Source organism: Streptococcus sanguinis (genome assembly GCF_050222175.1).
GTDB classification, from domain to species: Bacteria; Bacillota; Bacilli; order Lactobacillales; family Streptococcaceae; genus Streptococcus; species Streptococcus sanguinis_M.
This window is the reverse complement of the sequence record NZ_CP071420.1, coordinates 2,220,001-2,277,541: the sequence shown is the minus strand read 5'-3', so window position 1 is coordinate 2,277,541 and position 57,541 is coordinate 2,220,001. Positions and strand designations below refer to the sequence as shown.

Sequence of the window (57,541 nt, the reverse complement as noted above, 5' to 3'; positions counted from 1 at the left end):
AATTCAATAAGGAATTGGAAGATAATGGCAACTTTGTGGAGTCCTTTGTCAAGGTTCTTAATAATGCCTATGAGAACGGGGTTCCTAATGAAGTGTTACTGGACTTCCTGTCTAATCCAGTTGCTCAGTCTTCTTCATCTGTCAAAGCGACTGTCAATGTTTACCGTCCATTTACTTGGATTCTCTTGTTGGAGGTTGTTAGTCTCTTTACGGCCTATATCTTTGCAACGCAAAATATTGTGCGCAAGGTTAAAGATCGCTTTAAGCTTAATAAACTACAAGATACAGATATTATGACTGTGGGCATTCTAGGCTTCCTGTCTCTGACGATTGGTCTGGTCATTGGGATTGTCTCCAGCATGCAGCTTCATATCGGCAAGGAATATGTTCCATCTTGGGTCTTGTTGATTGTGGTTGCTAGCTTTGTCTTGATTCAGGGGCAGTATTTATTCCTCAAGCATCTGCGCGTGATGGGCATGGGCTTAGCTTTCTTCATGATTATCAGCTTTGTCTACCTATCTAATGCTATTGGTACGACAGCTAGTCTGACTGGCTTCCCAGCCTTTATCAAGAGTTTGAATGCCTTGTCTGTGCTAGAAGGCATGCTGTCAGGTTACTTTGACGGCAAGACCGCTGGTTTCTTTGCCATCTTTGGTCTCATTGTCTTGCTGGCTCTGCTGGTTGCAGCTAATATTTTTATCAAGACTAGAACATTAAAAACTGAGGAAGTTTAAAAGAGTATGAAAAGAATTCTGTTTTTATTCCTACTCCTAAGTTCGTTAGCGGTGACAGCTGTCGCCGCAGATGAGCTGAAGGATAATCGTCTGCAGATAGATAATTCGCGGATTGAAAAAGAGCAAGAACTGAACTTTGGTGCACAATCGGAAGGCACCAAGTCTCTTTTCGTTGCTGAAAATCAGGAAAAAATTCAGGAAATGAAGCAGTATCAAAACAAACAGTTGGCCACAGAAGCGGGACAACTGTTTTCTGCTATACAGGGGCCGACGGATATTTACCATTCCAAGGAGCTTTTTCAGCCGGGAACGGAAAAATTGTCCAAGCTGCAGACGAGTTTGAAAAGTGATGATGAAAGCAGCTGGGATGATTTTCTGCCAGGAGTAGTCTACTTTGTAGCAGCCATACTCTTGGTCAGTATGACTGTCTTTGTCAGCTATCGTATCAGTAAGGGAGAAGTATAAAATGGAAGGACATATCAATATCACCCTCCGTTTGCGGGATAAGGATGTGGATATTCGCATTCCTAAGCGGATTGAGGTCCGTCGTTTCATTCGGGAGATTGATCAGATTTTCAATATCGAAGGAAAGCGCCATAAGTATCAGCTGCGGATTATTAACAAGGGGCTGATACTGGATGAGGGCAAGGTTTTGGCTGATTATCCAGTCACAACAGGAGATTTAGTACAGATTGAGGAGATTTAAGGTGACTGAGGAAAAATTTGTATTTGCTGAACAAGAGTTTATCTATGAAAAAAATGACAAGAATTGGAGCCTAACACTGAAGCGTTCGGATGTGGCAACACAGGATTTGCGGGAGCTCTTGCTTTTGGACCTGCACCATCCGCTTTTCTTGGAGCAAGAGACTAAGGCCGACCATGATAGTGTCTATTTCACCTATCAGATTGAGCCTTTAGGGCTTTCTAAAGAAGAGATTGAAAAGCGAACGATTTCTGAGCGGATTCGTCTGGCTCTCAATGTGTTTGCTTTGGAAGCGGCACTGGAATTGCCGGTTACTTTTTTGCTGCATCCTAGCAATCTATTTATTACCAAGGATGCGCAGGCGAAGATTGCTTACCGTGGTGTTCCAGGTATCATGACACCTCAGTCTATTTCTCGGGAGGACTTTTTGCGTCAGGCTAAGTGCTTTGCGGTGACGCTCTTTGCAGATCTGGACTTTATGGAGCTTTACAAGGGCTCGTTAGAACTGGAAACTCTGCCAGATTTCCTAGTGGAGCTGCGTGAGGCTGACAGCCTGGAAGATGCGGTTGCAGTTTTGGAGAAATCCTATCAGGAAAAGGCTGCAGAAGAAGCAGAGAAGCAGACATTGGTCTCCAAGCGGCAGCATAAGATTTTCAAACTGGCGACCATCTGGCTGACAGCAGCTGTTGTGATTTTGACCATTCCTTTGATTTATCTGATTTTCATACAGAATCCTTTCAAGGAAAAGCTGTTACAGGCGGATACTGCCTTTATCAAAGTGGACTATAGCAAGGTCATCGATGAACTGGAGGGAATTTCTCCTAAGAGCCTGCCGAATACACAGAAATATGAACTGGCCTACTCTTATATCCAGGGGCTGGAATTTTCCGATGATCAGCGTAAGGTCATCCTGAACAATGTCACACTAAAATCAGATGATTTGTATCTCAATTACTGGATTCAAGTTGGACGTAATGATTTTGAAGATGCTTTGGACACAGCCAAACGGATTAATGACTCAGATCTGATTATCTATGCCTTGACGCAGGAGATGAAAAAGGTGCGTGAGGACGATAGTTTGTCTGGTAAGGATCGGGAGACTAAGCTTGAGTCCTTGGAAGGCGAGTATAAGAAATACTGGGATAGCCGTAAGGAGCTTTTGACTGGTGATTCTAGCTCAAGCGCTTCTAGCGAGGAAGGTTCTTCAGGAGCAAGCTCTTCCTCCAGCAGTGAAGCGTCATCTAGCAGTAGCGCGAAGGAGTAAGTATGGGAAAGACAATCATCATCTATACAGACCATCTGCGCTATGAGCTGCAGCTGACGGAGGACAAGAAAGTTCTCTTGGCAGCGAGCGAGAAGGCTCAGCTTTATCTGCCCCATCAGGAGACTCCTATCCAGCTTCAGCTAGCTAAAGGGCAAGTCTTTTATCAGATGGGGGAAGAAACGGGTGTCGTAACTGACGGTCTGACCTTGGGTAATCTGACCTTGTATCAATCTGATTCAGAACCGGCTGTTTATGACCTGCTGGACAGAAAAGAGTTACTCATCAGCGACCAGAAGGGAGCAGCTATCAGTCTGGAAGCGCCGTTGGAGTTGCTCTTGAAGCGAACGAATGATTCTTGGCTTTTGACCAAGATGCGAGGTCAAGTCTACCTCAATCACGTTGAGTGGGCAGGAGACCAAATCCAGCTGGAAGCCGGCGACGAGCTAAGCTTGGAAGGTATTTGTCTCAAGGTCTATCCAGAAGAAATCTGGGTGACGGGTCCAGCTACGGTCAGTTCTAACCTGACCTTACGGGGCGCTTCTCGCCATGGTTTTTACCCAGACTATCCAGACTATCACCGTTCACCGCGGATTATCTATCGGAGTTCAGAGGACAAGATTCAGATTGCTCCGCCAAGCAAGGAGCCTCAAAAGCCCAATGATGAGCTCTTGAGACTGATTGTGCCGCCGCTCCTTATGGTTGGGGTGACGGTACTGATTACACTGGTTCAGCCGCGGGGGATTTATATCCTCGTTACAGTTACTATGTCAATCGCCAGTGCTATCTTCTCGGTTCGTGGTTTCTTCAAAAATCGCAAGAAGTTCAAGGAAGACAAGAAAGAGCGCATCGATCTTTATCACCTCTATCTAAAAGACAAGGCTATTGAGCTGAACAAGCTGGAACGTGAGCAGCGTGATGGCATGCTCTATCATTTCCCAAACATTAACGAATTGACGGGTCTGGTGACAGACTACAGCCACCGCATCTACGAGAAGACACCGCTGCACTTTGACTTTCTTTACTATCGCTTGGGGCTTGGACAGGTGCCAACCTCTTATAAGCTGACCTATGGTCAAGAAGAGCGAAGCGGAAAGAAAGATGCGCTGGAAGAGGAGGGCTATGCTCTCTACACTCGGCATAAAAAGATTCCCGATCTTCCTATCGTGGCTAATCTCAGCCATGGGCCGGTCGGTTATATCGGTCCGCGCAATTTGGTCTTGGAACAGCTCCAGCTCTTGGTCATGCAGCTGGCGGTCTTTCACTCCTACCACGATGTGCAGGTAATTACTATCATGCCAGAGGAGGAGCGCGACCAGTGGGATTGGCTGCGCTGGCTGCCGCATGCGACTCTACAAGAGCTGAATGTCCGTGGATTTGTATATAATCAACGGACGCACGATCAGGTCCTAAACAGCCTCAACCAAATCCTTAAACTGCGCAAGGCGCAAAAGGAAGAAGCGACCCGGCAGGAGACGACACTCTACAGTCCTCACTATGTGGTATTGGTCACAGATGAAAAGCTGATTCTCGACCATATCATCATGGAGTTCTTCACAGAGGATCCGACTGACCTGGGCTGCTCACTGATCTTCGTACAGGATGTGATGAGCTCGCTGTCTGAGAATATCAAGACGGTTGTCAATATCAAGGACCGTAACACTGGTCAGTTAGTCATGGAAGAGGGAATCCTCAGAGAAATTGACTTCCGCTTGGATCATTTCCCAGAAGGCTATGACAAGGAGCGAATCGCTCGGACCTTGGCGCCGCTCAATCACTTACAGAATCTCAAGAGCTCGATCCCTGATACCGTGACCTTTATGGAGATGTATGGGGCAGAGACCTTCTCGGACCTGCAAGTTTTGCAAAAGTGGCAACAGAATGCGCCTTATAAGAGCTTGGCAGTGCCTATCGGCCTGCGGGGCAAGGAAGACCTGGTCTACCTCAACCTGCATGAAAAGGCTCATGGACCGCACGGGCTGATTGCCGGGACAACGGGATCAGGTAAGTCGGAGACCATCCAGTCCTATATACTGAGTCTGGCCGTCAACTTCCATCCACACGATGTAGCTTTTCTCCTCATCGACTACAAGGGTGGGGGAATGGCCAACCTCTTCAAGAACCTGCCTCATCTCTTGGGAACCATTACCAACTTGGACGGAGCCCAATCCATGCGGGCACTGGCTTCCATCAATGCGGAGATTCACCGTCGGGAGCGGCTCTTCAGAGAGTTTGAAGTCAATCATATCAACCAATATCAAAAGAAATTTAAAAACGGGGAAGCAACTGAACCCCTGCCCCATCTCTTCCTCATCTCGGATGAGTTCGCAGAGCTCAAGGTCAACCAGCCTGACTTTATCAAGGAGTTGGTATCCATCGCTCGGGTCGGGCGTTCCCTCGGGGTCCACTTGATCCTAGCTACTCAGAAGCCCTCTGGGGTGGTGGATGACCAGATCTGGTCCAACTCCCGCTTTAAGCTGGCGCTCAAGGTGGCAGACCGGACGGACTCGATGGAAATGCTTAAGACACCAGATGCTGCGGAGATTACCCAGACTGGTCGGGCCTATCTGCAGGTCGGCAATAATGAAGTCTATGAACTCTTCCAGTCAGCCTGGTCAGGGGCAGACTACCAGCCGGATAAAGACGAGCTGGGAATCGAAGACCATACCATCTACCTGATCAATGACCTAGGCCAATACGAAGTGCTCAATCAAGACCTGTCAGGTCTTGACTTAGCCGAGGATATCAAGGAAGTACCGACAGAGCTGGAGGCTATTGTCAGCCAGATCCAACTACTGACAGAGAGCCAGCAGATTCCACCGGTACCACAGCCATGGCTGCCACCGCTTAAAGAGCGGATGACCCTGCAAGAGTTGGAACCTATCCAGCCGAAGGAAGCCTGGGAGCAGAAGAAGCCTGTCTCTGTCCTTCTGGGAATGGCGGATATCCCACAGGCACAGAAGCAAGAGCCTGTCTCTGTCAATCTGTCTAAGGATGGACATATCCTGCTCTACGGAAGTCCTGGTACGGGGAAGACAACCTTCCTGCAAAGTGCGGCCATGGACTTGGCTCGCAAGTTCAGTCCCAAAGATGTCACGCTCTACCTAATGGACTTCGGGACCAATGGTCTGGCACCGCTGGGGCAATTACCGCAGGTAGCCGATACCTTGCTTTTGGATCAGACGGAGAAGATTGCCAAGTTTGTACGCATCATGGAGCGGGAGCTCAACCGGCGTAAGAAGCTCTTGTCGGACTACGGTGTTGGTACCTTGGAGCTCTACCGTCAGGCTAGCGGTCAGGAAGAACCGGCTATCGCCATCCTACTGGACAGCTATGAGTCCATGAAGGAAGAAGCCTATGAAGCGGAGCTCTTCAAACTTTTGGTGCGAATCTCTCGTGAAGGTCTCAGCATCGGTGTTCACCTCCTGGTGACAGCGGGCCGTCAGTCCAACCTTCGGGCGCAGTTCTACGCCAACTTCAAGCACCAGCTGAGTCTGCCACAGAATGATGTAGGAGAAGTACGCTCTATCGTGGGCTCTACCCCGCTTGCGAAAATCATGGAAGACATCAAGGGTCGGGCACTCATGAAGCGTGACGAAGTCGATGTTATCCAACTGGCTTTGCCAGTAGAGGGTGCTAATGATGCGCAAGTCCTCAACAACCTGCGTCAAGAAGTCGCTTCTCTCCAAGAAGCTTGGACCGGACAGCGACCAAGTGCCATTCCGATGGTGCCAGAGGAGTTGACGGAGGCGGACTTCTATAGCCGGGCTAGTGTCCAAGCAGCTTATAAGCAGGGCTTGGTACCACTAGGATTGGACATGGAGACGGTTGAACCAATTACTTGGAACCTATCTAAGGGCAATCTTCTCTATTTAACAGATAAAGAAGAGCAGATGAGTGCTTTGACTCGACATATTGCACGAGGCAAGCAGAAGGTAATTGTGCTAGCGCCGAAGTATCATAATTTGCCTGAGATGGAAGGTGTGACGATTCTTGCTAGTCCAGAGGAATATCAGACTGGAATTGTCGCGATGGAAGAAAATGTCAAGGCGCGCTTGGAAAAGCGCAACAATCAGCATGAAGCGACAGTGATAATCTATCAAATGACAGAATTGATGACAGAACTTGATACTGTGGATCAAGGACGATTAGCTTTTGTCTTAGAGAAAGGATTAAGAGCTGGCTATGCTTCTGTTTCGATGAGTGGCAGCCAGCTGTATAAGCAAATAGATGTTGTTTCTAAGACAATTAGAAACTATAAACAAGCTATTGTCTCAATGAGATTGACGGATCAGAATATTCTAACTGTCACAAACAAACCTATCCGCGAACCACAGTTAGAAGAGCAAGAGCACTACTATGTAGCAGACGGATTAGCAAGTAAAATGAAAGCATTGATGATTTAGAGAGGAAATAAAGATAATGGTAGCAGTTACAACAGATACAGAAGGAAGAGCTAATCAGTTAGCATTGATTAGAGGGAAAATGAGGCAAATTGAAAAAGTAATTGCAGCATTAAATGGTGTCTCAACAAGTGTGGAAGATGTCCTCGGAGGCGATGGCCCTATTGCAGAAGGTTATCATTTATCGGGAAAACCATACTCAAGTATGACGGATAGTGAAAATGATATTCGAACTGCAGCTCAGACAGCTTTTAATAGCCAACGTACAAGTGTTATTGCAGATTTGAATGAGAAATATCGTGCTTTGCAAGCAGAAGCGCAGAGTTTGTTGTAGATATAATGAAGATATAGAAAGAAGAGGGTAGATATGGCAAAAATAACGGTCGACCAGCTGCAAGAGTTGGGGGAGTATGGGAAAAAGGTAAAAGATAATTCTAAGCAATTTAAAGCAGCCGTAGTGAATGCAAATTATCAATTTGCATTGAAATACAAAGGAAGTGAAGGAGATGTCATTAAAGCCTTTGTAGAAAAACTTAACACAATCCAAAACCAAGTTTTTGATATCTATCCAGGATATCTTGATTATTTTGGAGCGGTCATGGAAAATTATGATACAGGATTGAGTGGGCTTGGTTTTGCAACGAAAGCTTGGTCACAAGATGGTGAAGCAGGAGCACAGGGAGTTCAGCAGAAATTAGTTGGAGATCAGAAAAAGAAGGTTGAAGCTATTAGAAAAAGTTTGGATGTTCATTATACGACAGCCGCGACTATTCTTGGTAGTGGAAAGATTAGTGCTGAAGCAGTGTATAATGATGCTTCAGCTGCTCTAGATGATGCAGGGGGAAAGCGCAGTCAACTTGATAGCAGCATGCAGGAATTCTACAAGAGTTTTGTGGATGGTTTGAACACCTCACAAGCACAATTAAAAGCAATTTTAGAAGTTCTGAATAATGCACGCTATATTGGTTCGCTGGAACCCAGCACGGTTGTGAATGCAATAGCAGAAAAGCGTTTAACCAATCCAGATGATTTGAAAATGTTAGATGCTATTCAAGATTCTGGAGATGCTGCTATGGTTACTGCGATTCTTTCAGGGGATAAATTTAGAGAGATGGGGAAGGTGGATGCAACCCATGTCAGTTCTAATATGTCTGCTTATGCTTATGCTCAATTTGCAGGAGTGAAAGATCTAGGCAGTTCTGACAATATCAATGATTTGGAAGCCTTTATCAGTGAGCTTCAAAAGCAAGATCCGGATAAAGTGAAAATCTATATGGAGAAGCTTAGTGCAGCCAGTGCTCAGCAGGGGTATATCTCAGTAGCGCAAGGCTTGCGCTTATTTCCTGATTTTCCGGCTGAACGAACCCCAGAGGCGATGGCGAACTATATTGATAGTATTCGGGGGAATAATGAAGAGTTGGCTGAAGTCAGTGCTAATTTAAGAAAACATGCCCATTTAGCAGGCTTGTTTGATAGTCTATACTTGTTAGATGTGGGTACTAGGTATAACACATATGGGGCCGAGATTAAATTAACACAAACAACTCTATCCGACCTAGGGTATACTGCACAGGGCTTTGGGTATAAACTCACTCAGCTTGAAACAGACGTTACAAACAACTATACAATTTCAAAACAAACCTTCAATATTGCAGTGGATAACTATCTAGAGGCAGAGTCTGTTCATTTTGATCAGATGTCTGAAAAGATTGAGAAGTTAGAGGCCTCTAAGAAACAAGCTGTTCTTGATTTTATTGGCGATGTCGCACAAGCTGGTATTTATCTGCTTCCTGGAGGTGTACCAGCTAAGATAGCTGTGAATTTATTCGGAGACATTGCCAAGAAGACAGGCAGCAATTATGCGAGTGATTTTGCGGACTATCTCAAAGATTTTAGGGATGCAGTTCCAAAAGATTATCGAACAACTGCAGTTTCAAGCCTAAGTGTCCTTAAAGCGCCTTTTAAGTTATATGAGAAACTTGAGAAGATTAATAAAGATATTAAAGAAGCCAAGGATGCTCAGCTATATAGTATCTTTAATGTGGGTGGTGTCTCTGTCAGCAAAGATGGTAAGGTTGTAAAAGCAGAGTACACACCAGCTTATGATTTGGATGCCTTCTTAACAATGAAGGACCTGGCAGACAATGGCTTAAGTGCCCATGTCTACCGTCAGGCTTTGATAGATGGAAAGACACCAGAACAGGCACTAGCAAAATTAAATGAATTTGAGGCTGAAGTCAAGGAATCAAAAGTATTGAGTTATGATGCGAAGAATTTTGCCTTGGGACGTCCAGATGTTCCAGTAAGTATTGGGGCTGTTGGCCAGATGATGTATGAAGAGCGTATGAAGCAGGAAGATAGGGATAAGGCATTACTGGATAAAATGCAGGAGTTTAATGCGCAAGAAATTTGGAATCATTATCAGGATTATGGTAGAGAGGGTGTCATACTTGATACTGCAGATCAGACAAATCCTAAGGCGAAAGAGACAGCAGAGACTCTTAGGAAAGATATTCAAGCTGATTTCAATCTCATTGCTCGAGGAGGTTTTTAGCAATGAAAAAAAAGTATTCGAGCAAAAAGTGTATTCTCTTTCTACTTCCATTACTTGTTGTTCTAGTGGGAACTGGAATCGTTATCTTTTTACACCAAAAACAATCAATCCCTAAAAAAGAGTTCCGTATACGGAAACAACAAGTTGTGGAACATGTAGACTTTTTTGGAGAGCAAAATCAGTATGTTTATCTGAAGCTGTCCCCTGGTGGTTATGATGCTCATATCAATCTTGGTAAAAAATATTTTGTGACATTTGAGCGTCGATTTCAAAACACGTCTTCTGAGCGTCCTTTAGATGGATGGTACTGGTATGCTTATATTTATGATATTGAGCAAAAGGAACCAAGTGCTCAGAAGGTAGATTTGTATGCATTAGTTAAAAAATATGATTCGTCTTACTATCTCAATCAGCAAGGGACAATTCTTTATCAAGATGGGAAAGAGTATCAGATATTGGAGCTTCGTAAATCGAAAGATGATAGTTCTAAATTTGTTTTATTGAATCTCGAAAGCCATCAGATTGAGGACAATCATCCTAGATTACAAAATTTAAAGTATGCAGAACAATATAGAATAGGTAGTTTGGCGATGGGTGCAAATATATTTGACCAGATAACTAAATCAGGATTTTTACAGGATAGAGATTCCTTGATTGTGAATTCTGAAAACGATATAGTGGAAACAAATAATTTTGCAAAGGAGTATCCAGATATTCTGAAAAAAATACGCATAAATTCAGATAAGAGTTATATTGGTTTCCGTCAAGGATTGGTTAGTGCCGAAGATGAATATCAGACTTTGCGACACTGGTTTGCGCCAGTTGGCCAGGACAAACTGGAAGTAATCGGTACCAATAGCTATACGGGCGAAACAAAGGTGTTAAATACCTATGATGAATTTCAAGAATGGGGAGCATGGAATAAAAATGAGCAGAAGAACAATTAAAATGGATCAGATTCGGTCAGTAGAGGCAACTTTGCATGATTATATTTCATCAGGATTTGGCCAAGCTCAAGTGGGTGCGATTGTGCAAGACGAGTCAGCGGACTTACTTGATGGCGCGTTTAGAGCAATGTTTCAAACAACCGAAGGTTTGTCTGAAGCAGTAGAAGGACTCAATGGTTTCTTAAATAAGGTTGCGGATGCATTTGAGAAAAGAGATGCCCAGCTCAAAAGTATGATTGATTCTAACTTGAAAGAGGTTCCTATGGGGACTCGTGAGCAGAAAAACGACTATTATGTTTCTCAAGGAAAAGATTCGAAAGAACGCTACAATCGCCGGAAAATGGTAGATATTGCGGAGAGTCAATATGATGACTTTCCGAAGTAGTTAGATCTTACTTTGTTGCAAAAAACACTTGTAACCATCTGAAGGAATTTTCAGGTGGTTTTCTTTTTACCTCCTCTCTCTACTAGCTATTTTCCAAAAGTTTCCAGTTTTTGTCCTAACCTTCCTTTCTTATGCTATAATAGTCTATAGAAAGTCGAGGTAATGATGAAGCAAATATTATTGGTGGTTCTGGTGTAGGGCTTGGCTATCTTTGTGATTACAGGTCTGTTTTGTTTATTTATGCAGGGAGATTTTTTCTTCCGTGCTTTGGCGCCGATTTTTGGTTTGGCGGCGGGAGGGTTTCGCTTCGTGACGGCCATGGTGACAAAAGCGTTTGCGCCCAGTCTCTATGAAGATAGCAAGAAAAAGGAATAATCTATAGAGTAGACAGTAGGTCTGGGGTCTTTGCCTCAGGCCTTTCTTTTTCTCCTTCCTTTCCCGCCCTATCTCTCATATGGTATAATGGAACAAGGACATTTTCCTTTTAATACTTTGAAAACTCTATATTTCTTGAATCCTTTATCTGCTCTGCTATTTCCAAAAAAAATAAAATAACTGACCTAGGCTGCTCACTCATCTTCGTGCAGGATGTGATGAGCTCGCTGTCTGAGAATATCAAGACGGTTGTCAATATCAAGGACCGCAACACTGGGCAGCTAGTCATGGAAGAGGGAATCCTCAGAGAGATTGACTTCCGCTTGGATCATTTCCCAGAAGGCTATGACAAGGAGCGAATCGCTCGGACCTTGGCACCGCTCAATCACCTGCAGAATCTCAAGAGCTCAATCCCTGATACTGTGACCTTTATGGAGATGTATGGGGCAGAGACCTTCTCAGACCTGCAAGTCTTGCAAAAGTGGCAACAGAATGCGCCTTATAAGAGCTTGGCGGTGCCTATCGGCCTGCGGGGCAAGGAAGACCTAGTCTACCTTAACCTGCATGAAAAAGCTCACGGACCGCACGGGCTGATTGCCGGGACAACCGGATCAGGTAAGTCAGAGACTATCCAGTCCTATATCCTGAGTCTGGCTGTCAACTTCCACCCGCACGATGTAGCCTTTCTGCTCATCGACTACAAGGGTGGGGGAATGGCCAATCTCTTCAAGAACTTGCCCCATCTCTTGGGAACCATTACCAACTTGGACGGAGCCCAATCCATGCGGGCACTGGCTTCCATCAATGCGGAGATTCACCGTCGGGAGCGGCTCTTCAGAGAGTTTGAAGTCAATCATATCAACCAATATCAAAAGAAATTTAAAAACGGGGAAGCAACTGAACCCCTGCCCCATCTCTTCCTCATCTCGGATGAGTTCGCAGAGCTCAAGGTCAACCAGCCTGACTTTATCAAGGAGCTGGTATCCATCGCTCGGGTCGGACGTTCCCTAGGGGTCCACTTAATCCTGGCTACTCAGAAGCCCTCTGGGGTGGTGGATGACCAAATCTGGTCCAACTCCCGCTTTAAGCTGGCGCTCAAAGTGGCAGACCGGACGGACTCGATGGAAATGCTTAAGACGCCAGATGCGGCAGAGATTACCCAGACTGGTCGGGCCTATCTGCAGGTCGGCAATAATGAAGTCTATGAACTCTTCCAGTCAGCCTGGTCAGGGGCAGACTATCAGCCGGATAAGGATGAGATGGGAATTGAAGACCATACCATCTACCTGATCAACGACCTAGGCCAATACGAAGTGCTCAATCAAGACCTGTCAGGTCTTGACCTAGCCGAGGATATCAAGGAAGTACCGACGGAATTAGAGGCTATTGTCAGTCAGATTCAACTACTGACAGAGAGCCAGCAGATCCCACCAGTACCACAGCCATGGCTGCCACCGCTTAAAGAGCGGATGACCCTGCAAGAGTTGGAACCGATCCAGCCGCAAGAAGCTTGGGAGCAAAAGAAGCCTGTCTCCGTCCTTTTGGGAATGGCAGATATTCCGCAGGCACAGAAGCAAGAGCCTGTCTCTGTCAATCTGTCTAAGGATGGACATATCCTGCTCTACGGAAGTCCCGGTACAGGGAAGACAACCTTCCTGCAGAGTGCGGCCATGGACTTGGCTCGCAAGTTCAGTCCCAAAGATGTCACGCTCTACCTGATGGACTTCGGAACCAATGGTCTGGCACCACTGGGGCAATTACCGCAGGTGGCCGATACCCTGCTTCTCGATCAGACGGAGAAGATTGCCAAGTTTGTGCGTATCATGGAGCGGGAGCTCAACCGGCGTAAGAAGCTTTTGTCTGACTACGGTGTTGGGACCTTGGAACTTTACCGTCAGGCTAGTGGTCAGCAAGAACCGGCTATTGTCATCCTGCTGGACAGCTATGAGTCCATGAAGGAAGAGGCTTATGAAGCGGAGCTCTTCAAGCTCTTGGTGCGGATCTCCCGTGAAGGTCTCAGCATCGGTGTTCACCTCTTGGTAACAGCGGGCCGTCAATCCAACCTTCGGGCGCAGTTCTATGCCAACTTCAAGCACCAGCTGAGTCTGCCGCAGAATGATGTGGGAGAAGTCCGCTCCATCGTGGGCTCTACCCCTCTTGCGGCAACGATGGAAGATATCAAGGGTCGGGCGCTTATGAAGCGTGACGAGGTTGATGTTATCCAGCTGGCTCTGCCAGTAGCGGGTGCCAATGATGCGCAAGTCCTCAACAACTTGCGTCAGGAAGTCGCTTCTCTCCAAGAAGCTTGGACTGGACAGCGACCAAGTGCCATTCCGATGGTACCAGAGGAGTTGACGGAAGCTGACTTCTATAGCCGAGCTAGTGTCCAATCTGCTTACGAGCAAGGTCTCGTACCACTGGGACTGGACATGGAAACGGTTGAGCCAATTACTTGGAACCTATCCAAGGGCAATCTTCTCTACTTAACGGATAAGGAAGAGCAGATGAGTGCTTTAACTGAGCAGATTGCACGAGGCAAGCAGAAGGTGATTGTGCTGGCGCCGAAGTATCATAATTTATCAGATTCTGATAATTTATTTGTCTTTTCATCGGCTGAGGAAGTTTTAGAGTCACTTGAAGATATGAATAAACGCATTAATGAAAGACTGGAGCAGCATATTGTCTCTCATGATGCTACTATCATTATTTACAATATGGTTGATTTACTTCAAGAATTATCACAAGATGGTATTGACCAATTGACCTATCTATTAGAAAAAGGTCTTAAAGTAGGATATGGTATTGTTGTAATGGCTTCGCCAGCTATAAGTAGAAATATTGATATGGCGTCTAAGCAAGTTAAATCTTATAAACAAGCTATTTTGGCTATTAGATTTAATGACCAGAGTATATTAAGTGCTGTCAATAAACCTCTAAGAGAAGCGGCATTGGAAGGGCAGCTACATTATTATGTAGTTGATAATCAATTAACAACTATTAAGGTTTTGATACCATAAAGTAATAGGAGATACAATGGGAAATAAAGCAGAATTAATTCAAAAATATGATGAAGTTAGTGCTAGATATGATGCATTAAATACTAAAATATCTGCACTATCAGATGCATTAAAGACTTTAAATGGAGTTTCAACTACTATAGATTATATCTTAAAAGATCATGGTAACATCAAACATACTTATAATCTAGCTGGCACAGCATACAAAAATGAAACGGAAGCAGAACAAAAGACTGTAAAGACAGCATCAGATGAATTTACAAAACATAAAGATGATATTGCGGGACAGCTCAGCACAAAAATATTAGTGCTGGGGGTCGAAGCATCGCTATGCAATGCTTCAATGGCCACTTTATCAGGACTAATAGCTACAGCAAAGGAGTAATAATTTTATGAGTGATATTATAAAAGTGCATGATTTACCTGGTATAGAAGACTACGGGAAATCTATTTCAGAATTTTCAAAAAGTTATTCAGCTGCTGTCAGTGATACAGAGCGAACGTTTTCGTTAAAGAAACAAAATTCAGAACTTGATGCATTGGAGGCTTTTTACAATAAACTAAATCTATTACAAGAAAAAGTTTTTCATAAAGTTCCAGAGGCTCTAGAAAAATATTCTAAAACTAACACTGTGTTTAGTTCAACTGTCAAAAATGCTGGTTTTGAAGTGAAAGCTTGGACTTCAGAAAGTGGGAGAGATACTGTAACAAAGACATTAACTGGTGATCAGACTACTGCGGTTTCAAAAGTCAAGTCTGAACTTCAACCTGCACTAGATACGGCCACACAATTATTAGAAATTGATAGTATTAATTTAAGCCCTATTCAATCAAAAGCAGAGGAAGAATTGTCAACGGAATCAACAAACCGAACGAACACTCACAATGCGGTTGATGGGGCGCATAGAACTTTTGTTCAAGGGTTAGATGAGACAACTGAGACAATAAATCGCCTCCAAAGAGATGTTAATAATGCTAAATCAATTTTAAGAATGCCAGCAGACTTTGTTATGAACAGTATCAGTCACAAAGTTTTGACGAAGGACAAAATGTATTATCTGGATTCAATGTCCAGTGATGTTGATGCTTCGGTTGTTAAAGATGTTCTTAGCGAGTCACCAGGTAATATTATGAAGCAACGTCCTGAAGAAATTAGCGAAAGTGCGTATAATGTACTTTCTGCAGAAGTTACTGATTGGGTTATACGTGGCAAAAAAGGTGATAAACTAGCAGAGAAAAAATTAAATCATTTTGTAGGTGCAATGGGGGACGAGCCAACAACTAAGGTGGATCAATTTACGACTTCAATGTTGCAAGCTGGAGATAGGGAAGCGTGGACTTTAATCGCAAATATGAAACAAAACCGTGCAAAAAATCCGAATGATCCTAAAATTAGGCGAGATCAGGAACGGTTAACAAATGTAAATGAGTTTATTGGTCTGATGAAGTCTATTAATCTTTTAGATATTGGGTATGGCACAGAGATATCTGAGCTTGCACATGAGACTTACAAGATACCAACTTTTAAGTCAACAACCACTACGAAGAGAATGAAAAATATTGATATTACAAATAGTGGAGTTACATTTTCTGTTTCTACAAACATAAAAGCTTTTGAAAGAAAGAATGTTTTGGATACTGTTGCGGTAGATCAGCCTATTAAAGATGAGACTACCACTGAGACTTATCGAAGTGGCACAATGGCTGGTATTGGTGCTAATCTAGTCTATAACAAAGCGAAAGCTGCGGAACTTCAGAAAGCACGAGAAGATGCCTTAGAAGCCTTTCAGAAAGATGTAACTGCATCTGTTAGTAAAGGGATTGTTAATACTATTCTCCCTGGCTCTGTAACGGTTCTAGAACTTTTACAATCATTTTCTGGGGATGATGAGTCGAAGGCTGAGGGGCTTGCATCGCTTAGCGACTATATTCCAAGCAAAAAGGGAAGCAATGCCCTGAGTGCGATCTCAAATGTTGCTAAGGCACAATTTGCTTTTAATAGCAAGGTAGACCAACTTCAGCAAGAGAAGTTAGAACAAACTCAAAAGAGTATTGGTGAGTACTTGAAAAAAGGAACTTGGTATCTTGAAGGTGACAAAAAAACCTATACAGACTCTTCTATTTATTATGATTTTAATGCGACTCTACGGGCAGAAGAGATGAATGATAGAGGTATGCTAGGATATGTTGAGACAAAAGTTCCAGAAGCTGCTCAGAGTGGTTTAACTCCTGAACAGTGGATAGAAAACCAAATTAAAAATAATCAAGTGAAAGTTGATAAGGAGACCAAGAACTATCTTATGGGGAAATCTGATCAGAAAATTACAGATATGGATCAAAATCAGATTGACAATCTAACCTCAGCATTGAATAGTATTATTGGCCAAGAAGATGCGACTGCAAATAATGGAGTGGAAAAATATATTTTATACTTAAATGAGAAGTATGAATATTAAGGAGAACTAAGTATGACCTCTAAAAAGTTTTTAATTCTGTCTTCAGTTCTTATTGTGATTAGTGGTTTCTTTGTTTGGAAATACTATAAGGATGAGCAAACTAAAAAAGAGAAGGAAGATTATTACAATAGCGTATATACATATAGTGGTGAGTTTGAAATTGAAGATTATATCTTTCTGGGAGATAAAGGTTTAGCAGTGAGATGGGTTAGCAAAAATCCAGAAGAAGATAAGGAGATTCGCAAGTACCTCAAAAATGACCCTAAAAGAAAAGTGGAATACAGTAATGATGAAGTTATTACTATGGGCGAGCGATTTATCATTAGGAAGAATATTAAAACAATGTCAAGAGAAAAAGGAGAGAGTACATATCGTTTACTGATTTATGATACGAAAGATCAAACTCTAAGAAAGAAAGAGATTGATATGCTGAAATGGCTTCATTCTAAGGGTGACGACTGGAATCTTGATATAGGGCCTTATGTAGCGAAAACATCGGACGGGCGTGAAGTGCTTCTAATAAATATCGCTAAATATGTGGAAAAAACAATAAATGGTAAACGAGATTCCGAGAGAGTTGTTGAAGCATATTATGTTGATTTGGAAGCGGGCAAAGTGATTGATTTTCAGCAAGGCGGAAAAAAAATTGAGAGTTTATATTATTCAATCAATAAAGATTATCAAGGGGAAAATTTACCGGGAGATAGATTGCTTAAACTTGGAATTGACTTCAACTACAACACTGTAAATTTCAAAAAGGAATTCTTTAAACAAAGTAATAATCTCCCAATTCAGAAAGAGTATCCTAAGGCTTATCAAATTCTGCAAGAAAAGAACAGTGCATATTATCCGACTTTTAACAATAGCCGCAGTCCGAAGGATATTCTTAATAGCCTTTCCCCACTAATACCTCAGGATAATGAAATCTTACAAGACACGGGGATTCAATAGTTGAAATAGAAAGGAAACACAATGGGAATTGATACTAAACGAATTAGCCCAGATCACATAAAGGGGGTTGAAGCAAGTTTCAAGGTTGCAGATAGCCATTTGGCAGAGAAATCATCTGATTTAATAGAATCAGATGCAACAGAGAAATTATCAGCAGCAACTAGTTCGGTAAAACAAATAATTACTGATATGAGCGATACTGTAGAAAATCTCGATAAATATCTGAATTCAATAGCGGATGCTTTTGCTAAGGTGGACGGAGATTTAGCAAAAGAAATTAAAAACAATATAACTGAATCTTTTTCAAATGGGAAGTCAACCAAGCAAATGCAGGCAGAAGAAAAAGAACGGCAAAACAAAGCCAAACAGAAAAGTAACACGAAATCTAAGAAAAAAGTTCAGTATCCGTAATTATATAATTCTAATTTATAGATTTTTTATGTTTATCACCACTTGAATTCATTTTCAAGTGGTTTTCTTTTTCTCTTCTTTTCTCCTATCTCGTTCATTTCCTTCCCTTCCCCGTCCGATCTCTCGTATGGTATAATGGAACAAGGACATTTTCCTTTTAGTACTTTGAAAACTCTATATTTTTGAGGCTCGTTTCCCTGCTCTGCTATTCCTTCCAAAAATAAAATGACTGACCTGGTCTACCTCAACCTGCATGAAAAGGCTCACGGACCGCACGGGCTGATTGCCGGGACAACGGGATCCGGGAAGTCGGAGACTATCCAATCCTATATCCTGAGTTTGGCCGTCAACTTCCACCCGCACGATGTGGCTTTTCTCCTCATCGACTACAAGGGTGGGGGAATGGCCAACCTCTTCAAGAACCTGCCTCATCTTTTGGGCACCATTACTAACTTGGACGGGGCCCAATCCATGCGGGCGCTGGCTTCCATCAATGCGGAGATTCACCGCCGTGAGCGGCTCTTCAGAGAGTTTGAAGTCAATCATATCAACCAATATCAAAAGAAATTTAAAAACGGGGAAGCAACTGAACCCCTGCCCCATCTCTTCCTCATCTCGGATGAGTTCGCAGAGCTGAAGGTCAACCAGCCTGACTTCATCAAGGAGCTGGTATCCATCGCTCGGGTCGGACGTTCCCTTGGGGTCCACTTGATCCTGGCTACTCAGAAGCCCTCTGGGGTGGTGGATGACCAGATCTGGTCCAACTCCCGCTTTAAGCTAGCGCTCAAGGTGGCAGACCGGACGGACTCGATGGAAATGCTTAAGACGCCAGATGCGGCGGAGATCACCCAGACTGGCCGGGCCTATCTGCAGGTCGGGAATAATGAAGTCTATGAACTCTTCCAGTCAGCCTGGTCAGGGGCAGACTACCAGCCGGATAAGGATGAGCTGGGAATTGAAGATCATACCATCTACCTGATCAATGACCTAGGCCAATACGAAGTGCTCAATCAAGATCTGTCAGGTCTTGACCTAGCAGAAGATATCAAGGAAGTACCGACAGAGCTGGAGGCTATTGTCAGCCAGATCCAACTGTTGACAGAGAGCCAGCAAATCCCGCCGGTACCACAGCCGTGGCTGCCGCCGCTTAAAGAGCGGATGACTCTGCAGGAGCTGGAACCTATCCAGCCGCAGGAAGCCTGGGAGCAGAAGAAGCCTGTCTCTGTCCTTCTGGGAATGGCGGATATCCCGCAGGCACAGAAGCAAGAGCCTGTCTCTGTCAACCTGTCCAAGGATGGGCATATCCTGCTCTACGGAAGTCCTGGTACAGGGAAGACAACCTTCCTGCAAAGTGCGGCCATGGACTTGGCTCGCAAGTTCAGTCCCAAAGATGTCACGCTCTACCTGATGGACTTCGGTACCAATGGTCTGGCACCACTGGGGCAATTACCGCAGGTGGCCGATACCCTGCTTTTGGATCAGACGGAGAAGATTGCCAAGTTTGTACGCATCATGGAGCGGGAGCTCAACCGGCGTAAGAAGCTCTTGTCGGACTACGGTGTTGGGACATTGGAGCTCTACCGTCAGGCTAGCGGTCAGCAAGAGCCGGCAATTGTCATCCTGCTGGACAGCTATGAGTCCATGAAGGAAGAGGCCTATGAAGCGGAGCTCTTCAAGCTCTTGGTGCGGATCTCCCGTGAAGGTCTCAGCATCGGTGTTCATCTCTTGGTGACAGCGGGCCGTCAGTCCAACCTTCGAGCGCAGTTCTATGCCAACTTCAAGCATCAGCTGAGTCTGCCACAGAATGATTTCGGAGAAGTCCGCTCGATTGTAGGCTCTACCCCTCTTGCGAAAACGATGGAAGATATCAAGGGCCGGGCGCTTATGAAGCGTGACGAAGTTGATGTCATCCAGCTGGCTTTGCCGGTAGCGGGTGCTAATGATGCTCAAATCCTTAACAACCTGCGTCAGGAAGTCGCTTCTCTCCAAGAAGCTTGGACTGGACAACGACCAAGTGCCATTCCAATGGTACCAGAGGAATTGACGGAGTCAGACTTCTATAGCCGAGATAGTGTTCAAGCTGCTTTGGAAGCTGGCAAAATTCCAGTTGGGTTGGATATAGAGACTGTAATGAGTCGACAATGGAATCCGGAGCTTAGCTCACTCCTTTATCTATATGATAAAGATGGTGATAGTGAGCAATTCATTAATTTTATCAAGCGTGAAGCTGATATGCTTGGGATTAAAGTGACACTGGTAATGCCTGAGAATGGTATGATTGGCTTAGATCTTGAAGATATACAGATTTATGACCATGAAGAGGCCTATAAAGAAATGTTAGCTGCTCTGGATCGTCAAATTGACAGTCGACAGAAGGAGAAACATCGTGAAACAACACATATCATTATCTGGTATCGTTACGAAGAAGTAATTTCACAAATTAATATACTTCAACACGAACAGGTCACCAAACTCTTTGATAAAGGGTATCAAGTTGGCTTGGCAAATATTGTTCTTGCTAGTCCAGCTGCCATGATGCGCCAACAGGATATGCCATCGCGTAGTGCTAAGGCTTTTAAACAGGTACTCCTTGGTATGCGAATTCAAGACCAAATGGTAATTAGTCCAATCAATCGTCCTTCTAAGGAAGCTGCTTTGAAACAGCAGGAGCACTATCTGGTTATCCACGGACAGGCGTCTAAAATCCAAGTTATTATAAAATAAGGAGAAAAAATGGGAAAATCAAGTAAAACTATACAACTTGAGCAAGAAATTCAAGAGATTAATACAAAAATTACTAAGTTAAATTCTGCAAAGAAAGCTGTTGAGGCCTGTAAGACAAAGGTCAAGTCAACCTATAATAACGCAGATTCTGATCATGTAGATGGTGATAAATATCAAACTATGTATACCGAGGATCAGGATTTGATTGAGGGCTTTAGTAAATCCTTAAAAAGTAAGAAGGATGAAGTGAAGGCAGAATTAGATAGTAATCTTTCTATATTATCTAACTTGCTTGCAAGCAAGAAAACCGCATTAGCTTATTCTGTAATCATGGATGCGATTAAGTCGTGATAAATTGACTTTGTAAAAAGAAAGGAAAAACCTATGTCAGATCAAATATCCGTAAAACAAATTCATTCTCTACAAACACTGGCGACGGGGAGTAAAAAAGCCTCTGAAAAATATATAGAAGAGACTCAGCAAGCCCACCAGTCGTTTCAGTTTAGAACTAACGCAAATGAGGGAACAGCTATAGAGGCATTTGTGAATAAGATTAATAATCTTTCCAGTCAGGTATTTGCGGTTTACCCGGGTCTATTGAGTGATTTTTCAACAGCTATCTCAAACTATAATACTGTGCTGACTGGTGAGGGTTTTTCTAATAAAGTATATTCAGATACCAGTGATATCGAGGCAATTAAGAACTGGTTATATGTTCAAAGAAAACATAGTGTTGTTGAAAAAGGTGAAGCATTAGATGAAGCCTTTAAAACAGCTTCTGAAGCACTAGCTTTAAGTCCAAGCCCAGTAGATATAAATGTTAATACCAGCCTTATAAGACAATCGGCTGAGGAGAGTTTTGCGACTAGGAGGCGAGTCTATCATGAAAAGCACACAAACTTAATGCAAGGAAAGCAGACTTTTTCAGCTGATTTAGGCACAGTTCAGACTGGTTTAGAACGAGTTAAAATCTACCTAAACAATGCTTTGCAACTCTCTCAGATTGATACACAGAAATTAGTGGACTGGGTCAAAGATGGTTTTCTGAACGTCGATAATATGGGTTACCTCGATTCTGTTCAAGAAAGTAATGATGCTAAAGTGTTAGAGTCATTGATATCAAAGGATGATGATAATACGAAAATGGAACAAATTGGTAATGTAGATCCAAAAAATATTAGCCAAGCAATGATGAACCATGTTTATGTTAAATCTTATGAGTTGCTGGATGACTACAAAAAGACAGGGAATAAGGATAGTTTAAAGGCTTTAGAAACCTTTTTAGTAACGATTACTGGAAATGATCATAGTGATACTTATGTGGATACCTATATGACTAAATTGTCGGCCGGAGGAGTCATTTTTTCGACTGCTATTAGTGGGCAAGCAACTAGCGTGATGCCAGATGTAGATAACTATAAAAACGACTATGCACGTTATATGGTTGACTTTAATAATGCTAAAGCTTACATTGCAAATGAGCTATCTCCTAAGATGGCTACGGCTCAGTCTCTAAGCGGGCTTTTTGATACGATTCGTTTGATGGGCTTAGGGAAGAAAACAGAACCACCTGGAATCCATTTTGGTAATTACAAATCAGGAAGCACACAGACCATTAAAACAGGTTCATTAGCATTGGATGGAGATAACTTTGTCTTTACTACAAAGAGAAGTGAGACTTGGGCCAAACCACGTAATGGCTTTATTCAATATGAGACAAAGAATTTGAAGGATGAGAAAGTGAATACCAATATTTACAATAATCCGGAATCTATTCAGAATGCACAGATGTTGAAAGAAATCAAGGACTTAAAAGAAGAGAGAGAGCAGGCCGTTAAAGATTTTTGGAAAGGGATGGCCAAAACAGCGACTGGTTATGTTTTACCACCTGGATTTGACACCGTTGCGAACATGGCAATTGATGCTTCTACGATTAAAAAGACAGAGGATTATGGGGGAATTCTGGCAGACGGAACGGGTCTGTACAATGGGAAATACTCAGAGTCAGTCGGTATTACTAAGGATGTTTTGGGGCACATCCTTGATTTAAATTCTGAGTTGGGGAGAATTGATGGTGATATCGAAGAAAATAAAGCGAAACTGTATGCCAATTTGTTTGGTGTGGGAGGAGTTACTTACCGTACCAATTCGGAGACTAACGGACTCTATCAACCGAATTATGACCTCCAGTCTATCCTCTATGCGGATGATATCGAAAAGAATGGGATGAAGGGATATGCGATTCGGGAAGCCGCAGCACAGGGGCAGTGTAACGATGGATTGGCAGCTGCAGTTGAGGAATTTAACCGAAATGTAGATGGTTCTACTTATTCCAGCAGTGAAAAATCCTTCCTTAGGGGGACTAGCCGTCAGAGTCTTGCTGACAGAGGGATTGAGAAAGTATATGATATTTTCCAAAGAATGGATAATCAAGGCACTAATTTTGGTAAATACAAGTATGAAGATTACCATGAAAAAGCTATTAATCAGTTTGAACCGTTTGAGGGTAGCTAATAAGGAGGTAAACAGATGAACAACAAGAATAGGTTTGTCAAAAGATACATCTGGATTTTAATCCTATCGATTAGTGTTCTACTCTCTTTTTGGGGCTATCAGGCTTATCAGAACCATCAGAAAAAGGAAGCTAAAGCTAAAGAAGAGGCATACTACAGGCAGTTCTCAACACGTTGGGATCGACTGAAAGATAGTTCTCCGATTTTGATTGGTGATAAAGGGCAATTTGTAGTTGCGCCTATAGGAGTTAAAGTAAATCAGAATTATATGGTGGATACAAAAATCACCACATATAAAAGAGAGGATATTCCGCCAAGAAAAAAACGAGGATATGAAGCAAAGTTAGTATCTTTGGACCTTAATCAAAACTTTAAACGCCGAGAATATGATCTTTACGAGGCGATAGATAAGTATAAAAAAGGTTCAAAATTAGGAAGGATGCTAATTGATGCTGTAACTTATGAGGGAAGGGATTGGGCTGTTCTGATTTTGACCTCTGATGATGAAAAGAAGGAAGTGGATGAGTATGTAGGTTTGAACTTGGCTACAGGGCGTATAGAAGACCTCCCTCTTCCTTTGAAAAACTTTTATGAAACATCAGATTCTAGACCTGAAGCTTCAGGATGGGAATATTATCATTATTATTACAAAGCCCCCATGACGAATACTAGCTTATTTCACATACTACAAAGTTATAATTTATATGGTAGTTCGGATATCGTATTTAGCGGTGATGACGGTGGAGATAGTAATGCAGCTAGGAATTTGAATCTTTTTGTGGAAAAGCCAACTTTATGGAATAAAATTTATATAGATGACTATGCTATTTATCCTCGGCCAGATTCGGTCAGCGTGGAAGAGTGGTTTAACACCTCTCTTCACTGGTTTGCACCTGCCGGCGGAGAAGATTTAACAGTTTATGCAAGTGAGAAGGGGCATAGGACAGATTATGCCATTCACAACTATGCAGAATATCAGACTTGGAAGCAAGCGCATCCAGATGAATAAAGGAGGGAAAAATGACAATTAATATAAAACCGGATCAGCTGAATGGAACTGTAACAAGTATATCAAATGAAGTTAGTGATATTCATGCGAATGAAGCTATTATTGATGATACTGGTACAAAATTAAATGATTGTACGGCTCTTATTCGTTATACAGGTACCATTTTAGGTGAAACAGTCAGCAAATATAATACTCTTTTGAATGGTTTGGCAGAAAAGTTTAAAAATACAGATTATAATATCAGTATAGAGATAAGAGATAATTCATCTCGTATTAATGATGGGAAAGTTAATCCAAGCGATGACTACTTTGCAGTTAAATAGTTTTATGATTTCTGACTCTTTGTCAACTGTAGTGGGTTAACGAAAAAGTCATACTCTGGAGAGGACTAAATTGGTTCTCTCTTTTTTAACAATCACTAATCCATAACGATTAATCAATCTAATCATGTATTGAAGATTAGAAATAGCTACTCCAAATCTATTTGAAAGCTGTTTGAAGTTTTGTCCTTATTTTCTAAGTTCATAGATCTGAACGTTGTACTCATAAGTTAATTTCATTTATAAACACACCAAAAAGTTAAATTCTTTGTGTCTAACTTTTGGGGTGCGGTTCATTCTCCATTCCTCCTTTCTTATGCTATAATAGTCTATAGAAAGTCGAGGGAATGATGAAGAAAATATTATTGGTGGTTGTGGTGCAGGGGTTTGCTATCTTTGTGATTACTGGTCTGCTTTGTTATTTTATGCGGGGAGATTTTTTCTTCCGTGCTTTGGCGCCGATTTTTGGTCTGGCAGCGGGAGGGTTTCGCTTCTTGACAGCCATGGTAACAAAAGCGTTTGCGCCTAGTCTCTATGAAGATAGCAAGAAAAAGGAATAATCTATAGAGTAGACAGTAGGTCTGAGGTCTTCGCCTCAGGCCTACTGTCACAACTGTCAGCATTAGTCATGCAGAGCTTTAATATTTTTCAGAAAAAGAACGGACAGAAGGGCTTTCTTAGGCTCTTTGTGGTAAAATAGTAACAGAATTAAAAATTTGGAGAGTAAAGATGAAACGTTCTATGTATGCTGGGCGTGTTCGCAAGGAGCATGTTGGTCAGGAAGTCACTTTGAAGGGCTGGGTAGCCCGCCGTCGGGATTTGGGTGGTCTGATTTTCATTGATTTGCGCGACCGCGAAGGCATTATGCAGCTGGTCATCAATCCTGAGACTGTGGCTGCAGAGGTCATGGCAACCGCAGAAAGCCTGCGCAGTGAGTTTGTGCTGGAGGTGACAGGCAAGGTGGCTGCGCGGGAGCAGGCCAATGACAAGCTGACAACAGGAAGCGTGGAGCTGCATGTGGAGAGTCTGACGGTTTTAAATACAGCCAAGACGACTCCTTTTGAAATCAAAGACGGCATCGAGGTGAATGACGATACGCGCTTGCGCTACCGTTATCTGGACTTGCGCCGACCAGAGATGCTGGAAAACTTCAAGCTCCGCGCCAAGGTGACTCACTCTATCCGCAACTATCTAGATGAGCTGGAGTTCCTTGATGTGGAAACACCTTTCCTATCTAAATCAACGCCAGAAGGAGCGCGTGATTACTTGGTGCCTAGTCGGGTTCATCAGGGGCATTTTTACGCTCTGCCCCAGAGTCCACAGATTACCAAGCAGCTCTTGATGAACGCTGGTTTCGACCGTTATTATCAGATTGTTAAATGCTTCCGTGATGAGGACTTGCGTGGTGATCGTCAGCCAGAGTTTACTCAGGTAGACTTGGAAACTTCTTTCTTGTCTGAACAGGAGATTCAGGATATTACAGAAGGCTTGATTGCTCGTGTTATGAAGGAAACTAAGGGCATTGACGTTGAGCTGCCTTTCCCCCGCATGAAGTATGATGATGCTATGGCTCTTTATGGTGTTGATAAGCCTGATACTCGATTTGAGATGTTGTTGCAGGACTTGACAGAGCTTGTCAAGGGAGTTGACTTCAAAGTCTTTTCAGAGGCTCCAGCTGTCAAGGCAATTGTGGTAAAAAATGCTGCAGATAAATACTCTCGCAAGGATATTGACAAACTGACAGAGCAAGCAAAACAGCATGGTGCTAAGGGGCTTGCTTGGGTGAAAGTGGCTGATGGTGAGCTGGCTGGTCCAGTTGCTAAGTTCTTAACAGACTTGACAAATCCGTTGACAGAAGCTTTACAGCTTGAAAATAATGACCTGGTGCTCTTTGTGGCTGATACTTTGGAAGTGGCAAATGCAGCTTTGGGAGCTCTTCGGGTGCGTTTGGCCAAAGAGCTGGACTTGATTGATCCTGATACATTTAACTACCTTTGGGTGGTGGATTGGCCCATGTTTGAATGGTCAGAAGAAGAGGGCCGCTACATGAGTGCCCACCATCCTTTCACCCTGCCTCAGAAAGATTCCGAGCAAGAGCTGGAAGGCGACCTGAGCAAGGTACGGGCTGTGGCTTATGATATCGTCCTTAATGGTTACGAGCTGGGTGGTGGCAGTCTTCGGATTAACCAGAAAGACTTGCAGGAGCGGATGTTCAAGGCGCTTGGTTTCTCAGCTCAAGAAGCTGCCGAGCAGTTTGGCTTCCTTCTTGAGGCTATGGACTATGGTTTTCCACCGCATGGCGGCCTAGCTCTAGGCTTGGACCGCTTTGTGATGCTGCTGGCTGGTGAAGAAAATATCCGCGAAGTCATCGCCTTTCCAAAAAACAACAAAGCTTCTGATCCAATGACACAGGCACCAAGTCCAGTGTCGGTCGCTCAACTAGAGGAATTAAGTTTACAAGTGGAAGCACATGAAGAAGACTAATTTTTATAAACTCTTTCGCTATTATGTCCGTAGGTTTGCTTATAATTTTAAGATTTTGCGGTCTTTAAAGAGTATCTCGCGTGAGAAGTACGATGAGAAGATTTCTGCCTCGCTTGTCTATGGCTTTTTATCAGCTGTCGCAGTCAATTTCTTCTTTCAGCCGGGGCATGTTTATTCCAGCGGGGCGACTGGTCTGGCGCAGGTCATTACTGCCCTCAGTACTCGTTTCTTAGGTTTTACCATTCCGGTTTCTGTGACCTTTTACGCCATCAATATTCCGCTGATGATCCTGGCCTGGTACCAGATTGGGCATAAGTTTACCATTTTCACCTTTATCACGGTTACGATGAGCTCGCTCTTTATCCAGTTTGTGCCGGAAGTAACCTTGACTGATAATCCTATTATCAACGCCCTTTTCGGCGGTGTGGTCATGGGAGCGGGGATTGGCTTTGCCCTTAAGTCCAGTATTTCCAGTGGCGGGACAGACATTGTCAGCCTGACCATTCGGAAAAAAACAGGTCGGAATGTCGGGAATATTTCCTTGATTGTCAATGGGATTATCATGCTGATTGCGGGTTTGACCTTTGGCTGGGAGTATGCGCTTTACTCCATGATTACTATTTTTGTATCAAGCCGGGTGACGGATGCTGTCTTTACCAAGCAGAAGCGTATGCAAGCCATGATTATCACCAGTCATCCAGACAGAGTGATTGATAAGATTCACAACAAGCTGCATCGCGGGGCGACAGTGATTCATGGAGCCGAGGGAACCTACAATCATGAGAAAAAAGCTGTTCTGGTGACGGTTATCACCCGAGCTGAGTTTAATGAATTTAAGCAAATCATGAAGCATACAGATCCAGCTGCCTTCGTTTCCGTTGCAGACAATGTCCATATCTTAGGACTCTTTGTAGAGGAGTGAAGAGATTCATTGTGTTTGGGAATGCGAAGCGGTATAGTTGGGAGTTTGTGCTTACAAAAGTTTTGAGATAGGAGATTAATATGCGGTAGGACAATAGTCCCACCGCTTTCTATTCTCTATGGTGGGGGGTGGAAATCTCAAGTAAGAAAGGATATACAAATGCAGGAGATCTTCAGACAATGACGACTTATAAAAAAATCATGAATATCGCCTTGCCGGCTATGGCGGAGAATTTTTTGCAGATGCTCATGGGAATGGTCGATAGCTATCTGGTGGCCAGTCTTGGGCTGATTGCGATTTCTGGTGTCTCGGTGGCCGGCAACATCATTACGATTTATCAGGCAATTTTTATCGCGCTGGGGGCTGCTATTTCCAGTCTCATCTCCAAGACTCTAGCTCAAGGAGACAAGGAGCGTTTGGCCTATCATACAGCCGAGGCTATCAAGCTGACCTTGCTTCTGAGTCTTCTGTTGGGCCTCGTTTCCCTGCTCTTTGGCAGGCAGATGCTGGATCTTCTGGGGACAGAAAAGGCGGTGTCTGAAGCAGGCGGTCTTTATCTGGCTCTGGTTGGTGGGACTATCGTTCTGCTAGGCTTGATGACTTCTTTTGGAGCTTTAGTGCGGGTCACACGCAACCCTAGATTCCCCATGTATGTCAGTATTCTGACTAACGTCCTCAATGCCCTCTTTTCCGGTCTGGGGATTTACGTCTTTCGGCTTGGTATTGTCGGTGTAGCGCTGGGAACGGTGCTGGCTCGTTTGGTGGGTGTGCTGATTCTCTGGCGGGAGCTGGATTTGTCCACAATCCGCTGGCGCTGGGGCTTAGACGGAGAGCTCTTGCGCCTGTCTCTGCCGGCTGCTGGAGAGCGGCTCATGATGCGGGCAGGTGATGTAGTGATTATCGCCATTGTGGTCGCCTTTGGGACGGACGTAGTAGCGGGGAATGCCATCGGTGAAGTCCTGACTCAGTTTAATTATATGCCAATCTTCGGGGTTGCGACAGCAACAGTCATGCTGGTAGGCCATGCGGTAGGTGAGGGAGATATGCAAGAGGTCGGTCTGATTCGTCAGCGAACCTTCTGGCTGTCTTTTGCTTGCATGCTGCCCGTGGCTCTAGGAATTTTTGCTTTTGGTCGGCCACTGACCTTGCTCTATACGGACAATAGCGGAGCTATCACAGCCAGTCTTTCGGTCATGCTTTTCTCTCTGCTGGGAACTCCCATGGCAGTGGGAACCGTGATTTACACAGCTATCTGGCAGGGGCTGGGGAATGCCAGACTGCCCTTTTATGCCACGACTGTTGGCATGTGGCTGATTCGCATCGTTGCCGGTTACTTGCTGGGTGTGACCTTTGGCTTGGGTCTGCCAGGAGTCTGGACTGGGATGCTCTTGGACAATGGCTTCCGCTGGCTATTTTTAAAGGTTTTATTTGACAGAAAAATGAGGAAAATCACATGACAAAAGCGTTTATTTGGGATTTGGACGGTACCTTGCTGGACTCCTACGATGCTATTTTGGCGGGGATTGAGGAAACCTATGCTCACTATGGTCTGGACTTTGACAGGGCTAGTATTCACAGCTACATCCTAAAGCACTCTGTGCAGAAGCTCTTGGAAAAAGTAGCGTCTGAGAAAGGTCTGGATGCTGCCGAGATGAATACCTTCCGTGGAGCAAGCCTAAAGGAGAAAAATGCTCAGGTCCATCTGATGGAAGGAGCGGCGGAGATTCTGTCCTGGGCTGAGGAGCAGGGCATTGCCCAGTTCGTCTATACCCACAAAGGACTCAATGCCCATCAAATCTTGCAAGACTTGGGCATTCATGACTATTTTACAGAAATCATCACAACAGCCAACGACTTTGAGCGCAAGCCCCACCCAGAAGGTGTCGACTATCTGCTCGAGAAATATGGCCTGGACAAGCAGGAAACCTACTATATCGGCGACCGGACGCTGGATGTGGATGTTGCTGTCAACAGTGGCATCCAGAGCATTAACTTCTGTAACTACCGGCCAGAAATTAATCAGAAGATAGAGAAGTTGATGGATATCAAGCAATTATTTACAAGATAAAAAGCAGACCAGAACTGATCTACTGTCAGTCTAGCCTGCTTTTTCTTTTACATATGCTCAATGTGAAGTTCCAGCAAGAACTCAAGAGCCTCGGGAGAACAGTTTTCTTTTTCAATTGCGAAACCAGTGTTCTCTCCTATCAAGATATAAAAATCTTGCTTTGTCATAATGACTTTGACAATATCATCATAGGTATAGTGAAATTCTCCACGTTTATTCTGAGCTACAAAAGACTCTCTGTCAAATATCAGAGTGACCTCCATGTTCTGAAATAAAGGATTTTTTTGATAGGCTCTCTTTATCTGATAATTCATGCCAAAATAGTACATAGAGGCGCAAATAGGGGGAGCCAATATGATAGATATTATCTTTTCCTCTAATGGGCCGAGCATTACGTAGGTGAACAGCCCGATTATCAGTATGATTATGTATAATACAAATCCTTTTCGTCGCACGAGAATAGCCCATGAAAATCTTTTATAAACTTCTTCAGTCATAAGAGTTGTAATACGGATTGGAAACATCTTTTACCTCCAGTTTTTATATTATAACATATAAGAGCGATAAGATTTAGTCGAATCTTGCTAGGCGATACCATCTTTTATAGGAGCCGAGTGATTTTTTCGTTTTTATCTAAAACTAGCACATCTGGCATGGGAAGATTATGCCAGAAGTTATAATCAATGCTGGAGTCGAATGCGCTTAGTAAAATGCAGATAAGGTTACCATGAGAGCTAATGATAATCTTTTCGTTTTGATGCTTACTTTCCAGTTCATGAAGAAAGGCTAAGGTTCGCTGTTGAGCTTGTTGATTAGACTCGCCACCAACAAATGAAAAAGTCGGCTGTGACCAAAGTTGCATGAGGGCTTCTTCAAAGTCTTGGTCGGCAATCGCTTGACTACTTAGCTTTCGCTCTATTAGCCGTTTGTCGGTTTGAATAGCGAGTTTCAGACTCTGAGCCAAAGGATCAACTGTTTGGATAGCCCTTCGATAGGGGCTAGAATAAATAGCGGTAATGGGTTTGTCTGCTAAAAATTCAAGCTGTGCCAAGGATTCTCGCCCTTTGTCTGATAATGGTCGGTTGATTTCATCAGGTGTATAGTTAGAATGCGCATGACGGATAAAATAGTAGGTGTTGTTCATAAAATGATTATAGCAAAATTTAAATCTCAATTCATTTTCTACCTATTTTCTACACCGCTGTTCCTGTCTTTGTCCGCCTTTCGTGTTATAATAAACCTATGGAAAAAAAGAATAAGTTATTATTAATTGACGGTTCGTCCGTTGCTTTTCGCGCTTTTTTTGCGCTTTATAATCAAATTGACCGTTTCAAGAGTCCATCGGGCCTGCATACCAATGCCATTTATGGCTTCCACCTCATGCTCAATCATCTCTTGGAGCGCGTGCAGCCGACCCATGTCCTAGTAGCTTTTGATGCTGGCAAGACGACCTTCCGGACCGAGATGTACGCCGACTATAAGGCTGGTCGGGCCAAGACACCAGATGAATTTCGTGAGCAGCTGCCTTTTATCCGTGAAATGCTGAAGCACCTAGGCATTCACTTCTATGACTTGGCTCAGTATGAGGCGGATGACATTATCGGGACCTTGGACAAGATGGCTGAAAAGACAGCTGTGCCTTACGATGTGACCATTGTCAGCGGCGATAAAGACTTGATTCAGCTGACGGATGATAATACCGTGGTGGAGATTTCCAAGAAAGGCGTGGCTGAGTTTGAGGAATTTACCCCAGCCTACCTCATGGAAAAGATGGGCATCACGCCAGAGCAGTTTATTGACCTCAAGGCGCTGATGGGCGATCAGTCGGATAATATCCCCGGCGTGACCAAGATTGGTGAGAAGACTGGTCTCAAGCTCCTCTTGGAGTACGGCTCTTTGGAAAATCTCTATGAAAACATTGACCAGCTCAAGGCTTCCAAGATGAAGGAAAATCTGATCAATGACAAGGACAAGGCTTTCTTATCTAAAACCCTAGCCACCATCAATACTCAGGCTCCAATTGAAATCGGGCTGGATGATTTGGTTTATAAGGGTCCTCAGATAGAGACCCTGAGCAAGTTCTATGACGAGATGGGCTTCAAGCAGCTAAAGGCTCAGCTAGGGACTAGTCAAGAGCCGGTAGAAGTCAAACCAATTGAATTTACCAAAGTGACTGAAGTGACAGCAGATATGTTGGCACCAGAGCAGTTTTTCTATTTTGAAATCTTGGGTGACAACTACCACAAGGAAGAGATTGTCGGCCTTGCCTGGGGAGATAGTCGTCAGATTTATGTCGGCTCCAGCGATTTACTACAGCAACCTCTCTTTCAGGAGTTTTTGACAAAAACAGCTCTGAAAACCTACGACCTCAAGCGGACCAAGGTACTGCTCAGTCATTACGGCATTGAACTGCCAGCAGCATCCTTTGATGCGCGCCTAGCTAAGTATTTGCTTTCGACGGTCGAGGATAATGAGCTGGCGACTATTGCTCGCCTCTACGGCCAAACAATCCTGCCGACAGATGATGAGGTTTACGGCAAGGGAGCCAAGCGCGCTCTGCCGGAGCAAGAGCAGCTCTTTGAGCATCTGGCTCGTAAGATCCAAGTGTTGCTGGAAACAGAAGAACCGATGCAAGAGCAGCTCCGCGCCCACAATCAGCTGGATTTGTTGCTTGAAATGGAGCAGCCGCTGGCCTTTGTCTTAGCCAAGATGGAGATTGCGGGGATCAAGGTTGAGCGGGAAACCCTGCAGGGCATGCAGGCAGAAAATGAAAAGACGCTGGAAAGTCTAACGCAGGAGATTTATGATCTGGCTGGTCAGGAGTTTAATATCAACTCACCGAAACAGCTGGGAACCATTCTTTTTGAGGATATGGGACTGCCACTGGAGTACACCAAAAAGACCAAGACAGGTTACTCGACAGCGGTTGGTGTGCTGGAGCGCCTAGCTCCCATTGCACCGATTGTGTCTAAGATTCTGGAATACCGTCAAATCAGCAAGCTCCAGTCCACTTATATCATCGGACTGCAGGAGGCGATTGCGGCTGACGGCAAGATTCACACTCGCTATGTTCAGGATTTGACTCAGACTGGCCGCCTGTCCTCGGTTGACCCGAACCTGCAGAATATCCCCGTTCGTTTGGAGCAGGGGCGCCTCATTCGCAAGGCCTTTGTACCGGAGTGGGCAGACAGTGTGCTTCTCAGCTCGGATTATTCCCAGATTGAGCTGCGGGTGCTGGCTCATATTTCGCAGGACGAGCATCTGATTGCTGCCTTTCAGCATGGAGAAGATATTCATACGGCTACCGCCATGCGGGTCTTTGGTATTGAAAAGGCAGAGGATGTGACGCCTAATGACCGCCGCAATGCCAAGGCTGTCAACTTCGGAGTAGTCTATGGCATTTCCGACTTCGGACTGGCCAATAATTTGGGAATTTCCCGCAAGGCTGCCAAGGACTACATTGAGACCTATTTTGAGCGTTTCCCTGGTATCAAGAATTATATGGAAACCATCGTTCGCGAAGCGCGTGATAAAGGCTATGTAGAGACCATTTATCATCGCCGCCGCTCCTTGCCGGACATCAATTCCCGCAACTTTAACATCCGTAATTTTGCGGAGCGCACAGCTATTAACAGCCCCATCCAAGGCTCCGCTGCAGATATTCTCAAAGTCGCTATGATTAATCTGGACCGAGCTCTGACAGAAAATAATTTCAAGTCGCGCATGCTCTTGCAGGTACACGATGAAATTGTGCTAGAAGTGCCAAATGACGAACTAACAGCTGTCCGCCAGCTAGTCAAAGAAACCATGGAAGCCGCGATTGAGCTAGCCGTTCCACTAGTAGCTGATGAAAATGCCGGCCAAACTTGGTACGAGGCGAAGTAAGATAAGATACAAAGAGCGTCAAAACTGACTGAAAATTAGAAATCCGGACGACGGAGCGATGCTCCTAGAATGGATTATCTATTTTCCAAGGTTTTAGCTCGTGTTCAGTTTAAGATATCAAGGGCGTAAAACACAAAGTGAAAATAGAAAGCTGACACAGCGTTCGATGACTGCGAGGAAGCTTGTCTTTTTCACACGGTACTTAGACTAGATTCTGTTAAAACATGAATACTACAAAACTATCCAACTTTATTATGAATGAGGAGGAAGCCTATGACTTATCATTTTCAAAATCCCAGTGATGCAATCGTCAAGCATTATTTGAACAACAGCAAGGTGATTGCTGTTGTCGGACTGTCTGACCGCGAAGAAACGACCAGCAACCGTGTGTCCAAGGAGATGCAGGAGCGAGGCTATCGCATTATCCCTGTCAATCCGCGGGCAGCGGGCAGTCAGATTTTTGGTGAGACTGTTTATGCCAGTCTTAAAGACATTCCTTTCCCGGTGGATATTGTCGATGTATACCGTCGCAGTGAGTTTTTGCCAGATGTGGCACTGGATTTTCTGCAGTCGGATGCCAAGATTTTCTGGGCTCAGTTGGGCTTGGAGAGCGAGGAGGCTGAGCAGATTTTGCGGACAGCCGGTCGGGATGATATTGTCATGGATCGCTGCATTAAGCGCGAGCATACACGATTGATTCTGGGCGAATAAGATGGCCAAGTTAGTCATCATTCGTGGAAATTCCGGTTCTGGTAGAAGGATTTTATGAGACAGACATTTACGGACAGATGCTAGAGCGGTTGAAAAAACTTTTCGCTCCGCAGGTCTTGGCTTACTACTATGACCTATCCTTTGAAGAAACAGTCCGCCGCCATCAGACTAGAGCGAAGCAAGAAGAATTTACCCCAGCCGACATGAAGTGCTGGTGGAAAGACCGAGACTTCTTGGGCTGGGAAGAGGAATCCTTCTTCACAGATGAGGATTCACTAGAGGCAGCCTTTGACAAAATCTGCTCTGCCCTGGACAAGACAGAATATAATAGTAAATAAAAAAACAACTCACAAGCTTAGGACAAGGAGTTCTGTGCCTGTGGGTTGTTTTCATGTGAGATTGCGTTTTCTTTTTTCAATTCTTCATAAAAGAGAATGTAAGCTGTCGCCGTATAAGGGAGAACTATAAAATTCAGCAAGCCGTAAGTTAATCTGGCCAATAAATTCCAGCCGATGAAGCTCAGATTAAGCATAAAAAGCTTTCCTTTATAGCCTTTCATTAGCTTCCGGCTTTGACGGATAGCATAGAAAGCTCCCTGGTAACTCCCAGCCTCAAGCTGGTCATAGAGGATGAACTCTGCTTGAGCATAAGCATAGTACTGAGGGATGGCAATACCTAAGCCAGTGAATATCAAGAGGGTTCCCAGTAACATACCGGGGGTGTATTGAAGAATCTGCTGGCCTGCAGCACTTTGAGCCGTCACTACTGTATGGGCTGGGATTTTTTCCGAAATAGAGAGGATTTTATAAGCATTAAAGATTGCTAGAAGACTCCCGCAGAACATAGGAATATTCCAAAGAAAAATCAGCAGCTGCTTGAGCAAAACCGTCTTAAAGACAGGTGTGAAAGTCTTGCTGGTAAAAAGCTGGCCAATATCTGAAAAGCCAACATCATCCTTTGTCTTACGAAGGACCCTCATCATGGTATAGCTGGCAGAAAGCAGTAGCAAGGTCAAGATAAACTGGATGGTCGTCGGGAAAAGATTTTTACTTATGAGGAGATAGATGAACTGGCTAAAAGTTAGGCTGGGAATGGAATCTCTTAGATTGTCATTGAGGGAAAGTAAGATGCTGAGGATGCTGACAAGGGTTGGGGCCGCAAACAAAAGAAAAATCCCCCTCGTTTGACTGCGGACGGTACGAGCCTGAGCTCTGATGTTACTTAGATTCATAATTCCTCCATTTGGATTTGTCTGTTACATTATATCATACCCCGTGACAGATAGAGGTTTTTTTGGTAAAATCATACGGTATCTTGTGAGCCCTTGCTGCTCATTATATAGAAGAAAAATCGCTGGGACTGTTTTTCCCAGCAGGAGGAAACATGTCAACATCACCGATTCAGTATCGTTTGATCAAAAAAGAAAAGCACACAGGTGCTCGTTTGGGGGAGATTATCACGCCTCACGGGACTTTTCCGACACCTATGTTTATGCCGGTTGGGACCCAGGCAACGGTCAAGACCCAGTCACCAGAAGAGCTCAAGCAAATGGGTTCAGGTATCATCTTGTCCAATACTTATCACCTTTGGCTGCGGCCGGGCGATGAGCTGATTGCTCGTGCAGGTGGCTTGCACAAGTTCATGAACTGGGACCAGCCTATTCTGACGGATAGCGGTGGTTTTCAGGTCTATTCTCTAGCTGACAGCCGCAATATCACAGAAGAAGGAGTAACTTTCAAGAACCACCTCAATGGTTCCAAAATGTTCCTGTCACCAGAAAAGGCCATCTCCATCCAGAACAATCTGGGCAGTGACATTATGATGTCTTTTGATGAGTGCCCGCAGTTCTACCAACCCTATGACTATGTCAAGAAGTCCATTGAGCGGACTAGTCGTTGGGCAGAGCGTGGCCTCAAGGCCCACAGCCGTCCACACGACCAAAGTCTCTTTGGTATTGTTCAGGGTGCTGGGTTTGAAGATTTGCGTCGTCAGTCTGCTCAAGACTTGGTCAGCATGGATTTTCCAGGCTACTCTATTGGAGGACTGGCTGTTGGAGAGTCTCACGAAGAGATGAATGCGGTGCTAGACTTCACGACGCCTATGCTGCCTGAAAACAAGCCTCGCTATCTCATGGGAGTTGGGGCGCCAGATAGCTTGATTGATGGGGTTATCCGTGGCGTTGATATGTTTGACTGCGTCCTGCCGACTCGGATTGCCCGAAACGGTACCTGTATGACCAGCGAAGGACGTCTGGTTGTTAAAAACGCTCAGTTTGAGGAAGATTTCACGCCACTGGACCATGACTGTGACTGCTACACTTGCAGCAACTATACGAGGGCCTATATCCGCCACTTGCTTAAAGCGGATGAAACCTTTGGCATCCGCCTGACCAGTTATCATAATCTCTACTTCTTGGTAAACCTTATGAAGAAGGTCCGCCAAGCCATCATGGATGACAACTTGCTGGAATTCCGTGAAGACTTTATTGAGCGCTACGGCTACAATAAATCCAGCCGAAATTTCTAAGAACCTCCATTTGAAAGGAGAAGCCATGTCTGATGAAGAGAAATTGCTGAAAAGATTGACAGCGTATCTGTCAGGCGACCAAAACCATACCCTGCGTATTTACGGTCACGGTGCTTCGGGGAAGTCAACTTTTGCTCGAAAACTCCAGCTAGCCTTGGGTGAGGAACGAGTCAATCTGCTGGAAACAGATCCTTATGTAATTACTGGGGAGTATCGAGATTTGCTTAGTTCCAAAGATTTTCCTCATCAAAAAGTAACAGCCTGTCTCCCTGCGGTTCATGAACTAAGCAGTCTGGAGCGAGATATTTGCGCCTTGCAGTCTGGTCTAGATATTCTGACCATTTGCACAGCTTGGTCGCCTAGCTTGCGTTTATCAGCCCGAAAGCCTATTCTGATAGTAGAAGGTATGTCGGCTGCCTTTTTGCCTGAAAGTTTGTTTGATTTGTCGCTTTGCTTTTACACGGACGATCAGACTGAGTTAGAACGCCGCTTGGCAAGAGATGTGGCTGTGCGAGAGCGCAGGTCAGAGTGGATAGAGCAGACGCATCTGGCTCGACGAGAGCAATATAGGCACTTTTATCAACCCTATCTAGCAGCTGCAGACCTTGTCATCTGCCAGTCGGGCAATAGCTTTCGTATCGAAAAGGACAGCCCATTTCTATAAAGACAAAGAAGCCAAGGGTAAATTTTCATTTTTTTATCTCACTGATGTGCGTCAGTGAGATTTTGTATTTTCTGAATACAAAATCGAATAAATAGGTTAAAAGTCTAAATTTTCTTCTCTGTAATGATTTACAAGACTTATAAATTGTTTAGAAAACACTTTCATAAAAAATTATCCTAAAAATCTTTAAAAAATTACTCAAATCCCTTGCAATGACTGGTTCTTTGTGTTAAGATACTATGGTGCTGTAAAAATACAGTGTGTAGCTTTGATGCAAGAGGTTGCGACACGCTCGGTTGCATTGCCACGCAATCGTCTGTCGGTTTTCTTGTGGAGCTAGCCTATTATCTTAAATAGACGAAAAGGAGAAAAAGATGGCAAACAAAAAAATCCGCATCCGTTTGAAAGCTTACGAACACCGTACACTTGATACAGCGGCTGCAAAAATCGTAGAAACTGCTACTCGTACTGGTGCTGAAGTTGCGGGTCCAATCCCACTTCCAACTGAGCGCAGCCTCTACACAATCATTCGTGCGACTCACAAATACAAAGACTCTCGCGAACAATTTGAAATGCGTACTCACAAACGCTTGATCGATATCATCAACCCAACTCAAAAAACAGTTGACGCTTTGATGAAATTGGATCTTCCAAGTGGTGTGAACGTAGAGATTAAACTTTAATCTAAAGTTTGATCTAAACCAGAGCATGAAAAACGCTCGTTAAAAACTTTTTGAAAAAAATTATAGAAAAGGAAACATTTTCTCATGACAAAAGGAATCTTAGGGAAAAAAGTGGGAATGACTCAAATCTTCACTGAAGCTGGCGAATTAATCCCTGTAACTGTTATTGAAGCAGCTCCAAACGTTGTTCTTCAAGTTAAAACAGTTGAAACAGATGGTTACAACGCAGTTCAAGTTGGTTTTGATGATCTTCGTGACGTATTGAGCAACAAACCTGCCAAAGGCCATGTAGCGAAAGCTAACACAGCTCCTAAGCGCTTCATTCGTGAATTCAAAAACATTGAAGGCTTGGAAGTAGGAGCAGAAATCACTGTCGATACATTCGAAGCTGGTGATGTTGTTGATGTAACAGGAACTTCAAAAGGTAAAGGTTTCCAAGGTGTTATCAAACGCCACGGCCAATCTCGTGGTCCAATGGCTCACGGTTCACGTTACCACCGTCGTCCTGGTTCAATGGGACCAGTTGCACCAAACCGCGTGTTCAAAAACAAACGCTTGGCTGGACGTATGGGTGGCAACCGTGTAACGATTCAAAACCTTGAAATCGTACAGGTTGTTCCAGAGAAGAACGTTATCCTGATTAAAGGTAACGTACCAGGTGCTAAGAAATCTCTTATCACTATCAAGTCAGCAGTTAAAGCTGGTAAATAATAAAGAAAGGGGAAATCAGTCACAATGGCAAACGTAAAATTATTTGACCAAACTGGTAAAGAAGCTGGTGAAGTAGTTCTGAACGATGCGATCTTTGGTATTGAACCAAATGAATCAGTTGTCTTTGATGTTATCATCAGCCAACGCGCTAGCCTTCGTCAAGGAACTCATGCTGTTAAAAACCGTTCTGCAGTATCAGGCGGCGGACGCAAACCATGGCGTCAAAAAGGAACTGGACGTGCTCGTCAAGGTTCTATCCGCTCTCCACAATGGCGTGGTGGTGGTATCGTATTCGGTCCAACTCCTCGTTCATATGCTTACAAACTTCCACGTAAAGTTCGTAGATTAGCATTGAAATCAGTTTACTCTGAAAAAGTTGCTGAAAACAAATTCGTAGCTGTAGACAGCCTTTCATTTACAGCTCCAAAAACTGCTGAGTTTGCAAAAGTGCTTGCTGCACTGAGCATCGATACGAAAGTTCTTGTTATCCTTGAAGAAGGAAATGAATTCGCTGCACTTTCAGCTCGCAACCTTCCAAACGTGAAAGTTGCAACTGCAACAACTGCAAGCGTTCTGGACATCGTAAACAGCGATAAACTTCTGGTTACTCAGGCAGCTATCTCTAAAATTGAGGAGGTTCTTGCATAATGAATTTGTACGACGTAATCAAAAAACCTGTTATCACTGAAGGTTCAATGGCTCAGTACGAAGCAGGCAAATACGTATTTGAAGTGGACACTCGCGCTCACAAGCTCTTAATCAAGCAAGCTGTTGAAGCTGCTTTTGAGGGAGTTAAGGTTGCTAACGTTAACACTATCAATGTAAAACCAAAAGCAAAACGCGTTGGACGTTACACTGGTTTTACAAACAAAACTAAAAAAGCTATCGTAACACTGACAGCTGATTCTAAAGCAATCGAGTTGTTCGGTGCAGAAGAAGAATAATCTAAGGAGGAAATATCGTGGGAATTCGTGTTTATAAACCAACAACAAACGGTCGCCGTAATATGACTTCTTTGGATTTCGCTGAAATCACTACCAGCACTCCAGAAAAATCTTTGCTTGTTTCTTTGAAGAGCAAGGCTGGTCGTAATAACAACGGTCGCATCACTGTTCGTCACCAAGGTGGCGGCCACAAACGTCACTACCGTTTGATTGACTTCAAGCGTAACAAAGACGCTGTTGAGGCAGTTGTAAAAACAATCGAGTATGATCCAAATCGTTCAGCAAACATCGCTTTGGTTCACTACACTGACGGTGTGAAGGCTTATATCATCGCTCCTAAAGGTCTTGAAGTTGGTCAACGTATCGTTTCAGGTCCTGAAGCAGATATCAAAGTCGGAAATGCTCTTCCGCTTGCTAACATCCCAGTTGGTACTTTGGTTCACAACATTGAGTTGAAGCCAGGCCGCGGTGGAGAATTGGTTCGTGCTGCTGGAGCTTCTGCTCAAGTATTGGGTCAAGAAGGTAAGTACACTCTTGTTCGTCTTCAATCAGGCGAAGTTCGTATGATTCTTGGTACTTGCCGCGCTACAGTTGGTGTTGTCGGAAACGAACAACATGGACTTGTAAACCTTGGTAAAGCAGGACGTAGCCGTTGGAAAGGTATCCGCCCAACAGTTCGCGGTTCTGTAATGAACCCTAACGATCACCCACACGGTGGTGGTGAAGGTAAAGCACCAGTTGGTCGTAAAGCGCCATCTACTCCATGGGGCAAACCTGCTCTTGGACTTAAAACTCGTAACAAAAAAGCGAAATCTGACAAACTTATCGTTCGTCGTCGCAACGAGAAATAATTTAAAACAATCTATCCGCCAGCTCGGTAGCGCTGCTTAGTCAGCGCAGGCCGCTGTGGTACTTATTTAAAGGAGAAAATATAAAATGGGACGCAGTCTTAAAAAAGGACCTTTCGTCGATGAGCATCTGATGAAGAAAGTTGAAGCTCAAGCTAACGACGAAAAGAAAAAAGTCATCAAAACTTGGTCACGTCGTTCAACGATCTTCCCAAGTTTCATTGGTTACACAATCGCAGTTTATGACGGACGTAAACACGTACCTGTTTACATCCAGGAAGACATGGTAGGTCACAAGCTTGGTGAATTTGCGCCAACTCGTACTTACAAGGGTCACGCTGCAGACGACAAGAAAACACGTAGAAAATAAGGAGAACATAAATGGCAGAAATTACTTCAGCTAAAGCAATGGCTCGTACAGTGCGTGTTTCACCTCGTAAATCTCGTCTGGTTCTTGACAATATTCGTGGTAAAAACGTCGCTGACGCAATCGCAATCTTGAAATTCACTCCAAACAAAGCTGCTGGCATTATCGAAAAAGTTTTGAACTCTGCAATCGCTAATGCTGAAAACAACTTTGGTTTGGAAAAAGCAAACTTGGTAGTATCTGAAGCTTTCGCAAACGAAGGACCAACTATGAAACGTTTCCGTCCGCGCGCTAAAGGTTCAGCTTCACCAATCAACAAACGCACAAGCCACATCACTGTGGTTGTTGCAGAAAAATAAGGAGGTAACATCGTGGGTCAAAAAGTACATCCAATTGGTATGCGTGTCGGCATCATCCGTGATTGGGATGCCAAATGGTATGCTGAAAAAGAATACGCGGATTACCTTCATGAAGATCTTGCAATCCGTAAATTCGTTCAAAAAGAATTGGCTGACGCAGCGATTTCAACTATTGAAATTGAACGCGCAGTAAACAAAGTAAACGTTTCTCTTCACACTGCTAAGCCAGGTATGGTTATCGGTAAAGGTGGAGCAAACGTTGATGCACTCCGTGCAAAACTCAACAAATTGACTGGAAAACAAGTCCACATCAACATCATCGAAATCAAGCGTCCTGACTTGGATGCGCATCTGGTTGGTGAAGGAATTGCTCGCCAGCTTGAGCAGCGTGTTGCTTTCCGTCGTGCTCAAAAACAAGCTATCCAACGTACAATGCGTGCAGGAGCTAAAGGAATCAAAACTCAAGTATCAGGTCGTTTGAACGGTGCAGATATTGCCCGCAGCGAAGGTTACTCTGAGGGAACTGTTCCGCTTCACACTCTTCGTGCGGATATCGATTACGCTTGGGAAGAAGCTGATACTACTTACGGTAAACTGGGTGTTAAAGTCTGGATCTACCGTGGAGAAGTCCTTCCAGCTCGTAAAAACACTAAAGGAGGTAAATAACCAATGTTAGTACCTAAACGTGTTAAACACCGTCGCGAATTCCGTGGAAAAATGCGCGGTGAAGCTAAAGGCGGAAAAGAAGTAGCATTTGGAGAATACGGTCTTCAAGCAACTACTAGCCACTGGATCACTAACCGCCAAATCGAAGCTGCCCGTATCGCTATGACTCGTTACATGAAGCGTGGTGGTAAAGTTTGGATTAAAATCTTCCCACACAAATCATACACTGCAAAAGCTATCGGTGTACGGATGGGATCTGGTAAAGGTGCTCCAGAAGGTTGGGTTGCACCGGTTAAGCGTGGCAAAGTAATGTTTGAAGTTGCTGGCGTTTCAGAAGAAATCGCTCGCGAAGCGCTTCGCCTTGCAAGCCACAAACTTCCAGTTAAATGTAAATTCGTAAAACGTGAAGCAGAATAAGGAGAAGGCATGAAACTTAATGAAGTAAAAGAATTTGTTAAAGAACTTCGTGGTCTTTCTCAAGAAGAACTCGCGAAGCGTGAAAATGAATTGAAGAAAGAATTGTTTGATCTTCGTTTCCAAGCAGCTGCTGGCCAATTGGAGCAGACAGCTCGCCTGAAAGAAGTGAAAAAACAAATCGCTCGTATCAAAACTGTTCAATCAGAAGTTAAATAATAGACTAGGGAAGGAGAATTTCAATGGAACGCAATAATCGTAAAGTTCTTGTCGGACGCGTTGTTTCTGACAAAATGGACAAAACAATCACAGTTGTAGTTGAAACTAAACGTAACCACCCAGTCTATGGTAAACGTATTAACTACTCTAAGAAGTACAAAGCACATGACGAAAACAATGTTGCCAAAGAAGGTGATATCGTTCGTATCATGGAAACTCGTCCGCTTTCAGCTACAAAACGCTTCCGTCTTGTAGAAGTCGTTGAAGAAGCGGTTATCATCTAATCAAACCAGAAAGGAGAAAACTTAAATGATTCAAACAGAAACTCGTTTGAAAGTTGCCGACAACAGCGGCGCTCGCGAAATCTTGACAATCAAAGTTCTTGGTGGTTCAGGACGTAAGTTCGCTAACATCGGTGATGTAATCGTTGCGTCTGTAAAACAAGCTACTCCTGGTGGTGCGGTTAAGAAAGGTGACGTTGTAAAAGCTGTTATCGTTCGTACTAAATCAGGTGCTCGTCGTAAAGATGGTTCATACATCAAATTTGACGAAAACGCTGCAGTCATCATCCGTGAAGACAAAACTCCTCGCGGAACTCGTATCTTCGGCCCAGTTGCTCGTGAATTGCGTGACGGCGGCTTCATGAAGATCGTATCATTGGCTCCAGAAGTACTTTAATCAAAATTAACAAACACAGTCCCCTGGCAAAAGTCAGGGTGCCCCTATGGGCGTAAGAATTAAGAGGAGAAATAAATGTTTGTAAAAAAAGGCGACAAAGTTCGCGTAATTGCTGGTAAAGACAAGGGTGTTGAAGCGCTTGTTGTTACAGCTCTTCCAAAAGTAAACAAAGTTGTTGTTGAAGGTGTAAACATCGTTAAGAAACACCAAAAACCAAATAACGAAAACCCTCAAGGTGCTATCGTGGAAAAAGAAGCACCAATCCATGTGTCAAACGTTCAAGTTCTTGACAAAAATGGTGTTGCAGGACGTGTTGGCTACAAGTTTGTAGACGGCAAAAAAGTTCGTTACAATAAAAAATCAGGCGAAGTGCTTGACTAATCACGAAGGAAAGGAGAAGTATAATGGCAAATCGTTTAAAAGAAAAATATCTTAAAGAAGTAGTTCCAGCTTTGACTGAAAAGTTCAACTACTCATCTGTTATGGCTGTGCCAAAAGTGGATAAAATCGTTTTGAACATGGGTGTCGGTGACGCTGTATCAAACGCTAAAAACCTTGAAAAAGCTGCTGAAGAATTGGCTCTTATCTCAGGTCAAAAACCACTTATCACTAAAGCTAAAAAATCAATCGCCGGCTTCCGTCTTCGTGAAGGTGTAGCGATCGGTGCTAAAGTAACCCTTCGTGGTGAACGTATGTATGAATTCTTGGATAAATTGGTTTCAGTTTCTCTTCCACGTGTTCGTGACTTCCATGGTGTTCCAACAAAATCTTTTGATGGACGCGGAAACTACACACTTGGTGTGAAAGAACAATTGATCTTCCCAGAAATCAACTTTGATGACGTTGATAAGACTCGCGGTCTGGACATCGTTATCGTAACAACTGCTAACACTGACGAAGAGTCACGCGAATTGCTTACAGGCCTTGGAATGCCTTTTGCAAAATAATATAGGAGGTAAAACAAATGGCTAAAAAATCAATGATTGCTAAGAACAAACGCCCAGCTAAGTTCTCTACGCAAGCTTATACTCGTTGTGAAAAATGTGGCCGTCCACATTCCGTTTACCGCAAGTTTAAACTTTGCCGTGTTTGCTTCCGTGAATTAGCATACAAAGGACAAATCCCTGGCGTTACCAAAGCATCTTGGTAATTCTAGCTTCCAATTCCGTCAGGATTCTTCGTTATCGGCTTTTGCCTAACTTTAGTTATGTCTACAAGCTGATGCCTAGACTCACTTAGGAATTGAAACCTAGAAACATATTCTGAGCATAGCTCAATCATTAACTAGCAAGTGCAGCTTGCAAACTACTAGTAAGAGGAGAAATATAAAATGGTTATGACTGACCCAATTGCAGACTTTCTGACACGTATCCGTAATGCTAACCAAGCAAACCACGAAGTGCTTGAAGTGCCTGCATCAAACATCAAAAAAGGGATTGCTGAAATCCTGAAGCGTGAAGGTTTTGTAAAAAACGTTGAAATCATCGAAGATGACAAACAAGGCATCATCCGTGTATTCCTTAAATACGGACAAAATGGTGAAAAAGTTATCACTGGTTTGAAACGCGTTTCAAAACCAGGTCTGCGTGTTTACAAGAAACGCGAAGATCTTCCAAAAGTTCTGAACGGACTTGGAATTGCTATCCTTTCAACATCTGAAGGCTTGCTGACTGATAAAGAAGCACGCCAAAAGAATGTTGGTGGTGAGGTTATCGCTTACGTTTGGTAATATTTAGCTCTCAATTTCTTTGCGACTCTTCGTTATCGTCTCTTGACTAACCCAAAGTTATGCTTGCGAGACGATGCCTAAATTCACTTTGAAATTGAAATCTAAATGTTCCTTTAAATCGAGAAATCGATTTAAGCCCCGTGAAAACTGGTCGCATGCGGCCTGACAATCTAACAGGAGAATATATACATGTCACGTATTGGTAATAAAGTTATCGTGTTGCCTGCTGGTGTTGAAATCAGCAACAAAGACAACGTTGTAACTGTAAAAGGACCTAAAGGAGAACTGACTCGTGAGTTCTCAAAAGATATTGAAATCCGTGTGGAAGGAACTGAAGTAACTCTTCACCGTCCAAACGATTCAAAAGAAATGAAAACAATCCACGGAACAACTCGTGCCCTTTTGAACAACATGGTTGTTGGTGTATCAGAAGGATTCAAGAAAGAACTTGAAATGCGTGGGGTTGGTTACCGTGCTCAACTTCAAGGCAAAAAGCTTGTACTTTCAGTTGGTAAATCTCATCCAGACGAAGTAGAAGCGCCAGAAGGCATCACTTTTGAACTTCCAAATCCAACAACTATCGTTGTCAGCGGAATTTCAAAAGAAGTAGTCGGACAAACTGCAGCTTACGTACGTAGTCTGCGTGCTCCAGAGCCATACAAAGGTAAAGGTATCCGCTACGTTGGTGAATTCGTTCGCCGTAAAGAAGGTAAAACTGGTAAATAATCTTGTCTGGCTGATTTTTGCAGCCAAACAAGCTGTTTCCCAAGGTTGTGCATAAGCACAAGATTAAAATTAAGAGGTGAAAATTGTGATTACGAAACCAGATAAAAATAAAATCCGCCAAAAACGCCACCGTCGCGTTCGCGGAAAACTCTCTGGAACTGCTGATCGCCCACGTTTGAACGTATTCCGTTCTAATACAGGCATCTACGCTCAAGTGATTGATGACGTAGCGGGTGTAACGCTCGCAAGCGCTTCAACTCTTGACAAAGAAGTTTCAAAAGGAACTAAAACAGAACAAGCCGTTGTTGTTGGTAAGCTCGTTGCTGAACGTGCAGTTGCTAAAGGTATTTCTGAAGTCGTCTTCGACCGCGGTGGATATCTCTATCACGGACGTGTAAAAGCTTTGGCTGATGCAGCTCGTGAAAACGGATTGAAATTCTAAGAGGAGGACACTAGAAAATGGCATTTAAAGACAACGCAGTTGAACTTGAAGAACGTTTAGTTGCCATCAACCGTGTTACAAAAGTTGTTAAAGGTGGACGTCGTCTTCGCTTTGCAGCTCTTGTAGTTGTTGGTGATCGCAATGGTCGTGTTGGCTTCGGTACTGGTAAAGCTCAAGAAGTACCAGAAGCAATCCGCAAAGCAGTTGAAGATGCGAAGAAGAATTTGATTGAAGTACCAATGGTTGGCACAACAATTCCTCACGAAGTTCTTTCAGAATTTGGCGGAGCTAAAGTATTGCTTAAGCCAGCTGTTGAGGGTTCTGGAGTTGCTGCTGGTGGTGCGGTTCGTGCCGTCATCGAGTTGGCAGGTGTAGCAGATGTTACATCTAAATCTCTTGGCTCTAACACTCCAATCAACATCGTTCGCGCAACTGTTGAAGGTTTGAAACAATTAAAACGCGCTGAAGAAGTTGCTGCCCTTCGTGGTATTTCAGTTTCTGACTTGGCATAAGAAAGGGGATAACATGGCTCAAATTAAAATTACTTTGACTAAGTCTCCAATCGGACGCATCCCGTCACAACGTAAAACTGTTGTAGCACTTGGACTTGGCAAATTGAACAGTTCAGTTATCAAAGAAGATAACCCAGCAGTACGTGGTATGATTACTGCAGTATCACACTTGGTAACTGTTGAAGACGTTAAATAAGCTTTGCTGGTTTAACAACTTTAAATTAAAATACGTTAGGGGATGGGATTTTCTCAGCCCCTAAAACTAAATATATGTATAGGCGAGTTTATATAGGAGACACCTTTTCTCCTATATGAGCGCTAGCATTTTACAAAAGAGGAGAAATAATATAATGAAACTTCATGAATTACAACCTGCTGCAGGTTCTCGTAAAGTCCGCAATCGTGTTGGTCGTGGTACATCATCTGGTAATGGTAAAACATCTGGCCGTGGTCAAAAAGGTCAAAAAGCTCGTAGCGGTGGCGGCGTTCGCCTTGGTTTTGAAGGTGGACAAACTCCGTTGTTCCGTCGTCTTCCAAAACGTGGTTTCCTGAACATCAACCGCAAAGAATATGCGATTGTTAACCTTGACCAACTGAACGCCTTTGAAGATGGCGCTGAAGTAACACCAGTTGTTCTCATCGAAGCAGGTATTGTAAAAGCTGAAAAATCAGGAATCAAGATTCTTGGTAACGGAGAATTGACAAAGAAATTGACTGTTAAGGCAGCTAAATTCTCTAAATCAGCTGAAGAAGCTATCACTGCTAAAGGTGGTTCAGTGGAAGTCATCTAAGCGAGGTGACCTATGTTTTTCAAACTATTAAAAGACGCATTTAAAATCAAACAGGTACGGTCTAAGATTCTATTCACGATTTTTATCATCTTAGTTTTCCGTATCGGTACAACCATAACGGTTCCAGGGATTAATGCCAAAGCTTTGAGCAACTTGAATGATTTGCCATTCTTGAATATGCTGAGCTTGGTTTCTGGTAACGCCATGCGCAACTTCTCAGTCTTTGCTCTGGGAGTCAGTCCATACATCACAGCATCTATCGTTGTTCAGTTGCTGCAAATGGACTTGCTTCCAAAGTTTGTAGAGTGGGGAAAGCAAGGTGAGGTAGGACGCAGAAAGCTGAATCAAGCGACTCGTTATATCGCCCTGGTTTTGGCCTTTGTGCAGGCAATTGGGATTACCGCTGGTTTTGGTGCTCTCTCAAGAGTAAATCTTATAACAAACCCGAATGTGCAGACCTATGTTTTGATTTACATTTTTCTAGCAACTGGTTCTATGATTGTGACTTGGCTGGGAGAGCAGATTACGGATAAGGGTTACGGTAACGGTGTTTCCATGATTATCTTTGCCGGTATCGTCTCAGCTATCCCTGATATGATTAAAGGTATCTATGAAGATTACTTTGTCAATATCCCTAGTGATCGTTTGACTTCATCCTTCATTTTTGTAGGGATTCTGATTGTGGCAGTCCTGCTTATCATTTACTTTACAACCTTTGTACAGCAGGCTGAATATAAAATTCCAATTCAGTATACGAAAGTAGCTAAGGGTGCACCTTCTAGCTCCTATCTTCCGCTGAAAGTCAATCCAGCTGGAGTTATTCCTGTAATCTTCGCTAGCTCTATTACAGCTGCACCGGCAGCGATTTTCCAAGTTGCCAGTGCCATGGGTTATGATGCAGATTGGATTAAGACAGCTCAGTCACTTTTGGCAACAACGACCATTAGTGGTATGTTCATGTACGCCTTCCTGATTGTCCTCTTTACATTCTTCTATACTTTTGTACAGATTAATCCAGAGAAGACAGCAGAGAATCTGCAAAAGAGCGGAGCTTACATCCCAGGTGTTCGTCCTGGTAAAGGAACAGAAGACTACATGTCTAAACTGCTGCGCCGTTTGGCAACAGTTGGCGCTCTCTTCCTAGGTGTCATTTCCATTCTGCCTATTGTAGCTAAAGATGTATTTGGATTGACAGATGCCGTTGCTCTTGGAGGAACCAGTCTCTTGATCATCATTTCAACTGGTATTGAGGGGATGAAGCAGCTAGAGGGCTACCTGCTGAAGAGAAAGTATGTCGGCTTTATGGATACTTCAGAGTAAGGGAATTTTTGAATTGCTTTTCTAATGAGAAGCCTGTTCAGATAACCTTTCTTGAACCGAAAATAAACAAAATAAAAGGGGACAGAGTAGACTCACCCCCTTCTATTTTGTTTTTAAACGAGTTTATTAATCGGTTTAATAGATTGCTTTAAAAACAAAAAAGGAGACCAATCATGAATCTTTTGATTATGGGCTTACCAGGTGCTGGTAAAGGAACTCAAGCTGCTAAAATCGTTGAGCGCTTCAATGTTGCACATATTTCAACTGGAGATATGTTCCGTGCGGCGATTGCTAACCAAACAGAGATGGGCGTCTTAGCCAAGTCCTATATTGACAAGGGCGAGTTGGTGCCAGACCAAGTGACAAACGGTATTGTCAAAGAGCGTTTGAGTCAAGACGATATTAAGCAAACAGGCTTCCTCTTGGATGGCTATCCACGCACGATTGAGCAAGCAAATGCCTTGGACAAAACATTGGCTGAACTTGGTATCGAACTTGAAGGTGTAATCAATATCGAAGTGAACCCAGACTGTCTCTTGGAGCGTTTGAGCGGTCGGATTATCCATCGTCAAACAGGCGAAACCTTCCACAAGGTCTTCAATCCGCCAGCAGACTATAAGGAAGAGGATTATTACCAGCGCGAAGATGACAAGCCTGAGACGGTTAAACGTCGTTTGGATGTCAATATCGCTCAGGGTCAGCCAATCATTGATCACTATCGCAGCAAAGGTTTGGTCCATGATATTCAAGGAAATCAAGATATTGATGATGTCTTCTCAGACATTGAAAAAGTGCTGACAAATTTGAAATAAAAGCGTTTTTCCTGCTTGCAATATTTGACAAGTAGTGATACAATGAATTAGTCTGACTTATAATTGTTACCTCTGTGCTCAGAGGGATCAAATCGAAATTTATGGAGGTACTTTTGCGTGGCAAAAGACGATGTGATTGAGGTTGAAGGCAAGGTAGTTGATACAATGCCTAATGCAATGTTTACGGTTGAACTTGAAAATGGACATCAGATTTTAGCAACAGTTTCTGGTAAAATTCGTAAAAACTATATTCGTATTTTAGCGGGAGACCGTGTGACTGTAGAAATGAGTCCTTATGATTTGACACGTGGACGGATCACATACCGCTTTAAATAATCGAAAAACTTGGAGGGAAAAAATGAAAGTAAGACCATCGGTCAAACCAATTTGCGAATACTGCAAAGTTATTCGTCGTAATGGTCGTGTTATGGTAATTTGCCCAGCAAATCCAAAACACAAACAACGTCAAGGATAAGATAGAAAGGAGAAAAAATGGCTCGTATTGCTGGAGTTGACATTCCAAATGACAAACGTGTAGTCGTTTCGCTGACTTATGTGTACGGTATCGGACTTCCAACTTCTAAGAAAATCTTGGCAGCTGCTGGAGTTTCAGAAGATATTCGTGTAAAAGATCTTACAATCGAACAAGAAGACGCTATCCGTCGTGAAGTAGATGCGATTAAAGTTGAAGGTGACCTTCGTCGTGAAGTAAACTTGAACATCAAACGTTTGATGGAAATCGGTTCATACCGTGGAATCCGTCACCGTCGTGGACTTCCTGTCCGTGGACAAAACACTAAAAATAACGCCCGCACTCGTAAAGGTAAAGCTGTTGCGATTGCAGGTAAGAAAAAATAATATAAGGAGGTAAAAAGTCTTGGCTAAACCAACACGTAAACGTCGTGTGAAGAAAAATATCGAATCCGGTATTGCTCATATTCACGCTACATTTAATAACACTATTGTTATGATTACTGATGTGCATGGTAACGCGATTGCTTGGTCATCTGCTGGAGCTCTTGGATTTAAAGGTTCTCGTAAATCTACACCATTTGCTGCCCAAATGGCATCTGAAGCAGCTGCTAAATCTGCACAGGAACACGGTCTGAAATCAGTTGAAGTTACTGTAAAAGGTCCAGGTTCTGGTCGTGAGTCTGCTATTCGTGCTCTTGCTGCCGCTGGTCTTGAAGTAACAGCTATTCGTGATGTGACTCCTGTACCACACAATGGTGCTCGTCCTCCAAAACGTCGCCGTGTATAATCACCAACCGTTACACTGCTTTTCGTTTAAGAGGGAGTATAGCAAATGATTGAGTTTGAAAAACCAAATATAACAAAAATTGATGAAAATAAAGATTATGGCAAGTTTGTAGTAGAGCCGCTTGAGCGTGGCTATGGTACAACACTGGGAAATTCTCTTCGCCGTGTGCTTTTAGCTTCACTTCCAGGTGCGGCTGTCACTTCAATTAATATTGAAGGTGTTTTGCACGAGTTTGATACGATTTCCGGTGTCCGTGAAGACGTGATGCAAATCATTTTGAACGTCAAAGGGATTGCTGTAAAATCTTACGTCCAAGACGAAAAGATTATTGAACTGGATGTTGAAGGGCCAGCAGAAGTAACTGCCGGAGACATTTTGACAGACAGTGATATTGAAATTATAAACCCTGATCATTATCTCTTTACAATCGGAGAAGGCGCAAGCTTTAAGGCAACGATGACTGTCAACAGCGGTCGTGGTTATGTGCCTGCAGATGAAAATAAGAAAGATGATGCACCAGTGGGAACACTTGCGGTGGATTCTATCTATACGCCTGTGACAAAAGTTAATTACCAGGTTGAGCCAGCTCGTGTTGGTAGCAACGATGGTTTTGACAAACTAACCCTTGAAATTTTAACGAATGGAACAATTATTCCAGAAGATGCTTTGGGACTTTCAGCCCGCATTCTTACGGAACATTTGAATCTCTTCACCAACCTGACAGAAGTAGCTATCGCTGCAGACGTTATGAAGGAAGCAGAAAAGACTTCTGATGACCGCATTTTGGAACGAACCATCGAAGAATTAGATTTGTCAGTTCGCTCATACAACTGTTTGAAACGTGCAGGTATCAATACTGTATTTGATTTGACAGAAAAATCTGAGCCAGAAATGATGAAAGTTCGTAACTTGGGACGCAAGAGTCTGGAAGAAGTAAAAGTTAAACTTGCTGATCTCGGTCTGGGGTTAAAAAACGATAAATAAAGGAGGAATACATGGCTTACCGTAAACTAGGACGCACTAGCTCACAACGTAAAGCAATGCTTCGCGATTTGACTACTGATTTGCTGATCAACGAATCAATCGTAACAACTGAAGCTCGTGCTAAGGAAATCCGTAAAACAGTTGAAAAAATGATTACATTGGGCAAACGTGGAGACTTGCACGCTCGTCGTCAAGCTGCAGCTTTTGTACGCAATGAAATCGCATCAGAAAACTATGATGAAGCAACAGAAAAGTATACTACAACTACTGCTCTTCAAAAATTGTTCTCTGAGATTGCACCACGCTATGCAGAGCGCAACGGTGGATATACTCGTATCCTGAAAACTGAACCGCGCCGTGGAGATGCTGCGCCAATGGCAATCATCGAATTAGTTTAAGATCATCAATCTTTGTTGAGTGTTATGATGATGGAATAGAATCTCTATTCTTAGTCTAGCTCTGGTCTACCGCTAGGATTCTTTCCTAGCGGGAACACTCATCATATAGTTGATAATAGGTAGACGCTTGTTTACGAAATTGCTTTTAAGGCAAAAACAATTTCGTAAGCAGGCGTTTTTGCATGAGGCTAGGAAAATACCTGAAATTTTGTTATAATACTTTAACACTATCAAAAATTTATAGGAAATGGAAATGATGGATTCAATCCAAATTTTAAAAGAACGCTATTTAAAGAATATCAAAGAAAATCCAACGGTATACATTGGCATTGAGTTAGAATTTCCTATTGTCAATAGCCAGGGCGGAGCGACTGATACAAATGTTGCAAAAAATCTCTTAAAACGTCTGTTGGAAGAGTATGATTTTGAGGCAGAACGATTTGACAGAGACGGGAATCCCATTCAACTGAAATCTACTAAAAATGAAGACAGAATTCTTTTTGAGGTCTCTTACAATACTTTGGAATTTGCTTTTGCCAAGGCTAGCAGAATTCAAGAAGTTGAAGAGCGTTTTAAGAACTATCTGAGCATTATTCAGGCAATTCTACGCAAAGAAAACCATGAAATTCAAGGTAAAGGAATTCATCCTTTCTGGGCAGAAAATGATAATAGTCCAGTTAAGTATCCAAGATATGAAATGCTGATGCAGTATTTAGCTATGGGAAAGAACATGGATGGTCTGCACAATTATCCAGAATATGGTGCTTTTATTTGTGGGAGTCAGGTGCAGTTAGATGTTTCAAGAGAAAATTATTTAACTGTTATCAATGTCTTCAATCAAATTGAAGCTGCCAAGGCATACCTCTTTGCCAATTCAGAGTTTTCAGATTCTTCTTGGAATACAAAAATCGCTCGAGATATTTTCTGGGAGCAATCGATGCATGGCATTTTACAGGAAAATGCGGGTGTTAATTCGAAAGATTTTCAAACTGAAGATGAATTTTTTGCATATCTTGATAGATCAGCACTTTTTACTGCCGAACGAAATGGTCAATCCTACTATTTCTATCCGATAGCTGCTAATGAATACTTGAGCCAGAAAACTATTGAGGCTTATGACCTTTCAGGCGAAAAAGCAAACTTGACTCCAAGGGAAGCAGACTTCAAGAATCACAGAAGTTATCAGTATCAAGATTTGACGACACGGGGGACAGTAGAGTTTCGGAGTGTCTGTACCCAACCTTTTGATAAAACCTTTTCTTCTGCTGCTTTTCATCTTGGTATTTTAGAAAATCTGGAAAATGTAAAAACCTATTTACAAAATGCTACCTTCTTTCAACAGGAAGGTCGAGATTACAAAGCTTTAAGAAGAAGGTTCTCTAAAAAAGAGTTGACCGCAAGTGAAACAGAGCATATTTATGAACTCACAAAGACTTTGCTTCAGCTGGCGAGAGCTGGTTTAATAGCACGTCAACTAGGTGAGGAAGCTTTTCTTCCCTCTCTTTAATAGAGGCTAGCCTCTGATGCATAAAAAATTCTAGAAAAATTTTAAAAAAGATTAAAAAAGGTATTGACAGGTTGGTGGTATAGGTGATATACTAATATAGTTGTCGCGAAAGACAAAGCCCTTTGAAAACTGAACAAGACGAACCAAGTGCAGGGTGACATAGAGATATGTAACCTGTCAAAAAACGAGAAAATAAATCTGTCAGTGGACAGTAATGAGTGCGAACTCAAACTTTTTAATGAGAGTTTGATCCTGGCTCAGGACGAACGCTGGCGGCGTGCCTAATACATGCAAGTAGAACGCTGAAGAGAGGAGCTTGCTCTTCTTGGATGAGTTGCGAACGGGTGAGTAACGCGTAGGTAACCTGCCTGGTAGCGGGGGATAACTATTGGAAACGATAGCTAATACCGCATGAAATTGCTTATCGCATGATAATTAATTGAAAGATGCAATTGCATCACTACCAGATGGACCTGCGTTGTATTAGCTAGTTGGTGAGGTAACGGCTCACCAAGGCGACGATACATAGCCGACCTGAGAGGGTGATCGGCCACACTGGGACTGAGACACGGCCCAGACTCCTACGGGAGGCAGCAGTAGGGAATCTTCGGCAATGGGGGGAACCCTGACCGAGCAACGCCGCGTGAGTGAAGAAGGTTTTCGGATCGTAAAGCTCTGTTGTAAGAGAAGAACGGGTGTGAGAGTGGAAAGTTCACACTGTGACGGTATCTTACCAGAAAGGGACGGCTAACTACGTGCCAGCAGCCGCGGTAATACGTAGGTCCCGAGCGTTGTCCGGATTTATTGGGCGTAAAGCGAGCGCAGGCGGTTAGATAAGTCTGAAGTTAAAGGCTGTGGCTTAACCATAGTATGCTTTGGAAACTGTTTAACTTGAGTGCAGAAGGGGAGAGTGGAATTCCATGTGTAGCGGTGAAATGCGTAGATATATGGAGGAACACCGGTGGCGAAAGCGGCTCTCTGGTCTGTAACTGACGCTGAGGCTCGAAAGCGTGGGGAGCAAACAGGATTAGATACCCTGGTAGTCCACGCCGTAAACGATGAGTGCTAGGTGTTAGGCCCTTTCCGGGGCTTAGTGCCGCAGCTAACGCATTAAGCACTCCGCCTGGGGAGTACGACCGCAAGGTTGAAACTCAAAGGAATTGACGGGGGCCCGCACAAGCGGTGGAGCATGTGGTTTAATTCGAAGCAACGCGAAGAACCTTACCAGGTCTTGACATCCCTCTGACCGCTCTAGAGATAGAGTTTTCCTTCGGGACAGAGGTGACAGGTGGTGCATGGTTGTCGTCAGCTCGTGTCGTGAGATGTTGGGTTAAGTCCCGCAACGAGCGCAACCCCTATTGTTAGTTGCCATCATTGAGTTGGGCACTCTAGCGAGACTGCCGGTAATAAACCGGAGGAAGGTGGGGATGACGTCAAATCATCATGCCCCTTATGACCTGGGCTACACACGTGCTACAATGGCTGGTACAACGAGTCGCAAGCCGGTGACGGCAAGCTAATCTCTGAAAGCCAGTCTCAGTTCGGATTGTAGGCTGCAACTCGCCTACATGAAGTCGGAATCGCTAGTAATCGCGGATCAGCACGCCGCGGTGAATACGTTCCCGGGCCTTGTACACACCGCCCGTCACACCACGAGAGTTTGTAACACCCGAAGTCGGTGAGGTAACCGCAAGGAGCCAGCCGCCTAAGGTGGGATAGATGATTGGGGTGAAGTCGTAACAAGGTAGCCGTATCGGAAGGTGCGGCTGGATCACCTCCTTTCTAAGGAGTCCGTAAGGACACACGGAATGCACTTGAGTCTTGTTTAGTTTTGAGAGGGCTATGTGGGGCCTTAGCTCAGCTGGGAGAGCGCCTGCTTTGCACGCAGGAGGTCAGCGGTTCGATCCCGCTAGGCTCCATTATCTAGTTTGACTAGATAAAGAACTTGTCCATTGAAAATTGAATACCGATATCAAATAGTAACAAGAAAATAAACCGAAAACGCTGTGAAAATTAATGAGTTTAAGACTGAAAGGTCAAAAATAAGGTTAAGTTAGTAAGGGCGCACGGTGGATGCCTTGGCACTAGGAGCCGAAGAAGGACGTGACAAACGACGAAATGCCTCGGGGAGCTGTAAGTAAGCTTCGATCCGGGGGTGTCCGAATGGGGGAACCCAACAGGTTGATGCCTGTTACCCATTTCTGTTAAGGGAATGAGGAGGAAGACGCAGTGAACTGAAACATCTAAGTAGCTGCAGGAAGAGAAAGCAAAAGCGATTGCCTTAGTAGCGGCGAGCGAAGAGGCAGAAGGGCAAACCGAAGAGTTTACTCTTCGGGGTTGTAGGACTGCAATGTGGACTCAGAATTTATAGAAGAATGACTTGGGAAAGTCAGCCAAAGAGAGTAAGAGCCTCGTATTTTAAATAGATTCTGTACCTAGCAGTATCCTGAGTACGGCGGGACACGTGAAATCCCGTCGGAATCTGGGAGGACCATCTCCCAACCCTAAATACTCCCTAGTGACCGATAGTGAACCAGTACCGTGAGGGAAAGGTGAAAAGCACCCCGGGAGGGGAGTGAAATAGAACCTGAAACCGTGTGCCTACAACAAGTTCGAGCCCGTTCATGGGTGAGAGCGTGCCTTTTGTAGAATGAACCGGCGAGTTACGTTATGATGCGAGGTTAAGTTGAAGAGACGGAGCCGTAGGGAAACCGAGTCTGAATAGGGCGCTTTAGTATCATGATGTAGACCCGAAACCATGTGACCTACCCATGAGCAGGTTGAAGGTGCGGTAAAACGCACTGGAGGACCGAACCAGGGCACGTTGAAAAGTGCTTGGATGACTTGTGGGTAGCGGAGAAATTCCAAACGAACTTGGAGATAGCTGGTTCTCTCCGAAATAGCTTTAGGGCTAGCGTCGACATGAAGATTCTTGGAGGTAGAGCACTGTTTGGGTGAGGGGTCCATCCCGGATTACCAATCTCAGATAAACTCCGAATGCCAATGAATTATGGTCGGCAGTCAGACTGCGAGTGCTAAGATCCGTAGTCGAAAGGGAAACAGCCCAGACCACCAGCTAAGGTCCCAAAATAATTGTTAAGTGGAAAAGGATGTGGGGTTGCACAGACAACTAGGATGTTAGCTTAG

60 protein-coding genes, 1 tRNA gene, 2 rRNA genes and 4 pseudogenes (2 of these 67 running past the window's edge) are annotated in these 57,541 nt (G+C 43.7%); 63 read left to right on the top strand and 4 right to left on the bottom strand.

Going from position 1 to position 57,541, the window contains the following annotated elements; all coding sequences use genetic code 11:
• The 20 genes and pseudogenes from esaA to J1C91_RS11200 all read left to right on the top strand — a co-directional run.
• Positions 1-734 carry the final stretch of a type VII secretion protein EsaA gene (gene esaA / locus J1C91_RS11295; protein ID WP_002908258.1) on the top strand. Its footprint begins 2,266 nt before the window's first position, so only the last 734 of its 3,000 coding nucleotides appear in the window; the start codon falls outside the window, past its left edge; its stop codon occupies positions 732-734.
• Between the two features lie 6 nt (positions 735-740).
• Complete coding sequence (essA, locus tag J1C91_RS11290; protein ID WP_125439330.1) at positions 741-1,199, top strand: type VII secretion protein EssA; 459 nt, start codon at positions 741-743, stop codon at positions 1,197-1,199.
• A gap of 1 nt (position 1,200) precedes the next feature.
• Entirely contained in the window at positions 1,201-1,440 is a 240-nt protein-coding gene (locus J1C91_RS11285; protein WP_125439328.1) for an EsaB/YukD family protein, read from the top strand.
• 1 nt (position 1,441) lies between these two features.
• The gene (gene essB / locus J1C91_RS11280; protein ID WP_125439326.1) at positions 1,442-2,701 is read left to right on the top strand and encodes a type VII secretion protein EssB; all 1,260 of its coding nucleotides are present in this window, start codon (positions 1,442-1,444) and stop codon (positions 2,699-2,701) included.
• Between the two features lie 2 nt (positions 2,702-2,703).
• Positions 2,704-7,104, top strand: coding sequence for a type VII secretion protein EssC (essC, locus tag J1C91_RS11275; RefSeq protein ID WP_125439324.1), 4,401 nt, complete (start codon positions 2,704-2,706; stop codon positions 7,102-7,104).
• 16 nt (positions 7,105-7,120) lie between these two features.
• A complete protein-coding gene (locus J1C91_RS11270; RefSeq protein ID WP_049552939.1) occupies positions 7,121-7,435 on the top strand; it encodes a hypothetical protein in 315 nt (104 codons plus the stop codon).
• Positions 7,436-7,468: 33 nt separating this feature from the next.
• Positions 7,469-9,655, top strand: coding sequence for a hypothetical protein (locus J1C91_RS11265; protein ID WP_049552940.1), 2,187 nt, complete (start codon positions 7,469-7,471; stop codon positions 9,653-9,655).
• Positions 9,656-9,657: 2 nt separating this feature from the next.
• Positions 9,658-10,602 (top strand): hypothetical protein, encoded by a 945-nt coding sequence (locus J1C91_RS11260; RefSeq protein WP_049552941.1) that lies wholly within the window; start codon positions 9,658-9,660, stop codon positions 10,600-10,602.
• Complete coding sequence (locus J1C91_RS11255; RefSeq protein ID WP_049552942.1) at positions 10,583-10,987, top strand: hypothetical protein; 405 nt, start codon at positions 10,583-10,585, stop codon at positions 10,985-10,987. Before J1C91_RS11260 ends, J1C91_RS11255 begins: the two co-directional genes overlap by 20 nt.
• Before the next feature lie 201 nt (positions 10,988-11,188).
• Positions 11,189-11,362: a hypothetical protein gene (locus J1C91_RS11250; protein WP_231082621.1), complete on the top strand. Its 174-nt coding sequence runs from the start codon at positions 11,189-11,191 to the stop codon at positions 11,360-11,362.
• 179 nt (positions 11,363-11,541) lie between these two features.
• A pseudogene (gene essC / locus J1C91_RS11245) lies at positions 11,542-14,379 on the top strand (type VII secretion protein EssC); the annotation flags it as partial.
• A 16-nt stretch (positions 14,380-14,395) separates the two neighbouring features.
• Entirely contained in the window at positions 14,396-14,764 is a 369-nt protein-coding gene (locus tag J1C91_RS11240) for a hypothetical protein (RefSeq protein ID WP_125439320.1), read from the top strand.
• A gap of 7 nt (positions 14,765-14,771) precedes the next feature.
• A complete protein-coding gene (locus J1C91_RS11235; RefSeq protein ID WP_125439318.1) occupies positions 14,772-16,835 on the top strand; it encodes a tachykinin family protein in 2,064 nt (687 codons plus the stop codon).
• A gap of 12 nt (positions 16,836-16,847) precedes the next feature.
• Positions 16,848-17,786, top strand: a complete 939-nt coding sequence (locus J1C91_RS11230; protein WP_125439316.1) for a hypothetical protein — start codon at positions 16,848-16,850, stop codon at positions 17,784-17,786.
• 21 nt (positions 17,787-17,807) lie between these two features.
• A complete protein-coding gene (locus J1C91_RS11225; protein WP_125439314.1) occupies positions 17,808-18,197 on the top strand; it encodes a hypothetical protein in 390 nt (129 codons plus the stop codon).
• Positions 18,198-18,428: 231 nt separating this feature from the next.
• Positions 18,429-20,921 (top strand): annotated as a pseudogene (essC, locus tag J1C91_RS11220) (type VII secretion protein EssC); the annotation flags it as partial.
• Between the two features lie 9 nt (positions 20,922-20,930).
• On the top strand, positions 20,931-21,272 hold the full coding sequence (locus tag J1C91_RS11215; RefSeq protein WP_002907515.1) for a hypothetical protein: 342 nt from the start codon (positions 20,931-20,933) through the stop codon (positions 21,270-21,272).
• Positions 21,273-21,305: 33 nt separating this feature from the next.
• Positions 21,306-23,435 (top strand): hypothetical protein, encoded by a 2,130-nt coding sequence (locus J1C91_RS11210; protein WP_002907513.1) that lies wholly within the window; start codon positions 21,306-21,308, stop codon positions 23,433-23,435.
• A 15-nt stretch (positions 23,436-23,450) separates the two neighbouring features.
• Positions 23,451-24,443 carry a hypothetical protein gene (locus J1C91_RS11205; RefSeq protein WP_002907512.1) on the top strand — a complete coding sequence of 331 codons (993 nt, stop codon included), beginning with the start codon at positions 23,451-23,453 and terminating at the stop codon, positions 24,441-24,443.
• 11 nt (positions 24,444-24,454) lie between these two features.
• The gene (locus tag J1C91_RS11200) at positions 24,455-24,766 is read left to right on the top strand and encodes a hypothetical protein (RefSeq protein WP_002907511.1); all 312 of its coding nucleotides are present in this window, start codon (positions 24,455-24,457) and stop codon (positions 24,764-24,766) included.
• An 81-nt stretch (positions 24,767-24,847) separates the two neighbouring features.
• Here J1C91_RS11200 and J1C91_RS11195 read toward each other — a convergent pair.
• Positions 24,848-25,003: pseudogene (locus J1C91_RS11195) on the bottom strand (IS3 family transposase); the annotation flags it as partial.
• A gap of 107 nt (positions 25,004-25,110) precedes the next feature.
• On the opposite strand from J1C91_RS11195, the gene J1C91_RS11190 reads away from it, so the two are divergent.
• From J1C91_RS11190 to J1C91_RS11170, 5 genes are all read left to right on the top strand, one after another.
• Complete coding sequence (locus J1C91_RS11190) at positions 25,111-25,323, top strand: hypothetical protein (protein WP_002907510.1); 213 nt, start codon at positions 25,111-25,113, stop codon at positions 25,321-25,323.
• Between the two features lie 169 nt (positions 25,324-25,492).
• Positions 25,493-27,247 carry an aspartate--tRNA ligase gene (gene aspS / locus J1C91_RS11185; protein ID WP_125439312.1) on the top strand — a complete coding sequence of 585 codons (1,755 nt, stop codon included), beginning with the start codon at positions 25,493-25,495 and terminating at the stop codon, positions 27,245-27,247.
• The gene (locus J1C91_RS11180; RefSeq protein WP_002907508.1) at positions 27,234-28,169 is read left to right on the top strand and encodes a YitT family protein; all 936 of its coding nucleotides are present in this window, start codon (positions 27,234-27,236) and stop codon (positions 28,167-28,169) included. The genes aspS and J1C91_RS11180 overlap by 14 nt, the downstream gene beginning before the upstream one ends.
• A 179-nt stretch (positions 28,170-28,348) precedes the next feature.
• On the top strand, positions 28,349-29,626 hold the full coding sequence (locus tag J1C91_RS11175; protein ID WP_032916120.1) for an MATE family efflux transporter: 1,278 nt from the start codon (positions 28,349-28,351) through the stop codon (positions 29,624-29,626).
• Positions 29,623-30,237 (top strand): HAD-IA family hydrolase, encoded by a 615-nt coding sequence (locus J1C91_RS11170; RefSeq protein ID WP_002907506.1) that lies wholly within the window; start codon positions 29,623-29,625, stop codon positions 30,235-30,237. The genes J1C91_RS11175 and J1C91_RS11170 overlap by 4 nt, the downstream gene beginning before the upstream one ends.
• A gap of 47 nt (positions 30,238-30,284) precedes the next feature.
• On the opposite strand, the gene J1C91_RS11165 is transcribed toward J1C91_RS11170, so the two are convergent.
• Both J1C91_RS11165 and J1C91_RS11160 read right to left on the bottom strand, forming a co-directional pair.
• A complete protein-coding gene (locus J1C91_RS11165) occupies positions 30,285-30,761 on the bottom strand; it encodes a YcxB family protein (protein ID WP_002905769.1) in 477 nt (158 codons plus the stop codon).
• A 77-nt stretch (positions 30,762-30,838) separates the two neighbouring features.
• Positions 30,839-31,381, bottom strand: a complete 543-nt coding sequence (locus J1C91_RS11160; RefSeq protein WP_032916118.1) for a histidine phosphatase family protein — start codon at positions 31,379-31,381, stop codon at positions 30,839-30,841.
• A 98-nt stretch (positions 31,382-31,479) separates the two neighbouring features.
• Between J1C91_RS11160 and polA the strand changes: the two genes are divergently transcribed.
• The 3 genes and pseudogenes from polA to J1C91_RS11145 all read left to right on the top strand — a co-directional run.
• Positions 31,480-34,122 carry a DNA polymerase I gene (polA, locus tag J1C91_RS11155; RefSeq protein ID WP_125439310.1) on the top strand — a complete coding sequence of 881 codons (2,643 nt, stop codon included), beginning with the start codon at positions 31,480-31,482 and terminating at the stop codon, positions 34,120-34,122.
• Between the two features lie 273 nt (positions 34,123-34,395).
• Entirely contained in the window at positions 34,396-34,833 is a 438-nt protein-coding gene (locus tag J1C91_RS11150) for a CoA-binding protein (protein ID WP_032916117.1), read from the top strand.
• A 26-nt stretch (positions 34,834-34,859) separates the two neighbouring features.
• A pseudogene (locus J1C91_RS11145) lies at positions 34,860-35,171 on the top strand (kinase); the annotation flags it as partial.
• Positions 35,172-35,188: 17 nt separating this feature from the next.
• Here the strand turns inward: J1C91_RS11145 and J1C91_RS11140 are convergent.
• On the bottom strand, positions 35,189-36,064 hold the full coding sequence (locus tag J1C91_RS11140) for a DUF975 family protein (protein ID WP_002907501.1): 876 nt from the start codon (positions 36,062-36,064) through the stop codon (positions 35,189-35,191).
• A 152-nt stretch (positions 36,065-36,216) separates the two neighbouring features.
• Between J1C91_RS11140 and tgt the strand changes: the two genes are divergently transcribed.
• The 35 genes from tgt to J1C91_RS10965 form a co-directional block, all read left to right on the top strand.
• The gene (gene tgt, locus J1C91_RS11135; protein WP_002907499.1) at positions 36,217-37,359 is read left to right on the top strand and encodes a tRNA guanosine(34) transglycosylase Tgt; all 1,143 of its coding nucleotides are present in this window, start codon (positions 36,217-36,219) and stop codon (positions 37,357-37,359) included.
• A gap of 25 nt (positions 37,360-37,384) precedes the next feature.
• The gene (locus J1C91_RS11130; protein WP_002907498.1) at positions 37,385-38,023 is read left to right on the top strand and encodes a uridine kinase family protein; all 639 of its coding nucleotides are present in this window, start codon (positions 37,385-37,387) and stop codon (positions 38,021-38,023) included.
• 374 nt (positions 38,024-38,397) lie between these two features.
• Positions 38,398-38,706: a 30S ribosomal protein S10 gene (gene rpsJ, locus J1C91_RS11125; RefSeq protein WP_002894478.1), complete on the top strand. Its 309-nt coding sequence runs from the start codon at positions 38,398-38,400 to the stop codon at positions 38,704-38,706.
• Positions 38,707-38,790: 84 nt separating this feature from the next.
• Positions 38,791-39,417: a 50S ribosomal protein L3 gene (gene rplC, locus J1C91_RS11120; protein ID WP_002907497.1), complete on the top strand. Its 627-nt coding sequence runs from the start codon at positions 38,791-38,793 to the stop codon at positions 39,415-39,417.
• A 24-nt stretch (positions 39,418-39,441) separates the two neighbouring features.
• A complete protein-coding gene (rplD, locus tag J1C91_RS11115; RefSeq protein ID WP_002907496.1) occupies positions 39,442-40,065 on the top strand; it encodes a 50S ribosomal protein L4 in 624 nt (207 codons plus the stop codon).
• Positions 40,065-40,361, top strand: a complete 297-nt coding sequence (locus tag J1C91_RS11110; protein ID WP_002894481.1) for a 50S ribosomal protein L23 — start codon at positions 40,065-40,067, stop codon at positions 40,359-40,361. Before rplD ends, J1C91_RS11110 begins: the two co-directional genes overlap by 1 nt.
• A 17-nt stretch (positions 40,362-40,378) precedes the next feature.
• Positions 40,379-41,212: a 50S ribosomal protein L2 gene (rplB, locus tag J1C91_RS11105; RefSeq protein WP_002894482.1), complete on the top strand. Its 834-nt coding sequence runs from the start codon at positions 40,379-40,381 to the stop codon at positions 41,210-41,212.
• Between the two features lie 85 nt (positions 41,213-41,297).
• Entirely contained in the window at positions 41,298-41,579 is a 282-nt protein-coding gene (gene rpsS, locus J1C91_RS11100; protein ID WP_000533766.1) for a 30S ribosomal protein S19, read from the top strand.
• An 11-nt stretch (positions 41,580-41,590) separates the two neighbouring features.
• Positions 41,591-41,935, top strand: coding sequence for a 50S ribosomal protein L22 (gene rplV, locus J1C91_RS11095; protein WP_002894484.1), 345 nt, complete (start codon positions 41,591-41,593; stop codon positions 41,933-41,935).
• A gap of 12 nt (positions 41,936-41,947) precedes the next feature.
• Positions 41,948-42,601, top strand: a complete 654-nt coding sequence (gene rpsC / locus J1C91_RS11090) for a 30S ribosomal protein S3 (protein ID WP_002894486.1) — start codon at positions 41,948-41,950, stop codon at positions 42,599-42,601.
• Between the two features lie 3 nt (positions 42,602-42,604).
• Entirely contained in the window at positions 42,605-43,018 is a 414-nt protein-coding gene (gene rplP, locus J1C91_RS11085) for a 50S ribosomal protein L16 (protein WP_000960948.1), read from the top strand.
• 9 nt (positions 43,019-43,027) lie between these two features.
• Positions 43,028-43,234, top strand: coding sequence for a 50S ribosomal protein L29 (rpmC, locus tag J1C91_RS11080; protein ID WP_002894488.1), 207 nt, complete (start codon positions 43,028-43,030; stop codon positions 43,232-43,234).
• A gap of 23 nt (positions 43,235-43,257) precedes the next feature.
• Positions 43,258-43,518: a 30S ribosomal protein S17 gene (gene rpsQ, locus J1C91_RS11075; RefSeq protein ID WP_000440801.1), complete on the top strand. Its 261-nt coding sequence runs from the start codon at positions 43,258-43,260 to the stop codon at positions 43,516-43,518.
• Positions 43,519-43,543: 25 nt separating this feature from the next.
• The gene (gene rplN / locus J1C91_RS11070) at positions 43,544-43,912 is read left to right on the top strand and encodes a 50S ribosomal protein L14 (protein WP_002894494.1); all 369 of its coding nucleotides are present in this window, start codon (positions 43,544-43,546) and stop codon (positions 43,910-43,912) included.
• Between the two features lie 75 nt (positions 43,913-43,987).
• Entirely contained in the window at positions 43,988-44,293 is a 306-nt protein-coding gene (rplX, locus tag J1C91_RS11065) for a 50S ribosomal protein L24 (protein WP_002894497.1), read from the top strand.
• 23 nt (positions 44,294-44,316) lie between these two features.
• Positions 44,317-44,859: a 50S ribosomal protein L5 gene (gene rplE / locus J1C91_RS11060; RefSeq protein ID WP_002894499.1), complete on the top strand. Its 543-nt coding sequence runs from the start codon at positions 44,317-44,319 to the stop codon at positions 44,857-44,859.
• 17 nt (positions 44,860-44,876) lie between these two features.
• Positions 44,877-45,062: a type Z 30S ribosomal protein S14 gene (locus J1C91_RS11055; protein WP_001085697.1), complete on the top strand. Its 186-nt coding sequence runs from the start codon at positions 44,877-44,879 to the stop codon at positions 45,060-45,062.
• Between the two features lie 180 nt (positions 45,063-45,242).
• Entirely contained in the window at positions 45,243-45,641 is a 399-nt protein-coding gene (gene rpsH, locus J1C91_RS11050; protein WP_002899666.1) for a 30S ribosomal protein S8, read from the top strand.
• A 189-nt stretch (positions 45,642-45,830) separates the two neighbouring features.
• A complete protein-coding gene (gene rplF, locus J1C91_RS11045; RefSeq protein ID WP_002894503.1) occupies positions 45,831-46,367 on the top strand; it encodes a 50S ribosomal protein L6 in 537 nt (178 codons plus the stop codon).
• 85 nt (positions 46,368-46,452) lie between these two features.
• A complete protein-coding gene (gene rplR, locus J1C91_RS11040) occupies positions 46,453-46,809 on the top strand; it encodes a 50S ribosomal protein L18 (protein WP_009659213.1) in 357 nt (118 codons plus the stop codon).
• 17 nt (positions 46,810-46,826) lie between these two features.
• Positions 46,827-47,321: a 30S ribosomal protein S5 gene (gene rpsE, locus J1C91_RS11035; RefSeq protein ID WP_002894506.1), complete on the top strand. Its 495-nt coding sequence runs from the start codon at positions 46,827-46,829 to the stop codon at positions 47,319-47,321.
• Positions 47,322-47,334: 13 nt separating this feature from the next.
• A complete protein-coding gene (gene rpmD, locus J1C91_RS11030) occupies positions 47,335-47,517 on the top strand; it encodes a 50S ribosomal protein L30 (protein ID WP_002899668.1) in 183 nt (60 codons plus the stop codon).
• Positions 47,518-47,671: 154 nt separating this feature from the next.
• On the top strand, positions 47,672-48,112 hold the full coding sequence (rplO, locus tag J1C91_RS11025) for a 50S ribosomal protein L15 (protein ID WP_002901833.1): 441 nt from the start codon (positions 47,672-47,674) through the stop codon (positions 48,110-48,112).
• Positions 48,113-48,124: 12 nt separating this feature from the next.
• Positions 48,125-49,432 carry a preprotein translocase subunit SecY gene (gene secY / locus J1C91_RS11020; RefSeq protein WP_002908227.1) on the top strand — a complete coding sequence of 436 codons (1,308 nt, stop codon included), beginning with the start codon at positions 48,125-48,127 and terminating at the stop codon, positions 49,430-49,432.
• A 173-nt stretch (positions 49,433-49,605) separates the two neighbouring features.
• Positions 49,606-50,244, top strand: coding sequence for an adenylate kinase (locus J1C91_RS11015; RefSeq protein WP_002908226.1), 639 nt, complete (start codon positions 49,606-49,608; stop codon positions 50,242-50,244).
• Positions 50,245-50,361: 117 nt separating this feature from the next.
• The gene (infA, locus tag J1C91_RS11010; protein WP_001029883.1) at positions 50,362-50,580 is read left to right on the top strand and encodes a translation initiation factor IF-1; all 219 of its coding nucleotides are present in this window, start codon (positions 50,362-50,364) and stop codon (positions 50,578-50,580) included.
• A gap of 22 nt (positions 50,581-50,602) precedes the next feature.
• The gene (rpmJ, locus tag J1C91_RS11005; protein WP_001808836.1) at positions 50,603-50,719 is read left to right on the top strand and encodes a 50S ribosomal protein L36; all 117 of its coding nucleotides are present in this window, start codon (positions 50,603-50,605) and stop codon (positions 50,717-50,719) included.
• Between the two features lie 17 nt (positions 50,720-50,736).
• Complete coding sequence (rpsM, locus tag J1C91_RS11000; RefSeq protein WP_002894516.1) at positions 50,737-51,102, top strand: 30S ribosomal protein S13; 366 nt, start codon at positions 50,737-50,739, stop codon at positions 51,100-51,102.
• Positions 51,103-51,121: 19 nt separating this feature from the next.
• Positions 51,122-51,505, top strand: a complete 384-nt coding sequence (gene rpsK, locus J1C91_RS10995) for a 30S ribosomal protein S11 (RefSeq protein WP_001118385.1) — start codon at positions 51,122-51,124, stop codon at positions 51,503-51,505.
• A 45-nt stretch (positions 51,506-51,550) separates the two neighbouring features.
• Complete coding sequence (locus J1C91_RS10990) at positions 51,551-52,489, top strand: DNA-directed RNA polymerase subunit alpha (protein WP_002894519.1); 939 nt, start codon at positions 51,551-51,553, stop codon at positions 52,487-52,489.
• Positions 52,490-52,500: 11 nt separating this feature from the next.
• Positions 52,501-52,887 (top strand): 50S ribosomal protein L17, encoded by a 387-nt coding sequence (gene rplQ / locus J1C91_RS10985; RefSeq protein WP_002894521.1) that lies wholly within the window; start codon positions 52,501-52,503, stop codon positions 52,885-52,887.
• Between the two features lie 247 nt (positions 52,888-53,134).
• Positions 53,135-54,394: a glutamate-cysteine ligase family protein gene (locus tag J1C91_RS10980; RefSeq protein WP_002908225.1), complete on the top strand. Its 1,260-nt coding sequence runs from the start codon at positions 53,135-53,137 to the stop codon at positions 54,392-54,394.
• Between the two features lie 234 nt (positions 54,395-54,628).
• Positions 54,629-56,176 (top strand): 16S ribosomal RNA (locus J1C91_RS10975).
• 64 nt (positions 56,177-56,240) lie between these two features.
• A tRNA-Ala gene (locus tag J1C91_RS10970) sits at positions 56,241-56,313 on the top strand.
• Between the two features lie 127 nt (positions 56,314-56,440).
• Positions 56,441-57,541 (top strand): 23S ribosomal RNA (locus J1C91_RS10965); it runs 1,799 nt beyond the window's last position.
• The 16S and 23S rRNA genes sit together here with 1 tRNA gene alongside, the layout of an rRNA operon.

Bases quoted from the DNA above. Each gene is read 5' to 3' on its own strand.
- essA (WP_125439330.1), top strand. From the start codon at position 741: ATGAAAAGAATTCTGTTTTTATTCCTACTCCTAAGTTCGTTAGCGGTG.
- J1C91_RS11285 (WP_125439328.1), top strand. From the start codon at position 1,201: ATGGAAGGACATATCAATATCACCCTCCGTTTGCGGGATAAGGATGTG.
- essC (WP_125439324.1), top strand. From the start codon at position 2,704: ATGGGAAAGACAATCATCATCTATACAGACCATCTGCGCTATGAGCTG.
- J1C91_RS11270 (WP_049552939.1), top strand. From the start codon at position 7,121: ATGGTAGCAGTTACAACAGATACAGAAGGAAGAGCTAATCAGTTAGCA.
- J1C91_RS11265 (WP_049552940.1), top strand. From the start codon at position 7,469: ATGGCAAAAATAACGGTCGACCAGCTGCAAGAGTTGGGGGAGTATGGG.
- J1C91_RS11260 (WP_049552941.1), top strand. From the start codon at position 9,658: ATGAAAAAAAAGTATTCGAGCAAAAAGTGTATTCTCTTTCTACTTCCA.
- J1C91_RS11255 (WP_049552942.1), top strand. From the start codon at position 10,583: ATGAGCAGAAGAACAATTAAAATGGATCAGATTCGGTCAGTAGAGGCA.
- J1C91_RS11240 (WP_125439320.1), top strand. From the start codon at position 14,396: ATGGGAAATAAAGCAGAATTAATTCAAAAATATGATGAAGTTAGTGCT.
- J1C91_RS11235 (WP_125439318.1), top strand. From the start codon at position 14,772: ATGAGTGATATTATAAAAGTGCATGATTTACCTGGTATAGAAGACTAC.
- J1C91_RS11230 (WP_125439316.1), top strand. From the start codon at position 16,848: ATGACCTCTAAAAAGTTTTTAATTCTGTCTTCAGTTCTTATTGTGATT.
- J1C91_RS11225 (WP_125439314.1), top strand. From the start codon at position 17,808: ATGGGAATTGATACTAAACGAATTAGCCCAGATCACATAAAGGGGGTT.
- J1C91_RS11215 (WP_002907515.1), top strand. From the start codon at position 20,931: ATGGGAAAATCAAGTAAAACTATACAACTTGAGCAAGAAATTCAAGAG.
- J1C91_RS11210 (WP_002907513.1), top strand. From the start codon at position 21,306: ATGTCAGATCAAATATCCGTAAAACAAATTCATTCTCTACAAACACTG.
- J1C91_RS11205 (WP_002907512.1), top strand. From the start codon at position 23,451: ATGAACAACAAGAATAGGTTTGTCAAAAGATACATCTGGATTTTAATC.
- J1C91_RS11200 (WP_002907511.1), top strand. From the start codon at position 24,455: ATGACAATTAATATAAAACCGGATCAGCTGAATGGAACTGTAACAAGT.
- J1C91_RS11190 (WP_002907510.1), top strand. From the start codon at position 25,111: ATGATGAAGAAAATATTATTGGTGGTTGTGGTGCAGGGGTTTGCTATC.
- aspS (WP_125439312.1), top strand. From the start codon at position 25,493: ATGAAACGTTCTATGTATGCTGGGCGTGTTCGCAAGGAGCATGTTGGT.
- J1C91_RS11180 (WP_002907508.1), top strand. From the start codon at position 27,234: ATGAAGAAGACTAATTTTTATAAACTCTTTCGCTATTATGTCCGTAGG.
- J1C91_RS11175 (WP_032916120.1), top strand. From the start codon at position 28,349: ATGACGACTTATAAAAAAATCATGAATATCGCCTTGCCGGCTATGGCG.
- J1C91_RS11170 (WP_002907506.1), top strand. From the start codon at position 29,623: ATGACAAAAGCGTTTATTTGGGATTTGGACGGTACCTTGCTGGACTCC.
- J1C91_RS11165 (WP_002905769.1), bottom strand. From the start codon at position 30,761: ATGTTTCCAATCCGTATTACAACTCTTATGACTGAAGAAGTTTATAAA.
- J1C91_RS11160 (WP_032916118.1), bottom strand. From the start codon at position 31,381: ATGAACAACACCTACTATTTTATCCGTCATGCGCATTCTAACTATACA.
- polA (WP_125439310.1), top strand. From the start codon at position 31,480: ATGGAAAAAAAGAATAAGTTATTATTAATTGACGGTTCGTCCGTTGCT.
- J1C91_RS11150 (WP_032916117.1), top strand. From the start codon at position 34,396: ATGACTTATCATTTTCAAAATCCCAGTGATGCAATCGTCAAGCATTAT.
- J1C91_RS11140 (WP_002907501.1), bottom strand. From the start codon at position 36,064: ATGAATCTAAGTAACATCAGAGCTCAGGCTCGTACCGTCCGCAGTCAA.
- tgt (WP_002907499.1), top strand. From the start codon at position 36,217: ATGTCAACATCACCGATTCAGTATCGTTTGATCAAAAAAGAAAAGCAC.
- J1C91_RS11130 (WP_002907498.1), top strand. From the start codon at position 37,385: ATGTCTGATGAAGAGAAATTGCTGAAAAGATTGACAGCGTATCTGTCA.
- rpsJ (WP_002894478.1), top strand. From the start codon at position 38,398: ATGGCAAACAAAAAAATCCGCATCCGTTTGAAAGCTTACGAACACCGT.
- rplC (WP_002907497.1), top strand. From the start codon at position 38,791: ATGACAAAAGGAATCTTAGGGAAAAAAGTGGGAATGACTCAAATCTTC.
- rplD (WP_002907496.1), top strand. From the start codon at position 39,442: ATGGCAAACGTAAAATTATTTGACCAAACTGGTAAAGAAGCTGGTGAA.
- J1C91_RS11110 (WP_002894481.1), top strand. From the start codon at position 40,065: ATGAATTTGTACGACGTAATCAAAAAACCTGTTATCACTGAAGGTTCA.
- rpsS (WP_000533766.1), top strand. From the start codon at position 41,298: ATGGGACGCAGTCTTAAAAAAGGACCTTTCGTCGATGAGCATCTGATG.
- rplV (WP_002894484.1), top strand. From the start codon at position 41,591: ATGGCAGAAATTACTTCAGCTAAAGCAATGGCTCGTACAGTGCGTGTT.
- rplP (WP_000960948.1), top strand. From the start codon at position 42,605: ATGTTAGTACCTAAACGTGTTAAACACCGTCGCGAATTCCGTGGAAAA.
- rpmC (WP_002894488.1), top strand. From the start codon at position 43,028: ATGAAACTTAATGAAGTAAAAGAATTTGTTAAAGAACTTCGTGGTCTT.
- rpsQ (WP_000440801.1), top strand. From the start codon at position 43,258: ATGGAACGCAATAATCGTAAAGTTCTTGTCGGACGCGTTGTTTCTGAC.
- rplN (WP_002894494.1), top strand. From the start codon at position 43,544: ATGATTCAAACAGAAACTCGTTTGAAAGTTGCCGACAACAGCGGCGCT.
- rplX (WP_002894497.1), top strand. From the start codon at position 43,988: ATGTTTGTAAAAAAAGGCGACAAAGTTCGCGTAATTGCTGGTAAAGAC.
- rplE (WP_002894499.1), top strand. From the start codon at position 44,317: ATGGCAAATCGTTTAAAAGAAAAATATCTTAAAGAAGTAGTTCCAGCT.
- J1C91_RS11055 (WP_001085697.1), top strand. From the start codon at position 44,877: ATGGCTAAAAAATCAATGATTGCTAAGAACAAACGCCCAGCTAAGTTC.
- rpsH (WP_002899666.1), top strand. From the start codon at position 45,243: ATGGTTATGACTGACCCAATTGCAGACTTTCTGACACGTATCCGTAAT.
- rplF (WP_002894503.1), top strand. From the start codon at position 45,831: ATGTCACGTATTGGTAATAAAGTTATCGTGTTGCCTGCTGGTGTTGAA.
- rpsE (WP_002894506.1), top strand. From the start codon at position 46,827: ATGGCATTTAAAGACAACGCAGTTGAACTTGAAGAACGTTTAGTTGCC.
- rpmD (WP_002899668.1), top strand. From the start codon at position 47,335: ATGGCTCAAATTAAAATTACTTTGACTAAGTCTCCAATCGGACGCATC.
- rplO (WP_002901833.1), top strand. From the start codon at position 47,672: ATGAAACTTCATGAATTACAACCTGCTGCAGGTTCTCGTAAAGTCCGC.
- secY (WP_002908227.1), top strand. From the start codon at position 48,125: ATGTTTTTCAAACTATTAAAAGACGCATTTAAAATCAAACAGGTACGG.
- J1C91_RS11015 (WP_002908226.1), top strand. From the start codon at position 49,606: ATGAATCTTTTGATTATGGGCTTACCAGGTGCTGGTAAAGGAACTCAA.
- rpmJ (WP_001808836.1), top strand. From the start codon at position 50,603: ATGAAAGTAAGACCATCGGTCAAACCAATTTGCGAATACTGCAAAGTT.
- rpsM (WP_002894516.1), top strand. From the start codon at position 50,737: ATGGCTCGTATTGCTGGAGTTGACATTCCAAATGACAAACGTGTAGTC.
- J1C91_RS10990 (WP_002894519.1), top strand. From the start codon at position 51,551: ATGATTGAGTTTGAAAAACCAAATATAACAAAAATTGATGAAAATAAA.
- rplQ (WP_002894521.1), top strand. From the start codon at position 52,501: ATGGCTTACCGTAAACTAGGACGCACTAGCTCACAACGTAAAGCAATG.
- J1C91_RS10980 (WP_002908225.1), top strand. From the start codon at position 53,135: ATGGAAATGATGGATTCAATCCAAATTTTAAAAGAACGCTATTTAAAG.